Below are 55,752 nucleotides of genomic sequence, written 5' to 3'. Positions count from 1 at the left end.
CCGCGCCGTTCGCCTTCTTCAAGGAATTCCAGGTCAAGACCGGCGGCTACTCGGTCGAGTTCGGCCGCTCTACCGGTGGCGTGATCAATGCGGTGACCCGTTCGGGCAGCAATGATTTCGAGGGCGGTGTTGAAGTCACCGCCGAGCCCAGCGCGTGGCGCGCCAGCGGTGGCGATCATTTCCACCGCGACGGCACTCCGCATTCCTACGGCAGCCGCGACAACAACTCCTTCCTGAAGACCAATGTCTGGGGCTCTGGCCCGATCATCAAGGACAAGCTGTTCCTGTTCGCGATGTACGAAGACCGCAGCGACAAGGGACACAATACCTCGTCCGATGGCAGTACCTGGTTCAAGAATGATTCCGGCAACGGCTTCTGGGGCACCAAGCTGGACTGGAACATCAACGACAACCACAGCCTGGCGCTGCTAGCGTTCTCCGACGAAGGTGACGTCACCAACGCCTCGTATGGCTACAACTGGAACGCAGACCAGCTGGGTGCATGGGGCGGCGATTCGGTCACCGAGACGGGTGGTCGCAACTGGTCGGCCACCTATACCGGCCACTTCGGCCAGAACTTCACCGCCCGCGCCATGGTCGGCCAGAACAACCAGCGTGCGTTCACCAATTCGTCGCTGGACCAGGCCTGCAGCCCGGTGTTCACCGACAGCAGCTACGGCCCGCGCCTGGGCAAGCTGCAGGGCCTGCGCGCGGGCTGCCACCCGACCGGTGCGGCGGTGGCCGAGCGCGACGACACCCGTGACGTGGCGCGGCTGGACTTCGAATGGCAGCTGGGTGATCACCTGCTGCGCTTCGGTGTCGACCGCGAACTGATGACCACCGAGCAGTCTACCCGCTACCCTGGTCCGACCGAGTTGAGCTACACAGCCTACGTGGCGCGACCTGGCGATGAAGTCTGGGACGGTGCCAATGCCTACGTACCAGCAGGCGTTACCGAAATGCTGCGTGCGCGCAACCGCAAGTCGGGAGGCACGTTCGAGACTGAAGCCAATGCCTTCTACGTGGAAGACATCTGGAACATCACGCCGAACCTGATGCTCAACCTCGGCGTGCGCTGGGACCGCTTCGAGAACCGAACCGCCGCCGGCAAGGCGTTCATCAAGATGGACGACCTGATCGCGCCGCGTGTGGGCTTCTCGTGGGACATGCGCGGTGATGGAAGCACCAAGCTGTTCGGCAACGCCGGCCGCTACTACCTGCCGGTCACCAACAACATCAACGTGAACTTCGCCGGTGGTCTCACCGACGAATACAGCTATTACGTGCTCAATGGCTGGGAACAGAAAACCTCGCCGACCGGTTCGCCGTACATGGCACCGATCGTCGGCCAGCAGATCGGGCCGACCGATACCCGCATGAACACCGGCGGTGCCGACCTGCGCCAGAGCGTGGACCGCGATCTCAAGGCGGTCTACCAGGACGAGTACATCCTCGGCTTCCAGAACATGATCAACCAGGCGTGGTCCTGGGGCGTCAACGCCACCTATCGACGGATGACCCGTGCGCTGGATGACATCCGCATCAACTACACCCCGTGCGGCCCGACCCCGAGCACGCTGTGGCCGATCGCCAACCCGGGCGAGAGCCTGACAATCTGGGGCGACAGGAGCATCGGCTGCGCCAACGAGGGCTGGATCACCATCGATACCGCCAACAGCGGCTATCGCAAGGGCGGCAGCGGCGAGGTGATCGGTTACTCCAAGCCCAAGCGCACCTACAAGGCGCTGGAGTTCCAGATCGATCGCGCGTGGGACGAGAAGTGGATGTTCAATGCGTCCTATCTGTGGTCGAAGAGCGAAGGCAACTTCGAAGGCCCGGTGAACTCCGATACCAACTACGGTGACACCGGCATGGTGCAGTTCTGGGACCACCCGGCCACCAATGAACGCTATGGTGTTCTGTTCAACGACTTCCGCCATCAGTTCAAGCTGCGTGCCGCGTATGCGCTGAGCAAGCAGTGGTCGTTCGGTACCACGCTGCAGGTGCAGTCCGGTGGCCCGATCACCGCCTATGGCGTGATGTGGCCGAACGACTCCATTGCCGGTGGCAGCACCTCCAGCGAAGGCAGTGGCGGTGGCACCGGCTGGCTGTGCGTGGCCAACTGCTCCGGCCCCTACAATCAGCGGCAGTTCGAGTACAGTCCGCGCGGCGCGTTTGGCCGCCTGCCCTGGACCTGGACCATGGGCGCCAATGTGACCTGGCGCCTGCCGGTGGAGGGCATCGACCTCAGCGCACGGCTGTCGGTCTACAACCTGTTCAACAACCAGAAGACCATCAACGTGCACCAGCGCTATGAAGCGCAGCCCGGCCAGTACCGTGAGGCGACGTTCGCCACCGGGACGCGCTGGCAGGCTCCGCGCTATACACAGTTGGTGGTGACCTGGAATTTCTGAGGCCGCATCCCGTGCCGTCCGCGTGGGCGGCGCGGGCATTGGAAGGGAAGCGTGCATGCATCATCTGCTGATCCTCGCGGCCGCATTGACCGCACCCTCCGCATCGGCGATCGACACCGCTTCAATTGATGCCGATGTCGCCGCCGTGGTCCGGGTCGAACATCTCCCCGGGCTGGCGATGGCGGTGGTCGAGAACGGACAGGTGGTGTATCGCCATGCCGAGGGCGCGCGTGGAGATGGCGGCCGCATCGACGAGAACACGCTGTTCAAGATCGCCTCCAACAGCAAGGCGATGACCGGCGCGTTGCTGGCGCGGCTGGTGCAGCAGGGCAAGCTGCGCTGGGACGACCCGGTGCAGCGACATCTGCCGGGTTTCCGCATGCACGATGCGTGGGTGGGCGGGCAGATGCAGGTGCGCGACCTGCTGATCCACAACAGCGGTCTCGGCCTGGGCGCCGGTGATCTGATGCTGTGGCCGGAGCCGAACACATTCACCCGCGCCGACATCATTGCCGGGCTGGCGCACTTGAAGCCGGTCAGCAGCTTCCGCAGCCACTATGCCTACGACAACCTGATGTACGTGGTGGCCGGCGAAGTGGCCGCTGCGGCCGGCGGCAAGCCGTACGACCAGTTGATGCGCGAGCAGGTGTTTGAACCACTCGGCATGGCGCGCTGCCAGGTGGGGGCCTGGTCGGTGAAACGCGTGGGCAACGTCGCGCAGCCACATGCCTGGCGTGGTGATCGCAATGAGGTGGTGAACGCTGACGGTGCCATCAGCCCGGACCTGCCGTCCATGGCTGCCGGAGGCATCCGCTGTTCGCTGCGCGACATGACGCGCTGGATGCAGGTACTGCTGGATCCTGCGCTGGTACCGGACTGGCTGGGCAGCGAGCAGCGGCGCACGCTGTGGACCCTGCACATGCCAATGCCATTGGGTGAGCGCCAGCGGCGCTGGGACAATGCGCACTTCTACGGCTATGGCTATGGCTGGCGCGTGTCTGACATGGATGGGCAGTGGAAGGTGGCACACACCGGCACGCTGTCGGGGATGTACTCGTCGCTGGCGCTGCTGCCCGACCGCAAGGTGGGTGTGGTGATGCTGATCAACGGTGAGGGTGAGGATGCGCGTACCGCGTTGATGCAGACCGCGCTGAAGCGCTTCACCGCAGCGGACGATGCGCGGCCAGCGATGGAGTACCTGGCCGAATTGAAGGCAGACCAGGCAACCCGGGCGGCGACCGGCCATTCGCGGCCGTCCACTGTTGCGGCGCAGGAGACGAGCCGCGCGGATCTGCCACGCTGGCAGGGCCGTTACCGCGATCCGTGGCTGGGCCCGGCCTCACTGTGCCCGGGCGCGGACGGCCTGCGCTTCAGCGTGGACAAGTCGCCCCGATTGCAGGCTGCGGTGCTGCAGTTGCAGGGGCGCTGGCTGCTGCGCTGGGATACGCTGGGCGAAGACGCACAGGCTTGGCTGCAGCCCGGTGACGGTGCACCGCCTACGCTGGACCTGCGTGCCATCGACCCGGACATCGACTTCAGCTATGACTTCCAGGACCTGCATTTCACTCGTACTGGCGACTGCCCTGGCAGCGAGCGCCAGCGCCGCTGAGCCGCCGCGTGTTTCGCCGGCCACCGATGCCGCCAGCGCCGGATTAGTGGAGATCCGCACGTTGTCGCCAGACATCGACATGGACATCCGCTACGCCAGCGCCAACAACTTCACCGCCGCGCGCGTGCCGGGTTACGAGGCGCCGTCTTGTTACCTGCTGGCGCCGGTGGCCAAGGCACTGGCACAGGTGGAACAGGACCTGCGCGCGGATGGCTTTGGCCTGCGCCTCTACGACTGCTACCGGCCGGTGCGTTCGGTGCAGGCCTTCATGGCCTGGGTGAACGATCCGCGCGAGCGCTCGCGCAAGGCTTTGCAGTACCCGGATCTGGACAAGCCACGGCTGCTGGCCGACGGCTACATCGCCGAGCGCTCCGGCCACAGTCGCGGTGCCACCGTCGATCTCGGCCTGCTCGATTGCCGTAGCGGTACCTGCACGCCGCTGGACATGGGGACGGATTTCGATTTCTTCGGCCCTCGTGCGCACACGCAGACAAGCGGGTTGAGCGAGGTGCAGCAGGTGAATCGACAACAGCTGGTACGCGCGATGGCCCAGCGTGGCTTCGTGAATTATCCGCAGGAGTGGTGGCACTACACCCTGCAGCCCGAACCGGACCCGGGCACCGCATACGACGTCCCCGTGCGGTAGGGATATCGGCAGAGGGTCGCTGCTGCTGGTAGGTGTCGACCCTGGTCGACACGGTAGATCCACGCATGGCGTGGATCCACCAGAGACCGGATTGGCGCGATGGCGCGTAGCAGGGCGCCGCCCTGCCGATACCCTTACACTGGCCGCCATCCCACCGTTGCCCACCCGATGAACCTCCCCCTGCACTTCGGCCTGCTCGGTACCCTCGAAGCGGGCGCCATCGCCCTGCTGGTCGGGCTGCTGGTGTACTTCCTGTGGTCGCAGCTGTGCCGGCTCCTGCACTGGACGGTCGGCCACGCGATCGGTTGGTCCTGCGTCATCGCCGTGATCATCTCCGCCGGCATCGATGCCTGGAAGCTGTTCTACATGGGCATCGTGCGTCTGGAGTCGCCCCTGTATGCGCGCCTGTTCCTCGCAACCATCCACGATCCGAACGAACTTGGCAGCCGCGTAGTGCTGGAAATCGCCGGTGCGCTCGCCGGTGTTGCCCTCGGCTGGGTGTTGTTCAGTTCGCGGTCATCGGCTCAGAACGTCGACTGACGCAGGTTTTTCGTTGGTTGCCGGTTAAATCCGGCAGCGCTGAATGCGCATCTTATGAGCTGCTCACTCGCTGCTAACCACCGCGCTAGAGCATGCGCGTAGGCGAGTGGTTAATCGTGCGTGTTGATGCCGGTCGCGGAGCAAAATCGATTCAGAAAGACGGTGGCAGGGTAGGCGCCGTGCGGAGACAACACGCCGCGCAACACCACCCAATTGGTAGGAGACACCCCTGATGACTATTCGCAACCGCAAGCCCCTGATCGCCCTGATCGTCGCCGCCGGCAGCGTGCTGGCCATTCCGGCGATGGCCCAGTCGGCCAAGCAGCAGGCCGCGCAGGCACAGAACGAGGCCGCGCAGGCGCAGCAGTCGGCGGCACAGGCAGGGCAGGCGGCTGACCAGGCAACCAATGCGGCCGCAGCGGCTTCGGCCCAGGCCAATGGCGGTGGCCAGACCTGGGCCAGCATCGATACCGATGGCAACGGCACCATCAGCAAAACCGAGGCACAGGTGAACGCAGGCTTGGCCCAGGTGTTTGACCAGGCCGATACCAACAAGGACGGCGAGCTGAGCGCCGATGAGTACAAGGCCTACGTGGCCGCGCAGCAGGCCGGTGCGGGTGCCGGCGCGGCGCAGGGCCGTTGATCGACGCCTGATTCGGGAAGACCGGTGCATGGGGACCCGGGCGGCTGCAGCCGCCCGGGTTTTTATCGTCACCAGCACCCCTGTATCCTTGTGCGATGAACACCTCCACGCCTGCGCCGTCGCGCGCCATCGGCCTGGTCGGTTTTGACGGTGACGATACGCTGTGGAAGAGCGAGGACTACTACCGCAAGGCCGAGCAGGATTATCTTGACCTGCTGTCGCGCTACGTCGACGTGCATGACACGCAGACCGCACGCCACCTGCTGGAAGTGCAGCAGCGCCACCTGGGCACCTTCGGTTACGGCGTGAAGAGCATGACCCTGTCGATGATCGAAGCGGCCATCGACATCACCGGCCAGCGCATCGAGGCCAAGGACATCCAGCGCATCCTGGAGATCGGCCACGACACTCTGCGCCACCCGGTCGAGCTGATCGACGGCGTGCGTGAAGCAGTGGCGGCGATCGCCGAAGATTATCCGGTGGTACTGATCACCAAGGGCGATCTGTTCCACCAGGAAGCCAAGATCAAGGTCGCCAACCTGGCCGAGCTGTTCCCGCGCATCGAGATCGTCTCGGAGAAGGACCCGGAAACCTACGCCCGCGTGCTGGCCGAATTCGACCTGCCGATGCAGCGCTTCGTGATGGTCGGCAACTCGTTGCGCTCGGACATCGAGCCGGTGGTGACCCTGGGTGGCTGGGGCGTGCATACCCCGTACGCGGTGACCTGGGCCCACGAGACCCAGCATGGCGTGGCCGACGACGAACCGCGCATGGTCACTGCCGATACCGCCCATGATTGGCCGGCCGCACTGGCCGCGATCGAGGCCAAGGCGGCTGCGGCGGCCTGACAGGACCCGGCGGCTGCGGCAGAATCGGGGCATGAACGTCCGACTGCGCGCGCTGTTGTTGTCCCTGCTGCTGGTGCCGGCCACCGTGCTGGCCCAGCAGACCGCCGAGCGTTCGGCGGCCTACACGGTGGAAACCGGTGACCGCTGGGTCGATGCCCAGCTGCAGGACATCAACCACTACGCCGAACGCTACCCCGACGCTTTCCTCGACGAAGTGTCGCGCTATGCCGGCGTGCCGCGCGGTTACATCAGCGCGCTGTTCACCACCCATGGCTGGCAGGCCGGGGATATCTACTTCGCCTGCTTCTGGGCCAAGGCCAGCGGCCAGACCTGCCGCGACAGCGTGCGCGCCTTCAGCCAGGACCCGGAGGGCGGCTGGGAGGCGGTGGTGAAGCGCATGCCGACCAAGCCGGACAACCTGCACTACCGCGCGCTGCGCCACGCCATCGTGGCCAGCTACCAGCACTGGGACCGGCCGATCACCCTGGACGCCACCCTGAGGCGCCAGCTCAAGCGGTAGTGCCGGCCGCTGGCCGGCAACTGCATCATTCCAGGCATCCGGAGGTTGCCGGCCAGCGGCCGGCACTATCGATTTCCTTCATGTTGCTCTGCATATCGCCGCGGCCCCGCGCTCCGGCGACAATACGGGTTCGAGCTGTTCCCCGTTCCCGTAATCGAGTGACTGATGAGCGCCTCTTTCGTTTCGCCTGATGTGATCCGCCGCCTGTTCGCGCAGGCCATGTCCCGTATGTACCGCACCGAAGTGCCGCTGTACGGCACGCTGGTGGAACTGGTGGAGCGGATCAACGCGCAGGTGCTTGACCAGGACCCTGCGCTGGCCGCGCAGCTGCAGCGCAACGACGAGCGCGCGCGCCTGGATGAAGAGCGCCACGGCGCGATCCGGGTCGGCACCGTGCAGGAACTGGCCACGCTGCGCCGCCTGTTCGCGGTGATGGGCATGTATCCGGTCGGTTACTACGACCTGTCTGTGGCCGGCGTGCCGGTGCATTCCACCGCGTTCCGCCCGCTCACCGGCGCTGCGCTTGCACAGAACCCGTTCCGCGTGTTCACTTCGCTGCTGCGCCTGGAGCTGATCGAAGACGAAGCGCTGCGCGCCGAATCGGCGAAGATCCTTGCGCGCCGCCACATCTTCACCGAGGGCGCACTGGCGCTGATCGACCAGGCCGAGCGTGAAGGTGGCCTGTCGCAGGCCGATGCCGGGCGCTTCGTCGATGAAGCCTTGGAAACTTTCCGTTGGCATGGCGACGCCACCGTCGATCTGCCGACCTACCACGCGCTGCACAACGCGCATCGCCTGGTGGCCGACGTGGTCAGCTTCCGCGGCCCGCACATCAACCATCTGACGCCGCGTACGCTGGATATCGACGCTGCGCAGGCCGCGATGATCGAACACGGCATGGCCGCCAAGGCGGTGATCGAAGGCCCGCCGCGCCGCGCCTGCCCGATCCTGCTGCGCCAGACCAGCTTCAAGGCACTGGAAGAAGCGGTCCATTTCCCGGACAGCGACGGCGGCGATGCCGGCACCCATACTGCGCGCTTTGGCGAGATCGAACAGCGCGGCCTGGCCCTGACCCCGAAGGGCCGCGCGCTGTACGACCAGCTGCTGTCGCAGGCGCGCGATGCCGGTGGCGAAGGCAGCACCGGCGGCGACTACGGCCAGCGCCTGCAGGCGGTGTTCGCCAGCTTCCCAGATGACCATGACACGCTGCGCCAGGAAGGCCTGGGCTATTACCGCTACCAGCTGACCGATGCAGGCCGCGCCGCGCCGGAGCGCGTGGCTGATCTGCCGGCCGAAGTGCTGGTGGCCGGGGGCCTGGCCACCGCCGACCCGATCGTCTACGAGGATTTCCTGCCGGTCAGCGCCGCAGGCATCTTCCAGTCGAACCTGGGCGGTGAAGAACAGCGTGCGTATGCCGCACACGCCAACCGCGATGCCTTCGAGCAGGCGCTGGGCGTGGCGGTGAATGACGAGTTCGAGATCTACGAGCGGCTGCAGGCCGAATCGCTGGCGGCGCTGCGCACCGCGTGAAGGTAGAGCCGGGGGGGGGGGGGGGGGGGGGGGGGGGGGGGGGGGCGGGGGGGGGGGCCCCCCCCCCCCCCCCGGCTCTACCAGGGGCCCCGGATCTCAGCCCTTCATCGTGCCGGTATCCAGCCAGCGCTGGTGCCACGACAGCGCTTCCGGCAGCAGGTGCGGGGTGTGCTTGCCGTAGCTCTCGCGGCTGGCGCGGTCGAAGTAATCCTGCAGCTGCGGGCGGAAATCCGGGTGCGCGCAGTTGTCGATCAGCACCTGCGCACGCTTGCGCGGGGTCAGGCCACGCAGATCGGCCAGGCCCTGCTCGGTGACGATCACCGACACGTCGTGCTCGGTGTGGTCTACATGGCTGGCCATCGGCACGATCGCCGAGATGGTGCCGTTCTTCGCGGTGGACGGGCTGAGGAACGCCGACAGGAAACCGTTGCGGGCGAAGTCACCGGAACCGCCAATACCGTTCATGATCCGCGTGCCCATCACGTGCGTCGAATTGACGTTGCCGTAGATGTCCACTTCGATCATGCCGTTCATGCCGATGCAGCCGAGGCGGCGTACCAGTTCCGGATGGTTGGAGATTTCCTGCGTGCGCATGATGATGCGTTCGCGGTAGAAATCGATGTTCTCCTTGAACGTCTCGTTGGCCTGCGGGCTCAGCGCGAAGCCGGTGCACGAGGCATAACTCAGCACGCCATCGCGCAGCAGGTCGAGCATGCCGTCCTGGATCACTTCGGTGAATGCGGCCAGGTCGCGGAAACCGCTCTTGGCCAGGCCGGCCAGCACCGCATTCGGAATGTTGCCCACGCCCGACTGCAGCGGCAGCAGGTTTGGCGGCAGGCGGCCCTTCTTCACCTCGTGCTTGAGGAACTCGATCAGGTGCGAAGCGATCTGTTCGCTGGTTGCATCGATCGGGCTGAACGGGCTGTTGCGGTCCGGGCCGTTCGTGCGCACCACGGCCACGATCTTGTCCGGGTCGCAGCGCAGCGCGGTGTCGCCGATGCGGTCGTTGGCGTTCACCAGCGGAATCGGCTTGCGGTGCGGCGGCAGCGCCGTGCCGTAGTAGATGTCATGCATGCCGTCAACGCCGGCCGGCTGCCATTCGTTGACCTCGACAATCACCTTCTTGGCCAGGTCCAGCCAGGTCTTGTTGTTGCCCACCGAGGTGGAGGGCACCAGCGAACCGTCTTCGCGGATGGCCGAGACTTCGATCACGGCGGTATCGATTTCGCCATAGAAGCCGAACCAGACGTGCTGGGCCACGTGGCTGAGGTGGATGTCGATGTAATCCAGCTTGCCCTCGTTGATGCGGTTGCGCGCATCCGGGTCGCTCTGGAACGGCATGCGCATGGCGATGCCATCGGCCTTGGCCAGCGCGCCATCGAGTTCCGGCGCGGTGGAGGCGCCAGTCATCAGGCTGATCTGGAAGGGCTGGCCCTGGGCATGCACCGCTTCGATGCGGCGGGCCAGTTCAACGGGAACGGCCTTGGGATACCCGGAGCCGGTAAAGCCGCTCATGGCCACGGTTTCACCGGGCTGGATCAGCGCGGCTGCGGCCTCTGCGGAGACCACGCGGTCACGGAGACGCGCGTTGGCGATGCGATCAACAGACATGACGACACGTGTTGCTGGGGGGAATTCCGATTATCGGCCATCCTCATCCGTACGGGGGGTTCTACCTTCGTGGAATGGCTTTTCCCGCAGGGGTCACCCAAACCCGCCGGTTTTGTTTTGCAGTGCAGCGTGCAAAGTGCTTTCGCAGCCCGCACGATGGACCTGCATCCCGACGTGGGGGAGGGAGCAGAGCCCGCTGGCAGTTCGCTGCAAGCGGGCTTTTTTATTGCCTGTCGCCCAATATGAATGCGCGGCCTCCATTATCGGTAGTGGCGGCGGGGGGGGGGGGGCGGCGGGGGGGGGCGGGGGGGGGGGGGGGTGGGCCGGGCGCGGGGGGCCGCGGACCGGGGGTGCCGGCCGCTGGCCGGCAACTGCGGGAGGCCGCGGCGGAATCGTCGGATCTGCCGGCCAGCGGCCGGCACTACCGGGTCATCGGATTCGCTGGGCAGCGGCCGGCGTTAACGGGTCGATACAATCAGCCCATGACCCTCACCCCCGCTGACCTGCCCGCCTTCCTGCAGCCTCTTGTCGACCGCGCCCTGACGCGCCTGGCCCAGGTCCTGCCCGAGCCCGTCCCGGCCGACCTGCTGCCTTTGCTGAACCAGCTGGCGGTGGCCAGCGACTTCGCGCTGGACACCCTCGTGCGGCAACCGGCCTTGCTGGCACAGCTGGCCGCGCCCGGCTGCCCGCCGATCCCAACGCCGGTGCTCGATCCTCTGCAGCCCAGCGACTGGCCGGCGCAGATCCGTCGCTGGCGCACCGCGATGTCCACACGGCTGATCTGGCGCGACCTGGCCGGCCTCGACGACGTGCCGCAGACCCTCGCAGGTGCCACCACCCTGGCCGAGGACTGCCTGCGTCTGGCACTGGATGCCCTGCAGCGGGAATTCGCCCAGCGCCACGGCGTCATCGCCGATGAACACGGCAACCCGCAGCAGCTGGTGGTGTTCGGCCTCGGCAAGCTCGGCGGTGGCGAGCTCAACTTCAGTTCCGATGTGGATCTGGTCTACGCCTATCCGCAGGGCGGTGAATCCGATGGGCCGCGGCCGTTGGCGGCCGAAGAGTATTTCGCCCGCCTCGGCCAGCGTCTGGCCAAGTTGCTGGACGAAACCACCGTCGATGGTTTCAGCCACCGTGTCGACCTGCGCCTGCGCCCCTTCGGCAGCGCCGGCCGCGTCGCATTGTCATTCGCCGCGATGGACCAGTACTTCCAGCGCGAGGGCCGCGACTGGGAACGCTACGCCTGGCTGAAGGCGCGCGCGGTGGCCGGCGATATCGACGCCGGTGAAGCATGGCTGCAGACCCTGCGACCGTTCGTATACCGCCGCTACCTGGACTTCACCGCACTCGACGGCCTGCGCGAGATGAAGGCGGCAATCACCGCCGAAGTCGCGCGCCGTGAACTGCACGACGACATCAAGCGCGGCGCCGGCGGCATCCGCGAAATCGAATTCCTGTGCCAGGCGCTGCAGCTGATCCGCGGTGGTCGCGAACCGGCACTGCGCGAGCGTCGGCTGCTGGTGGCGCTGGACGCACTGGTGGCTGCGGGGCAGATCGCGCCGGAGGATGGCAGTGCACTGCGCGAGGCGTACCTGTTCCTGCGCCGGCTGGAAAACCGCCTGCAGATGCTGCGTGATGCGCAGACGCATGTGTTGCCCAGTGATGCGCTCGACCGCGAACGCATCGCCGTCGGCCTGGGCTATCCCGACTGGGACGTGCTGCGTGCGGCGCTTGCCGTGCAGCAGCAGCGGGTCAGTACCGAATTCGCCGCGTTGCTGGCACCGCGCAAGGGCCAGGCCGCGCCCGACGCGCTGGCCAACTATTGGCGCAGCCTGCCCGAAGGCAGCAACGCACCGCTGCTGGCCGAAGCCGGTTTCCTCGATGCCAACGGCGCCGACCAGTCGCTGCGCGATTTCGCCCAGGGCACCGGCGTGAAGTCGTTGTCCGATGCCGCGCGTGCGCGGCTGGATCGCGTACTGCCCGCGTTGCTGCATGCGGCCACGCGCTCGCCACAGCCCGATGCCGCGCTCAAGCGCGTGCTTGGCCTGCTGCAGGCGGTGTTGCGCCGAACGAGTTATCTCGCCTTGCTGGACGAACAGCCCAGCGCGTTGGCGCGGCTGGTAGACGTGCTGGCGCGCAGCGCGCTGCTGGCCGAGCGGTTGGCGGCGTATCCGCTGCTGCTGGACGAACTGCTGGACGTGCGCGTGTCCGGGCCGATGCCGGATGCCGCCGGCATGCTGGCCGAGTGCCAGCAGGTGCTGGCGGTGGACGATCCCGAATCCGCGCTGCGCTGGCTCAATGAAACGCGGCTGGCACTCAGCTTCCGCATGGCGATGGCCACGCTGGATGGCCGCCAGGGCGCGGTGGACAGCACCCGGCAACTGGCCGAGCTGGCGCAGGCAGTGGTGGTCACCGTGTTGGCGATGGCCGAAGCGGACATGCATGCCGCGCACGGCGAGATTGCCGGCGGGCGCTTCGCGATCATCGGCTATGGCAGCCTCGGTGGGCTTGAACTGGGCTTCGGTTCCGATCTGGACCTGGTGTTCCTGCACGACAACCCGGCCGGGGTGGATGCCAGCAATGGCGCGCGTCCGCTGGAGCCGGGGCGCTGGTATGCGCGGCTGGCGCAGAAGGTGATGGCGCTCCTTGGCGCGGTCACCGCTGCCGGTCGCCTGTACGACATCGACGTGCGCCTGCGCCCGGATGGCGGCAAGGGTTCGCTGGTGTCTTCGTTGGCCAGTTACACCGAATACCAGCGCGAACGCGCGTGGACCTGGGAGCACCAGGCGCTGGTGCGCGCGCGTGGCGTGGCCGGCGATGCCAGCCTGTTGGCCGACTTCGAGCAGGTGCGTGCGCAGACGCTCGGGCGTGAGCGCGATCCGGGTGTGCTGTATGCGGACGTGTTGAAGATGCGCGGGCGCATGCGCACCGAACTGGACCGCAGCGATGCCGCGCGGCTGGACCTGAAGCAGGGCGCGGGTGGCGTCGTGGACCTGGAGTTCCTGCTGCAGACCGGTGTGCTTGCGCGCAGTGCCCAGCATGTGGCGTTGCTGCAGCCTCGCGACACGCCGTCGTTGATCGATGCGTTGGCGGTTGCCGGATTCCTGCCGGAAGACACCGCACAGGCGCTGCACGGAGCACATGCCACGCTGCTGGATGTTGGGCTGGCCTGCACGCTGGATCGACGTCCGCGACTGGCACCGACCACGCCCGCGATTGAAGAGGCGTGTGCGGCGATTACGGCAGCGTGCATCGCCGCGGAGCTGCCGTTCGCCTGAAGGGTTGCACCCGCCAGGGCAATGGCCTGGCGATGCCCCGCCGGATCAATGATCTGAGCGTTGGCCTGCTGTTGGTAGGTGCCAACCTTGGTTGGCACAACCCATCAGCGTTCATGGCCCCGGCAACAGCGTGCCAACCAAGGTCGGCAGCTACCGGATCAATGGCTTGCGGATGGCCCGCCGGATCAATGATCTGAGCGTTGGCCTGCTGTTGGTAGGTGCCAACCTTGGTTGGCACAACCCGTCAGCGTTCATGACCCCGGCAACAGCGTGCCAACCAAGGTTGGCACCTACCAGAGCTATGGCCTGGCGATGACCCGCTGTTGGTAGATGCCAACCTTGGTTGGCACAACCCATCAGCGTTCATGATCCCGGCAACAGCGTGCCAACCAAGGTTGGCACCTACCAGAGCTATGGCCTGGCGATGACCCGCTGTTGGTAGATGCCAACCTTGGTTGGCACAACCCGTCAGCGTTCATGACCCCGGCAACAGCGTGCCAACCAAGGTTGGCACCTACCAGAGGGTGTGCGGTCAGCTGGTGGTGCGCAGCGGCGCCATCTTCCACAACAGCGCGCGGAACGGCGCCAGCAGGCAGACGCCAATCGCCAGCTTCACCGCCAGGTCGCCGGCAGCCCAGCTCACCCATGGCAGGGTCGAACCGGCAAACGCGATCGACCAGAAAATGGTGGTATCCACCGTCGCGCTGCAGGTGGTGGCCACCATCGGTGCGCGCCACCAGCTGCCACGGCGCAGGCGGTCGAACACGGTGATGTCCAGCAGCTGCGCCACGATGAAAGCCGAGCACGAGGCAATGGCGATGCGCGGGGTGGCCACCCAGATCGACAGCAGCACCGCCACCGCGAAACCGATCCACGCCACGCGGCGGGCAGGGCCCGGGCCGAAGCGGCGGTTGATCAGGTTGCTGACCAGGAACGCGACCGGGTAACTGAAGGCACCCCAGGTCAGCCAATCGTTGATCGGGTACTGCACCAGTACGTTGGACAGCAGCACCACCGCGCCCATGGCCAGCACCGCCAGCACCAGGGCGCGGGCGGTCAACGGGGCAAACACAGGGGCAGGACGCACGGACATGGCGAGCCAGGGGGACAAAGAGGATCGCCCATTATCCGCCCGGCTCGCGGCGATGCCAAAACCGGTCGTTCAGTTTTACAGCACTTCGCTCATCACATCGCCGGCGGCATAGGCGGTCGGCACATAGGCCAGCGCCTGGCCCTGCGCGCTCTTCACGGTCCAGCCGGCACCCGCGTCGGTCGGGTCGAAGCGCACCTGCTGGCCGACGACGAAACCGGCAATCGGGTCATCGCCTGCAGCCGCCGGCCATTGCAGCGTTGCGGTCTGGTCGGCCTTGCCGGGCACCTGCAGGTGCACCTGGCGATCACCGGCTGGCGTGGTGGCGACCTGCTTCACTTCCATCGGTGGCAGCGGCACCGCCGGCGTGCGTGCGGCGACCTTGCCGTTGCGCTCGCTGGCCTTGAACGGGGCCTTGGACAGTTCGGCCAGTCCCATCGACGTGGCCAACGGAATCGACAGCACGATCAGCGACGTGACCAGCACGCTGGTCTGGCCGCTGTTCAACTGCGGCGCGGCGCCGGCATGGACGGTGGGCACCACCAGCGCCGAAAGCAGCAGGGCAGTGGCGGGAACGCGCAGGCAACGGAACATGGAGACCTCCTGGTCAGGGGGGACGGCGGCTCAGCGCCGGGTATCGAAGATGTCGCGCGGGCCGGTGGCCTCGGGCAGGTATTCCAGTGGACGGCCCTGGTTGTCCTTCAGCTGCCAGCCCTGGTCGGTACCGGTCGGTTCGAAGTTCACGGTCTGGCCCACGGTGAACTGCACGGCGGGATCGCCGATGCCGCGCGGGTACTGCATCGATGCGGTGTTCTGCGGGTCGTTGGCATCGCGCAGCAGCACTTCGCGGCGGCCATCGACGGTGGTGGCGATGGCGCTCACCTGCATCTGCGGCAGCTTTATCTGCTGCGGGCGGGCCAGCGGCTGGCCAGCATCGGCGGCATCCTGGGCTTCCTTCGCCGCTGCCGCGCGGGCCGATGCCACCATCTGCGTGGACATCTCCAGGCTCGGTCCCTGCGGGCCCGGGTCGTGGATGATCACGATGCGGCGCTCTGCATGAGCGGCCGTGGACCAGGCCAGGCTTGCGACGATCAGCATGGGCATCAGGACGGCGGGCAGGGTACGCATGTCGTTCTCCTTGCTGGATTCAGGGTGTGGCGGCGGCAGCACCAGCTACCGGCACGTGAGGGATCACCAGTTCCTGCTGCAGCTGGCCGCGCTGGTGCAGGAAGTCGAACACCGATTCCACCGTCACCACCGAATAGTTGCCGGAGATGCGTTCGCCGGCCGGATGATCGGTGGTAGTGGCGTTGGCCACGAACAGGCGCGCACCCACGCGCTTGCCCAGGCCGATATGCAGCACGCTGGGCTGGTACTTCTGCTGGCGCAGCCACTGCTGCGCCTGTTCGCGCTTGACGATGGCCGGCGCGCCTTCGGCCTGCGCCATCGCCGCGGCCAGCACTTCCAGCACCCACTGATTGGAGTTCTGGTAGTCGGTGGCGAACGGGTAGGCAACCACGTTGTACTTCGTTTCGTGCAGCGCCTTGGGCTGGATCGATGGTGACACCAGCATCGCTTTCAACGCGGCACGCAACGGTGCCGAGGGCACGCCGATGCGCAGATCGGTATGGCCGCCGCTCTCGCCGACGAAGTTGCCCAGCCCTTCGAGGTACAGCTGCGAGCTGTCGGTTTTGCAGCGGTTGAGCAGGTGCATCGCGCGCCAGCGGCCATTGTCCTCACGCACCAGGAAGGCCAGGTGGCTGTGGCGCAGGCCATAGCGGCTCAGGTCCTGGCCACCGCGCGCGGCCACCACCACGTCCACATCGGGCAGCGCGTCCAGGCGCTCAGCGGTGGTCCAGGCCACGTCCAGCATCGCCGCCTGCGCGGCCACGCTCGGGTAGCGCTCGCGGCATTCGGTGCTGTTGGCCCAGGCCGGTGCGGTTGCCAGCAGGCTGGCAATCAGCAACGCGGCGTGGGGCAGGCGGGAAAAACGATCCATGTCGATACCTTCAACGGCGGGCAGGCCCGCGCGCCGATCATACGCTGCTCAGCGCAGGGGACGATCCACGCCCTTGCGCTGGAGTTCCTTGTCGCAGGCATCGCTGATCGGGGCCACCGGCAGCGGTGGGCGCTGGCCAGTCTTCGGATCTCGCAGCGCTGGCTGATCGCGGTATGCATCCAGCTGCTGCTGGCATTGATACGAGATCGGATCCAGCTCGGTGGGCGTGGTGGAACAGGCGGCGAGCAGGGCCAAGGGCAGCAGGAGCAGGGTACGCATGAAGACGTTCAGCGTGATGGAGGAAGCTGGACTCTAACCGCGGTACCGGATCGAAATGTTCAGAAAACGCTGCGCGGCCGGGTAACGGAGGGTCGGACCACGTCGGTGGGGCTTGGGCCACGGCGGGGTAGAGTCGACTGTTAGTCGACTGCCGTTGGCGATATGGCTGAAAAAGCCCCGCGCTGCGCGCGGTAGTCGACTAACAGTCGACTCTACCCGGTCGACTCCTTTCCCGGGTCATTGCGCAAGCGCCAGGCGCTGTTTCACCTCCGCCGCCACCCGCGCGGTCTCGCGCAGCGGCTCGATGCGGTCGTACTGCCAGTCCAGCCAGCGTTCCTGCAATCGGCCGCGCTCGCGCAGCTGCTGCTGGAAGCGCGCCAGCCGCCCCTGCACGGTATCGGCCAGCGCCACCATCACCGGCATGCGCGTGGCGCAGGCTTCAGACAGCAGGTTCACCGAATCGGGCGAGACCACCACGCGGTTGGCCCAGCCGAGCAGACCGCCATAAGGATTCGTACCGTCGCCGCCGTCGCCCCAGATCACGTGCGGCAGGTCGGCGAACGTCGCGCGCAGGATCTCGGCCAAGGCCGGCGGTGTGCGCCGCGAGGTGGTGGCCAGCAGGCTGCCACCCTCGCTGCGGATCTGCTCGGCCAGCGCCTGGAACACGCCCACCATCGCGGTCTCGTGCCAGGGCGCCAGCGGCGTCGGCCCGCCCACCAGCAGCGCGGTGCGCGGGCCGGGCAGGGTACTGAAGCCAGCGAACGCGGCGCGGCCCCAGGCCAGCCAGTCGTCGTCCACCGGGTTGAGGCTGCCGAGCAGGGTCAGCACGTTGCTGCCACGCAGGGCATCGTGTTCGGGCACCACCACCATGTCCCAGTGGCGGGCATTGATGCGCGGGTCGAGGATCTGCACCACCTGGCTGCCACGTGCGCGCAGCACGCGCAGTGCGCCGGCGGCCTGGCGGCCACAGCCGATCGCCAGTGGCGGTGCATCCGCGGCCAGCGTCGCGAATGCCTCGCCATAGCCGTTCGCATCACCGGGCAGCCGCCGCGGCGACAGCCAGCGCCAAGGCGCGCGGGGCTGCAGGACCAGCGGCCGATGGGTGCCCTGGCGCAGCGCAGAGGCCAGCGCGACCGCTTGGCGGACATTGCCCGCGCGGCCGTCCGTGACCGTCCAGGGCGCACTCGATCGTTTCACCTGTGGCATTAATTCGTTTCAGCTCTGCTGGGTGTTGCAACAGTCGCGACACTCTACACTGCGGCTCGTCGTTTCGCCCCGCGCCGCCCGCGGGCACTGACTTCCCTTAGCCGCCCTGGAGATCCACCGATGTCCCACGCGCTCGACGCTGCTGCCCTCGACCAGCTGTTCCGCACAGCCCGCACCCAGAACGCTTTCCTCGACAAGCCGGTCCCGGCCAGCCTGCTGCAGGAACTGTACGACCTGGTGAAGTGGGGCCCGACCGCCGCCAACACCACGCCGGCCCGCTTCGTCTTCGTCACCTCGAAGGAAGCCAAGGCCAAGCTGGCCCCGGCCCTGTCCGAAGGCAACCACGACAAGACCATGGCCGCCCCGGTCACCGTCATCATCGGCTTCGACCTGGACTTCCACGAGAAGCTGCCGTACCTGTTCCCGCACACCGATGCCAAGGCCTGGTTCGACGGCCCGCAGGAAGGCCGCCACGAAGCCGCCATCCGCAACGGCAGCCTGCAGGGCGCCTACCTGATCCTGGCCGCACGCGCGCTGGGCCTGGATGCCGGCCCGATGTCGGGCTTCGATGCAGCCAAGGTGGATGAAGCCTTCTTCGCCGGCACCTCCATCAAGTCGAATTTCCTGGTCAACCTGGGTTACGGTGACTCGGCGGGCCTGTTCCCGCGTCTGCCGCGCCTGTCGTTCGACGAAGCGGCGCGCATCGCGTAAGTCGCTGTATCGGTTTCGGGCCGTCCCCTTGGCGGTCCCTGCTGTACCCACCCTACGATCCGGAGAGTTCCTGAGATGAGCGCCACCCGTAAACTGCTGCTGCCGCTGGCCCTGACCCTGGCCATCGCCGCCTGCTCCAAGCCGGCCGACACCGCTGCCCCGGCTGCTGACGCCGCCGCCCCGGCCACCACCGAACAGGCTGCTACCCCGGCCGCCGATGCCGCCGCCGCTGCGCCGGCCGCCGAAGCGATCCAGATCGCCTCGGGCACCTACAAGCTGGACCCGACCCACACCGACGTGCTGGCCCAGTGGAGCCACTTCGGCTTCTCCAACCCGAGCGCGCACTTCGGCAACGTCGAAGGCACCCTGATGTACAACGCCGAAGACGTGACCAAGTCCACCGTGGAAGTGAAGCTGCCGCTGAGCGGCCTGAACAGCTTTACCGCCAAGTTCGACGAGCACCTGAAGAGCGCCGACTTCTTCGACGCCGCCAAGTTCGCCGATGCCACCTTCAAGAGCACCAAGGTGGAAGCGGCCGGCACCAACAAGCTGACCGTCACCGGTGACCTGACCATCAAGGGCATCACCAAGCCGGTCACCCTGGACGTCACCGTCAACGGCGGCGGCGAGCATCCGATGGCCAAGGTTCCGGCCGCTGGCTTCGATGCCACCACCACGCTGAAGCGCAGCGATTTCGGCGTCGGCGCCTACGCCCCGAACGTCAGCGATGAAGTGAAGATCCGCATCACCACCGAAGCCACCGGCGAAAAGCCGGCGGCTTGATGCACCCAGCTCACTCGTCGTGAGAAGGCAGAAGGCCCGCTGAAAAGCGGGCCTTCTTTTTGGGGCGTGGGGGACGCCTTGGTAGATGCCAACCTTGGTTGGCACACGAGCACTTCGCAGGCCAACCAAGGTTGGCCACTACCGGTTCATGCAGGGCCGGAGAGTGCTTTGGCAGGTGCCAACCTTGGTTGGCACACGAGCATTTCGCGGGCCAACCAAGGTTGGCCACTACCGGTTCATGCAGGGCCGGAGAGTGCTTTGGTAGGTGCCAACCTTGGTTGGCACACGAGTATTTCGCAGGCCAACCAAGGTTGGCCACTACCGGTTCATACAGGGCCGGAAAGTGCTTTGGTAGGTGCCAACCTTGGTTGGCACACGAGCATTTCGCAGGCCAACCAAGGTTGGCCACTACCGGTTCATGCAGGGCCGGAGAGTGCTTTGGTAGGTGCCAACCTTGGTTGGCACACGAGCATTTCGCGGGCCAGCCAAGGTTGGCACTACCGGGTACGCGCGTTCAGCGCAACGCGCCCAACCAAGCTCCACACGCTTCGCTCGGGCTCTGCTTGGCCTTCACTGTCATCCCGCTTACACGCACGAAAGTCTGCGCGGCCTGCGCCACCACCTGGCGTGTGATCAGCGCCGCCTGCTTGGTCGCGGCCTGCTGCTTACGCAGCTGCACGATGTTGATCGAAGGCCGGCCGACCGGTGCGTACTTCTGGTCGCGGCGCAGCACGTCGGCTACCTGCGCAACTTCGAATTCGGCCTGCAGGTAGCGGTGCTGTGCCTCCACCAGCTCACGCAGCGGTACGCGCAGGGCAGCGGTGTCGGCGAAGGCAGCCAGTGCCGCATCGCAGGCGGCGTCATCGGCGAAGCGGGTACGCAGCGCGTCCACGCTGGCCAGGGTCAGTTTGGCCATGTGGGCCTCGTTGCTGCAGGAAAGGAGCGCGATTGTCGCATTGCTTGCCGGCTGACGCGTTGAACCGGGCGGCGGAATACCTGTAGAGCCGAGCCCATGCTCGGCTCATCGCGCGTAGCGCGATGCGTGCGGGTTTTGGGCTGCCGCTGCTGATCTTCGCGCTGCAGGTGGCGTCCAGCACGGTAGTGGCGGGCGGGGGGGGGGGGGGGGGGGGGGCGGGCGGCGGGGGAAGAGGGTGGCGGGGCGCGCCCGGGCCGCAGGTGGCGTCCAGCACGGTAGTGCCGGCCGCTGGCCGGCAGCTGCAGGTTCCTGCCGAAGGATCATGAGGTTGCCGGCCAGCGGCCGGCACTACCTGTTGTAGGGCGTGCGGACCAACGGTCCGCACCTACCGTCTTTGGGTCAATCGCCGTCGGTTTCGTCCGGGTGGGCCTTCCAGTAGCCGGTCGAGCGGATCCAGTCGCGCGGCACGCCCAGGTGGCCTTCGATGAACTTGCGCATCATCCGGGCGCGGCGCGATTCGGTGGCGATCCAGTAGAAGACATCGCCGTCCGGTGCTTCGAAGTCGGTCAGCATGTCTTCCAGCAGCGTGCTGGTCGCTGCCGGGAAGCCATTGCGCTCCAGCCAGTGGATACGCACGTTCTCGTACTGCGGCAGGTCTTGGCGTTCGGCTTCATCGCTCACTTCGATGAAGGCCTGCACCTCGGCATCCTCCGGCAGCACGTCCAGCCAGCGGGCGATGGCCGGCAGCGCGGTTTCATCGCCGATCAGCACATAGGCGTCGTAGCTGTCGGCCACCACGAACGAGCCGCGCGGGCCGCCGATCACCAGCACGTCGCCAGCCTGCGCCTGCTCGGCCCACGGCCCGGCAATGCCCTGGTCGTGCAGCACGAAGTCGATGGCCAGCTCGCCGGTTTCGTGGTCCCACCAGCGCGGGGTGTAGTCGCGCGCCGGCGAGGGCTCCTTGCCGGCCGGGTAGCTGCGGCCTTCAGCGGTCAGCACCGGCAGCACCATCTCGCCGCTGGCATTGGGGAAGAACAGCTTGATGTGGTCGTCGGCGCCGGGCGAATCGAAGCCGGCCAGATCGTCGCCGCCCAGCACCACGCGGCGCATGTGCGGGGTGACGTCTTCGGTGCGCAGCACGGTCAGTTCACGGAAGCGCACATCCAGGCGCAGGCGCGTGTTGTTGTGTTCGGTCATGGGGTTACCTGTAGAGGTGTCGCGCGGGGGCGCGCGGCGTAGGGGCGACCTGGCTGGAGTCAGTCTGGCTGGGTCGTAGAAAAGGGTGGGCTCTCGCTACCAGCGGTACCGTTGAGCAGCGCGGATGCCCGCGTCAGCAGCGCCGCCACTTCTTCCGCCTCGCCCTCGGCCCAGCGGCCGTGGTGGTGCACCAGCGCCCGCTTGAACTCGCGCAGGGCACCGGCCAGCGGCGGCGGCAGCGAGGCCTTGGTGATCTCGCGGGCACGGTCGAAGGCACGCCGCTGCGCCAGGCGCACCTGGGTGCGCTGCACCTTCAGCTCGAACTCGCCGGCGGTGGTGATACGGAAAATCCGCTTGCCGTCCACTTCCTCGGCCTCGATCCAGCCGGCCTGCTCGAAGCTGGCCAGCAGCGGGTACATGGTGCCGGCGCTGGGCGTGTAGGCCTGCATGAACTGGTTGCTGATCAGCTGCATCAGCTCGTAGCCGTGGCGCGGCTGCTCGCCGATCAGGGCCAGCACCAGCAGGCGCAGGTCGCCGCGGCTGAGCACCCGCGGCTGGCCGTTGCGGCGCGGCACTTCCGGATTGGTGGAACGGGCTCTGGGAGAAGCGGTACGGCTCATTTCGATATATCGGTAAACGAGTGTGCAAACGATATATCGATATATCGAAGCCGACAATCATCGATCCGGCCACAAGCAGGTCAGTTTTGGGCCACGGCTGGCCGCGCGCGCAGCAAAAGGGGCGCCCCTTGCGAGGCGCCCCGGCGATGCTGTGGAAGGGAGCAGGGCCGCCAGGCCCATCACTCGCGGCCCACGCTGGACCGAAGGTGGGCACCGATCCAGAGGCAGGTGCGACATGTTGTCGCCGGTTCAGTACCGTTGCCCGAACCGCCCCTACGGCGGTGCCGGAGTTGCCCTACAACCGTCATCGGCAGCGGTAACACTGCGTCCTGCACATGGGTGCAGCGGCCCGCAAGCGACAGCCCGCGCAGCCAACAATGCCCGCCGCAGGGCCTTCAACGGGCCCGGCAAGCCCCTTGCGGACACTGGCCGGTTGCATCCATACGCCTGCGTAGCCAAGTGACGAAAGCCCTTGGTGCGCTACACTTTGCGGTCTAGAAATCTATACAACAGTCGCGCGCGTGCGTGCGGTTATGGGAGCGCTAATGAACTGGTTGAACGAGGTGCTGAACAACGACCCGAATCCTGTGGAAACCCAGGAGTGGATCGAGTCGTTGAAGGCCGTTATTGATGTCGAGGGCTCCGAGCGCGCGCATCAGCTGCTGGAAGGCATGGTGGAACTGACCCGTCGTTCGGGCGCCTACCTGCCGTTCTCTCCCACCACCGAGTACGTCAACACCATCGAGCCGCAGCTCGAGGCCAAGAGCCCGGGCAATGCCGAGCTGGAATGGCGCATCCGTTCGATCATCCGCTGGAACGCGATGGCCACCGTGGTCCGCGCCAACCGCAAGCCGGGTGACCTGGGCGGCCACATCGCCTCGTTCGCCTCCGGCGCCACCCTGTACGACGTGGGCTTCAACCACTTCTGGCGCGCCCCGAGCGAAAACCACCCGGGCGACCTGCTGTTCATCCAGGGCCACAGCGCCCCGGGCATCTACGCGCGTTCCTTCCTGGAAGGCCGCATCAGCGAAGAGCAGCTGGACAAGTTCCGCATGGAAGTGGACGGCGGTGGCCTGTCCTCGTACCCGCACCCGTGGCTGATGCCGGACTATTGGCAGACCCCGACCGTGTCGATGGGCCTGGGCCCGCTGGCCGCCATCTACCAGGCGCAGTTCATGCGCTACCTGGAAAACCGTGGCCTGATCGAGAAGTCCGACCGCAAGGTCTGGTGCTTCATCGGCGACGGCGAGAGCGACGAGCCGGAAACCCTGGGTGCCATCGCCCTGGCCGGCCGTGAAGGCCTGGACAACCTGATCTTCGTGGTGAACTGCAACCTGCAGCGCCTGGACGGCCCGGTGCGCGGCAATGGCAAGATCATCCAGGAACTGGAAGGCGTGTTCCGTGGCGGCGGCTGGAACGTGATCAAGCTGCTGTGGGGCGGTTACTGGGATGCCCTGCTGGCCAAGGACACCAATGGCGTCCTGAAGAAGCTGATGATGGAAACCGTCGACGGCGAATACCAGAACTGCAAGGCCTTCGGTGGCGCGTATACCCGCGAGCATTTCTTCGGCAAGTACCCGGAAACCGCTGCGATGGTCGCCGGCCTGAGCGACGACGACATCTGGCGCCTGAACCGTGGTGGCCACGACCCGCACAAGGTGTACGCCGCCTACCACCAGGCCGTGAACACCAAGGGCATGCCGACCGTCATCCTGGCCAAGACCGTGAAGGGTTACGGCATGGGCAGCGCCGGTGAAGCGCTGAACCCGACCCACCAGACCAAGAAGCTGGACGACGAAGCGGTGCGCCACTTCCGCGACCGCTTCAACATTCCGGTGACCGACGCGCAGCTGGCCGACGGCCAGGTGCCGTTCTACCACCCGGGCCCGGATTCGCCGGAAGTGCAGTACCTGCAGGAACGCCGTGCCGCGCTGGGCGGTTACCTGCCGCAGCGCCGCCGCAAGGCCGACAAGACCTTCGTGGCGCCGAAGCTGGAAGCCTACGACCGCCTGCTGAAGAGCAGCGGCGAGCGCAGCTACTCCACCACCATGGCGTTCGTGCAGAGCCTGAACATCACCCTGCGTGACAAGGAACTGGGCCCGCACATCGTGCCGATCGTGGCCGACGAGGCCCGTACCTTCGGCATGGAAGGCCTGTTCCGCCAGATCGGCATCTACGCGCCGTTCGGCCAGAAGTACAAGCCGGTCGACGCCGACCAGCTGATGTTCTACCGCGAAGACCAGAGCGGCCAGGTGCTGCAGCAGGGCATCAGCGAGCCGGGTGCGATCAGCTCGTGGATGGCCGCCGGTACCAGCTACTCGGTCAGCAACGTGCCGATGCTGCCGTTCTACATCTACTACTCGATGTTCGGCTTCCAGCGCGTGGGCGACATCGCCTGGCAGGCGGCCGACATGCGTACCCGCGGCTTCCTGCTGGGTGGCACCGCCGGCCGCACCACGCTGAACGGTGAAGGCCTGCAGCACGAAGATGGCTTCAGCCATCTGGTGGCCGGTGGCATCCCGAACGTGCGCAGCTACGACCCGACCTTCGGCTTCGAAGTGACGGTGATCCTGCAGCACGGCACCAAGCGCATGATGGAAGACCAGGTGGACGAGTATTACTACGTCACCCTGATGAACGAGAACTACACCCACCCGGAAATGCCGGAAGGCGCGGCCGAAGGCATCGTCAAGGGCATGTACCTGCTGACCGACGCCGGCAAGCCGAAGAAGGGCGAGCTGCGCGTGCAGCTGCTGGGTTCGGGCACCATCCTGCGCGAAGCCATTGCCGCGGCCGAGCTGCTGGACAAGGACTTCGGCGTGACCGCCGACATCTGGAGCTGCCCCAGCTTCAACGAACTGCGTCGCGATGGTTTCGACGTGGAACGTGCCAACCGCCTGCATCCGGAAGGTGAGCAGCGCAAGGCCTACGTGACCGAGCTGCTGGAAGGCCGCCAGGGCCCGGCGATTGCCGCCACCGACTACGTGCGTGCATATGCGGACCAGATCCGTGCGTTCGTGCCGATGTCGTACACCGTGCTGGGTACGGATGGTTTCGGCCGTTCGGATACGCGTGCGAACCTGCGCCGGTTCTTTGAGGTGGATCGCTACTACATCGCCCATGCCGCGATTGCGGCGCTGGCGAAGGAAGGGAAGATGACCGCGAAGGATGTGGCCCGGGCGATCAAGCAGTACAAGATTGATCCGGAGAAGGCTAATCCTGTTGGGGTTTGATTATCTCGGCGTTTCGTAATAAAAGGGCGATCATCTGATCGCCCTTTTTTAATGGACAAGATTGGAGTTAAGGAATGCTCACCACGGGAGAGGAATTCGCGGTAGCAGCAGCGATGCGAGAAGGACAACGTCGCGCGGCCAATGCGGTTCGAGAATATCTTGCAAGGGACTACGCAGGTAAGTCATTCCTGGTCGTAATGCCTACCGGCGCAGGAAAATCAGGACTGATTGCCTCCGTCTGCCAGTCTCACCCTCGCGGCCCAATCGTTGTACTCAGTCCTCGAGCGGCAGTCTGCCGGCAGCTTATGGACGAAATATCAGGGAAGTTCTTCTCGGACAGGGGCGTGCTCGTAGAGTCGCCTCGCTCAGTCAAAGAGTTGGGCGGAGAGATTAAGGAGGATTGCATCTATGTCGGTACTTTCCAAAAGCTGATCCGCATGAAGTCGACGGCGTTCCGCCGTCTAGCCGAGAGCTGCTCGCTGCTTATTGTCGATGAAGGCCATTCGGAGCCCGCTCCGCTCTGGGGTAAGGCTGTTCGGCAGTTCAGCTGTCACAAGATAATAGTGACGGCGACCCCGTACCGTAATGATCTGTTCCAATTCGACATCGGCCTTGAAACGACATTTTGCTACACCTTCAAGAAGGCGGTCGAGCATCAAGTCATTTTGGAGCCGGCATTCGAGCAGTGCACAATTGCGGACGCCGCCCAACGTACATCGATCTTCCTCTCAGAAAACCCAACCGCAAAGGCAATCGTAAAGGCCAAGAGTCTTGGGGATGTCAAGATGCTGAAGGAATTGATGGACGGCGCGGGACTAAGTACGCTGGCAATCCACGATAAGTTGCCGGACGATACCTCGGCAGGAACCGCCAAGACTGTCCCTTCTGGACTAAACTCGCGAGACGTTCGAGTAGTGATTCACCAAAGAAAGCTGGATGAGGGCGTGGACCTTCCATCTGCAAAGTTGTGTGTCCTCACCTATCCAGTAGCAAGCGGTCGAGAGCTCGTGCAGACCGTTGGAAGAATCGTGCGGAACTTCGAGAGCATACAGCCACTGGTGCTTGATTGTGGCTCGTCCAGCAACACAAAGATGTGGGCTAACTACCTCGAGTTTGACTCATCCATCTCCTCAGATGATGGATGGGCCAAGTTCGTCAATTCTCTTGACACGGCAAAGCTGATCGAGAGCTACCTCGACACCTTCCCCCAGTACCTGTACCTGGGAGCGGCATTCCGGGAAAAGTTCGAACTGTTGAGCCTCGATGTGGATAGAGATATTCGAGTGCCGACCGCGTCTGTATGCTTCCTGGGGGTGGAGGAGGGCTTCACAATCGAGTCCTTTGTTGACGCCATGCTTTGGAGAAATGATCACGCTGGGGAACTGGCGAAATGCTATGACTCGGCGCACGGATTCAAGGTGATCGTGTCTATCCGGTTTGAGAGTTCCAAGTATCTGAAGAGTAAGTTGTTCTTCGAGCCGTCTCTTCATGTGGTAGTTGCAAAAAAGATTGGCAACTACTTGGCAGTATTCGACAGTCGCTCAATCAATCATGCGGGGGACACGGCGCTGGGTACAAAGCAGCCCGTCGATCCACAGCGACTATTCAATCTCTCAGCAAGGGGTGCTTTCACTAGAGTAAAAGAGACGCACGCGCGATCGATAAGCTCGGCTAGAAGAAGGCCGGAGCGAGTTTCGCATGTAGGACCAGAGCTAAGTGCCTCGTACTCAGGGCAGTCGGCAGCTAGCTATGCTCTTTCAGTAACGAAGGTCGACAATCTCGATTTGGCCCAAGGTGTAGAGAGCAGCTACTACCTCAGTACCGGATCGGGAAGAGTCTCTGACCAAAAAAATGGCTCATTCAGCCTGGAGCGGCTGTCGAAGTGGGTAGACGAGGTGGCGTCCGTTTTGGATGAGGATGCGCCGTCGCTGAGTCCGGTGATCGGGGCTTTTGCTCTGCCAATCGATGCGATGGCAGTTAGCGGGCCCCTATCTATGACTATCGACTTCACGGATCTCCCGGCGGGTACCAAGATGGTCTCCGGCGCAAAATCCACACCGCTTGACGCAGGGTTTCTTTTTCTAGAGTGCCCGAATTGGCAAGTCAAGGTCGGATCGTCGACGTTGAGATTTGCCTACATCGAAGAGGTCGAGAGGATAGTCTTCACTGCTAGCCCAGACGTGATGTTGGTGTCTCCCGATGGAGAGGCCGTATCATTGGTTCAAGACATGAACTCGAGATCGCTTAAGATCTTGTTCGCCGATGGAGTTTCATACGTAGATGGAAAGTTCTACAAGTCGGCTTTGCCGACTACAGTGGGGATCGATCTAGAGAGCACTGTTATTGGCGCATCAATCTATCCTGTCCCTGAGCTTCAGTTGGCTGGTTTGTCTGAGAAAGGGTTGTTCCAGGATCGGGAGTATGTCGGGACTAGCGCGGAGAACTTTGATGCGAACTCAGTGTTCAATCTTATCGACAGCTTGGCTCGCGGCGACTATCAAAAATATCGATCAACCCAATACGATGTGCTCAGGAGGCTAGTTCCCGACATCGATCTTGTGGTGTGCACAGATATGGGTACGGAGGCTGCGGATTTCATATTGTCGTCACCAAAGTCGCTTTGCTTTGTACATGTTAAGTGTGGTGACTCAAAGCGTCCCAAGTCGCCAGCTGGTGCCCTTGCCGAAGTGGGGGCTCAGGCGATAAAGAACATTGAGTATCTGGTTTCGTCGAATGAATCGCTGCCCTTCGGAAATGAGGGGCGGCTTGCATTGCCTTGGCCGCATAGAGGTGCGATCCACAAGCTCAAGCATCGGGTGCGATTCATAGCGAAGGACGGCGTGGAGCGCACGGTTCCATCAACGCCAAAGGCTTACTCTAAATGCGTAGCATCAGCAATTGAAACAATAAAGAAGCGGAGGAGATCACCTGGATGCAAGAAAGAAGTGTGGATCGTCGCCGCAAACTCCTTCTCTTACGGATCGTTCAAGAAAGAAATTAAAATGGGGGCTGCTGCTAAGGCGGAATCACTACAGGCCTATCAACTAATAGATGCATGGCTGGCAGTGTGCAGCGCAAACGATGTTGATCTCAAGATCATGGTCTCCCCGTAGGATGGCGATGGCCGGCAGGTCAGATCTCTGTGACTTCATTGGAAGTCCCGCAGATCGATGACGCTCCCCACTGTGATCGAAGCTCTGAGTCGCCCTCGCTACCCCCCTCCGTGCAACCGCTCAGTAACCTGCGCAGTCAACGCCACACACGCCATCTTCAACCCCTCCATCACCCGATCCCCCAGGTACTCTTCGGGCGCGCCGTTCTGCCGAGTCCGCTCCGCAGCTAGCATCAACTCCGCCACCACGCGCAGCCCTGCCAGCGCACAATCGGCATCCGCCAGCTGAAGACACCGTCCAGGCAGTTGATGCCGCTCCGGCCAAGGCTGGCCGTCCGCAGCAGCACCGGTGCCGATGCGGCGCAGCGTGGCGACGAAGGCGTTGGGACCAACGGATGGTTCGCGCTCGGGTTCGGCGTTGTCCGGATCGTACTGCGCGTGCAGGGAACGGAAGTCCGATGTGTTCATGGCAATGCTCCGTACAGGACAGATAGCAACGCCACCGATAAAGGCGGCGGACGGTGCGTGTCTCGAAAACCGGTGAATACCCAATCCGGCGGGTCCGAGGACCCCCACGCACCGCCCGCCATGGATCGCGAACGGATTGCCAGCCGGCGCCATCCGAAGATGACGCCGACTGGCAAGCGCAAAGCACTGGGTATTCAGACGGGTTTTCGAGTCCCGCGCCACCTAGTGCGAGGTGGCACGCCAAGGTGTACTCGCATGATTGCGAGATGCCAAGAAACCGTAGGCCGCAGAGGCCGCAAATGCTGACGCTTACGGCATTGTTGCATGGCGCACGCGTGGCAGAACCCTTGCGGTGCAGTGGTTTCGGCCGGTGTTAAGTTACCGCCCGAATGCGCATTAAAAAGCACGGTTTGCAGAGGGTCGGGGTCTCAAATGCGACAATCCGCCCGCAGGTCTGAGATCCCAAGCGTGTCGATTGCGACACAACTTAACTTTCCGACGCCACGCCCGGCCGTGGCCACAGCGCATCGTCACGCTCCAGGTCGTAGTCGCTGCCGAACGCCAGCGCCGTCTCGCGTGGCGGCAGGTCTGCATAGCAGCCCAGCATTTACTCATCTATGCCTGCGTGGCCATGATCGATGGCGAACAAGTAGAGAAGCTCCTTGTCGAAAGCTTCCAGCCATGCAGGGTCGATTTTGGTCATGGTCATCCTCCCGAAGCAGGGGAGGATGACCTGGGGAGGTCTCAGGGGCCGCGACCTTTGGCCCCGAGAGAGGCCGCCTCAATCTGGAGGCTCAGCCCATGCGCATGGCGTGGCTCTGCTGCTCCTGAGTACGTGCATCCAGCGCCTGCTGCTCATTCTGACGGGCGAGCTCGCGCTGGTCGCCAACCACAGCCAGTTGCTGCAGCGACTCAGCCACCGGCGTTTGCGCAGCCAAGGCAGTGGGCATTCCTGCACGCAGGTGGGCGGGGTCAGATAGGTCGCCTTGTACAACAAAGATAGTGTGACCCGCCGGCTGATTGGCCGTGGCGTTGCTCAGCACCACATGGTCCACCTGCTCCAGACCCTGCTCGCGTGCCTTCACCGTCAGGCTGGCCGTGAGGTTCTCGCTGGTCGCGTCGAAGGAGCGGCCGTGCTTCTCGTCCAGTGCAGCAACGCCCTGGCGAATCTGCTGGTGAAGCGCGTAGTCCGGGCTGCCTGGCTCTATCGCCGCGATTCGGTGTCCTTCCGTAAGCAGAGGCTCGGGCGCCTGCGTAGACACCACGCGCGGGCTCTTGGCGATCTCTCTGTAGGGATCTTCAGGATGAAACTGCTTCGCCTTGGCCTCCCGCTCCAGTCGAACCTCGCGAGTCTCGTTCAACGCGGAAATCTCGGCGGGATCGGTCTCTTTGGTTGTCCTGTCCAGCGGAGGAACGCCCACTGTACGATTCCAGCTGCCGTCCTTTGGGTCGTAGCTGTGATAGTCGAACTTGGTCCCAATCACGTTCGGATCGACGGCGTCGCGCTGCAGGAGCGCCGCGCCCTCGAACTTGCTCAGCTCAACGAAGTAGAAATGCCCGGCGGGCTGCGGCATATCGAGGTGCACGCTGACCGCCGTCTTGCCGGCACGGAATGCGCCGGCAGCGCTGTTGTCCAGCATGTTCTGCCAGACCTTCTCGGCTGCCTGCTCACCGCGTTTGTGCTCCGTGGACACCAGCAGCAAGCGCGGGGTCCAGCAGTTCACATTGAGGTCGTTCTTTTCGAACGAAACATCGTGGGATTTGAGCGTGCTCGTGTAGGGCAGGTTGAGTGCCAGATCGGGCCTGCCGGCCTCCACCCAGCTTCTGCGCTCCGCCAGGTCATTCCTGATCAGATCCTGGCCGAAGGTTTCTTGCCTGCGCTCGGTGAACGCTACGTTCTTCTCGTTGCCGAACAGCGTGGCCTGTTGATCGGCAACGGCGGTTGCAAAGCTGTTGGCCACCCGGCCGGGGAGGCTGTCGTTGCGCACAACACCCAACGCCAGCAGTCCGTAGCCATCATTGTCGGGAAGCTGCGCGAGATAGTTCCAATACAGCTCGCGATTTCCCTCCTTCGCGTAGGAGGACAGGACACGAATGTCCTTATCGGTAAGTCCGCTCATGGTTCATCCTTGAGATGCGGTTTACGGCTGAACGCGATATCGGCTCAGAAGTTCACGCACGCTGGTTTCCAAGCGCTGCCAGTCGCTCAGCATGACGCGTGCATAGTTCATCTCGATGGCGATGCTGTCGCCCACGTCAACGATGGAATGGCGGCACATTGCGATCTGGCCTTCGCCGGCGCGTTCAAGTGTCTTGCCCTGAATCGTGAGCCCGTCAGGAATGCGGTCTGCCGGGTCGCAGCTGATGAAGGTTGCCAGTTGGCCATCCGTGGTGCGCGCGACATACCAGTCTGGTTCCATCGCCGGGTTGCGCGCGTAAGGCCTGCCCAGCGCAGCCTCCGAATCCTTCGCATAGGCTGCCATCAACGATGGGTCGATCGCATAGGGCGTCAGACCCCAGCGCTCGGGCTGTGCAACGCGCAGCGCAAGGTTCTCTACCGGGTCCCTTCGCTCCAGTGATCCCGGCGCGCTGGTGGCCTCACTGCTGGACCGACGTGCCAGATAGTTCTGGATGGGAACGCGATCGATGTATCTAAACTCGACCAGCACCTGCCGCCGGCTGTCCTGCGTGCTGCGCACCGGGCGATTGCCCGGAGGCGCTGCATCGAAATCAGGCCAGAGCACGGTGAGCATGACGCCGCCATCGGCGAGGGGGCCCGTCTGGTTGTAGTAAAGGTTGGCCGGGAACATGAAGCGGTGCGGGCCAAGCCGAGCTTCCACCGGCTGCGTCGTGTAGGTCTGTCCGCCCACCGTACGTGGGCTGGTTGCGCTTTCGGACATGGGGGTTCCGTTCGGGTCCTTTTCCGTGGATGGGGCCTTCGCGCAGGCGGTGGTGCTCAGCACGGCCACCAGGGCGAAGGGGGCAAGCCGGCAAGCCGGTGCTCTGCTCATGGGCGATTCCCTTGCATGATCGAAACGACTATAGAACGGTGGAATGGCAAGCTCCAGTCGCTGCCGGAATGCCGCTCACGCCTGGGCCCATTACTGCATGCTGGCTCACATATTCAGCAAGCCGCGATCGGCCTCCTCTATTCCTCCACCTGCCCCCCATCCCACCTATGCCATTATCCGCCCAGGATCGCAGCACCCATCAAGGCTGAACAGGCATGGAGCAGGCAACACGCTATACCGCAACGCTGTACCTGGCCGCGCCCGGCACCCCATTGAAAAGTGGGGGAATCTCGCCGCGCGGCCACATGTACTTACAGGTGGCGGCAGGCGACGAGGCCCACAGCTACGGCTTCGCACCACCGCGCCAGGCGCCGGGCGAGGCCCCCACCGGCGTGCAGTACGCGCAGGTGCGCCACGACGATGCCGACGAGCATCTGGACCCGTATTACAGCCGGACCCTGGAAATCACCGAGGAGCATTACGGCTGCCTGCGTGATTTCGCCGAGGAACCGGCCGAGTTCGAATTCGATGTGGATCGCCCGGCCACCATCAACCGTTGCAGCGATTTCGTCTGGGCGGCGCTGCACTACGCCGGCCTGCATCCGCTGCCAGCGCCGCTGGACGGCGGCAGCAACCTGGGCGAGTTCGCGGTGTTGTTCAATCTGCCGGAAATCCAGTGCATTGCCGCGCCGTTCCCGGGCAGCGACCTGAATGCCGAAACCCACCATGCAATGCCCGAGCGCGAGGCCGAACACCATCGCCAGGGCGACCGTGCCAGCGATGAGCCGCCGCCGACGCCGATTGAGGTGGCCGGCACGCTGCTGGACCCTTCGCATCCGGACCATCGCCTGTTCGCGCAGCTGATTCAGAAAGTAGCCGAGCTGGACGCCGCGCATGGCCGCCCGTTCGATGCGGCCAGCCAGCGCATCAGTGCCAGCCTGCTGGTGCTGGCCAAGCAGAACAATCTTTCGCGGGTGGACCACGTGCTGCTCAGCCAGCCGACCCAAAGCAGCCATGCCGCCGAGAGCATCTTCATCGTGCAGGGCGATCGCAACGACCCGGGGCACCGCCGCGCCAGCATCGCCACCGAGGTGGCGGCCAAGACCGATGTGGCCGATTCGCTCCGCTTGAAAGAGCAGTAATCCGCGCGCTTGCCATACGCGCGCCGGCGCACGCCACGCCCCCCACCTGCTACCATTCCCCCGCTACCCAGCCAGCCCACCCCGCGCAGACAGATGCAGGTCGGGCCGTCGTAGAACGGCCCAGCGAGCCAGGACACCCTCCCGTGCCCATTCAAGGACGCTCGCATGTTCCGTAATCCTCTCTTCCGCTCGGCCGCCCTGGCCGTTGCCGTTTCGCTCAGCCTCGGCGTGCCCTCCGCGTTCGCCGACAATGCACCTGCCGCCAGCGCCACCACCGCGGTGCAGCGCCAGGCCGTGGCCAAGGGCCTGTACGAGCTGGCCTACAGCCCGAAGCAGAACGCCGTGTTCGTGGCCTCGTCCGGTGGCTTCGGCGATGACGCCGGCCCGGCCCAGGTGCTGCGCCTGAATCCGACTACGCTGGCCGTGGAAACCCGCATTCCGCTGGAGCGCAAAGCGTTCGGCGTGGTGCTGGATGACGCCCACAACCGCTTGTACGTGGGCAACACCGTGGACCTGTCGGTGACCGTGGTCGATACCGCGCAGAACAAGGCCGTGGGCACCATCCAGCTGATGGAGAAGAAGACCGGCAAGGATGGCAAGGCCGCTTACACCCATGACCTGCGCGAGCTGGTGGTCGACAGCGCTGCAAACCGCCTGTACGTGACCGGCCACAGCAGCCAGCCCGACGTGAGCAGCGTGCTGTTCGTGATCGACACCAACACGTTGAAGGTTATCAACACCATCGCCGGCCTGGGCAATGCCAAGGCACCGGGCCTGGCACTGGATGCGGCCAACAAGCGCGTCTACACCAGCAACCTGCTGGCCGATCTGGTGGTGGTGGGCACCGATTCGAACAAGGTGGTGGCACAGCACAAGATCGCCGCCGAGCAGCCGATGAACATCGCGCTGGACCCGGCCGGCAAGCGCCTGTTCGTGACCGACCAGGGTTCGGAATTCCTGCGTGGCTACCAGGCCAAGAGCAGCGGCTTGGTCAGCCAGCACCCGGGCCAGCGCGTGCTGGTGCTCGACCGCAGCACCGGCAAGGAACTGGCCAGCATCCCGACTGATGCCGGCCCGCTGGGCATCCTGCTGGATGCACCGCGCAAGCGCCTGTACGTGACCAACCGCGAGGCCGGTACGGTGACGGCTTACAACAGTGACAGCTACCAGAAGGTGGCGACCTACACGGTGCCGACCCACCCGAACAGCCTGGCGCTGGATACGAAGAACAACGTGTTGTTCGTGAGCATCAAGAACGGCGAGAAGGATGACAAGGGCGCTGACGAGAGCGTGGCGCGGATTCAGCTGTAACGAGCAAGAGTCGGCCGTGCATGAGAGACGCGCGGCCGACTCGTTGGGTTCTACGCAATACGATATCGATAGGCGAGAGCTTGCAGATTCGCATTTGAGATTTGCCACGGCTGCTGAATGTGCGCGGTCCCACCGGCGCAAACGGGCACGCCGTCGTGCGATTGCAATTGGATACCATGGACGACGAACAGGCCGTTGTTCGGATGATGCTTTAGGTGGTGCTGCACTTCGTTCTTGGTGAGCACGATGTCACCCAAACCGCCGGTGGTTCCCTTCACCTCAATGTAGTGAACCTGGCCTTCCTTTCTGATCTCTAGATCGTAAGGGGCCGTGGCACTCGTACCTTGATTTCATATCCAGCGCTGCCGAAGTGCTCCTTGGCTAGTGCCATTGCCCGCAGCTCCACTGCACGGCGCTGAGGTTGCGTGAGCCCGAAGCCCTGTCCATTCTTCTTGAGACCCGAGGCGGTCTCTTCAATTGCTTCGACCACTGCAATGACGTCCGGCGAGGTTTGGCCACTGCGCTTCTGCGCTGGCTCGCCGTGATAGATGCTCCTCAGTAGGCGCGCCATCGTGAGCATATCGTCGCGCAGTTGCTCATCGGAAGGGACATCATCCTTTGCGTAGAAGTATGAGACTGCCGTCGTGCTTTCGTAGGCCTTGGCCAGGCGGTGCGCACCCAGCGCCATATTGGTGGTTAGGCGAGGATCCTGCGCGATCTCTTGCGCAAGGATCTCGACCGCCCATTTGGTTAAGCGTTGTGTCTCATCATGCGATCGGCCAACGAGCCGGCCGTCAACGTTCCTGGTAGAGGCGTGGGACAGCGCTAAATAGACCCCAGAACCATCCTCTGTGAACAACCAAACTACGTACCAGCCAACAGTGGCGGAAGGTGAGCGTTTTTGGGATGAGAAGCGAGCCCAGGGAACTCTGGCCTTTCGGGTAACCCCATCTTTCCCCTCTACCAGGAGGTCGCTTTGGCTAATGCCTACCGTGCTGCTGAGGCGCTCGCTGTCACTCCTGACAAGAGTGGGTAGCCGCTGCTTGATGATTTGTCCACGCGCCTGCATGGCATCTGTTGGTAGTGAACTGTACTGAGGCTGCAGTTCCATCACGTTCTGCAATTCGTCCCTGATACCCACGACGCCCCCTGCGCTCTTTTCGATAGGCGCAATTAATGCATGCAGGGGTATCGATCCGCAATGCGTATCAAGCTGGAGTCATTGGCGCCAAGGCATGTCGTTTGTGGACGGTTTGGCGTAGATGTGGCCAGAGCCACCGCAGTTCGCGGTAGACAGGGTTATGATCGGGATAGCTTCCGATTGGACTGAATCCCAAGTAGGGCGCTGCAATTCAGCGGGCGCCCTGGTCAGGTGTTGGCCAGCTCTGAGGAGAGCCGGTGCGATTACCCCATCCGCGGCGCAGGATTCTGCATTTCCTGCGCCTGCGCCTCGACCGGCTGCTCTACACCCACCCCCAGCTTCTGCATCGATTGCTCCACCGGCGTCTGCGCCGCCAAAGCCGTCGGCATCATCGTGCGCAGGTGCGCAGGGTTGGCCGGGTCGCCCTGCACCACGAAGATGTTGTGCCCGGCCGGCTGGGTGGACGTGGCATTGCTGACCAGCACATGGTCGACCTGCTGCAGGCCCTGCTCGCGGGCGAGCACGGTCAGGCTGGCGGTCAGGCGCTCGCTGGTCTGATCGAACGGGCGACCATGCTGGGCGTCCAGTGCGGCCACGCCGTGGCGGATCTGCTGGTTGAGGCCGTAGTCGGGGTGGTTGTTGGTGATCTCTGCCATGGCGATCGAACGGTAGCGGTGGGTCATGGTGGGCCCGGTCAGTATAGATCCGGCCCGTGAAGCGCGCCCGAGGCGTCAGTCCGCCGGCCGATGGTCATAGCTGATCACTCGCTCTGCCAGCCAGCGCCCATCCACGCGGCGCCAGACCTGGATGAAGCGGGCCTGGCCGGTCCAGTGCTCGACGCCCTTTGCATCACGCTCATGGAAGCGGTGGTCGCCAATCTCCAGGGCGCGGTCATCGTGCAGCGGAAACACCTGCAGCGAGCTTTCCGCCAGTTCGCGGCGCAGGTGGGTGTGGCTGACGCGCGTGCTCTCGCACAGGGCGGCCACGCTGCGGCGGAGGTCGTCGCGCTTGCTGGCGGACTTGCCCGCCTTGTCATGGAAGAACTCCATGTCTTCAGTGGTCATGGCTGCCGCTTTGTCAGCGTCGCAGTCGTCGAACGCGGCAGCGAAAAGCTGCGCGTCGGCCTGGCGGATCTGCTCGCGCAGGGTTTCGGTAGCGTTCGGCGTGGCGGCCAGTCCGGCAGCAAGCAGGGGCAAGGTAAACAGCAACATGGCGAGGCTCCAAGGGTGGTTCACGCAGGCTCGCATGGCATCTGGGCTGTTGCAGCCGACTTCCGATGAAACGGGTTTTCCACGGAGTCAATGCCCGCATTGGCGGCCCGGCCGAGGTGGCGCCGCCTGTGCAGGCGATGTCATGGCGATCGGCGATTCCGTCACGGTCGCGATAGGGGCCGGCCACTAGCCTGAAATCCTCCCCTTCCACAGGAGCTCCCATGCCTGCTTCCCGCATCCGCCTGCACGTTGAAGACACCGGTGGCGATGGCCGCCCGGTTATCCTGATCCACGGCTGGCCGCTGTCCGCCGATGCCTGGAAACAACAGGTGTCGATCCTGCGCGATGCGCAGCACCGGGTGATCAGCTACGACCGGCGCGGCTTCGGCCGTTCCGACAAGCCGGTCGAGGGCTACGACTACGACACGCTGGCGGCGGACCTGGCCGGGGTGATCGAGGAGCGTGACCTGCGTGACGTCACCCTGGTCGGCTTCTCGATGGGCGGTGGTGAGGTGGCGCGCTATGTGGCCAATCATGGTCAGGAGCGTCTGCACAGCGTGGTGTTTGCTGCTGCCGTGCCGCCGTTCCTTCTGCGCAGTGACGACAACCCGGAAGGCCCTCTGACCCAGGAAAAGGCCGATGAAATGCGCAGTGGTCTGGAGAAGGATCGTGAGGCTTTCTTCGATGGCTTCACCCGCGATTTCTTCAGCGCCAATGGCCAGTTGATGGTGACCGAAGAGACGCGTCAGGCGGCGATCGCGCTGTGCCATCAATCGGACAAGAACGCAGCGCTGGGGTGCATGAAGGCGTTTGCCACAACCGACTTCCGCGAAGACCTGAAGAAGATCACGGTGCCGACCTTGATCCTGCATGGTGACAGCGATGCCATCGTGCCGTTTGAGGGTTCGGGCCAGCGCACGCACCGAGCCATTCCGGGTAGCGAAGTGGTGATCCTGGAAGGTGCGCCGCACGGCTGCAACACCAGCCATGCTGATCACTTCAATCTGGCACTGCTGAACTTCCTGAAACGGTAAGCTGCCGCGATGCGCGAACCAAAGACACCGCCGTGGAAGAAGCCCAATCCCAAGGGCCAGACCTCACAGCCGCTGTCACCCGCGCAGAAGGAGGCGGCGCGGCAGCGTGCGGAAGAGAACGGGCGCCGCTACCCGAATCTGGTGGACAACATGTGGGCGGCGAAGCTGCCACGCGGATCCTGATCTGTAGAGTCGCGCCATGCTCGAATCCGCTCTGCATCCATCCACGCATGGCGTGGATCTACTGTAAAAGCAGCCGAGCATGGGCTCGGCTCTACAGGTCGGCCAGCGGCATCCAGCCGGGTTCCCACCAGGGTGAGATCTTGCCCTGACGGACGGTGATTGCCTCAACCGGCACCCCAGCCAGGCGCGCAAGCTCCGCACGCAGAACATCGGCGTCCACCGGTATGGCCGTGGCCACCTGCAGGCGATCACCCTGATGCCTCACCTGTACCGGTAGCGTGGCGCGCGCATCATGCTCGCCGCCGCTGCGCCCGATCGGGTAACGCATTGTTACCGGTCGCGACAGCTGCGTCAGTGCTGGCTGCCATGCCTGCAGTACGAGGGGCTGCCGGGCAGCGGGAACACGTACTTCAGCAATCGTGGCCGGGTAGCCGGTGAGGCTCTCGACCATGACCTGGAAGCGCGCGCCATCCGGCACGACCAGCACGGCGGCGATCAATGCGGAGAGCGAAACGAACACCGCCGCGAGGTGCCAGCTGCGCGGTGCGGTGGCCGGGCGAGTTGCGGTGCGCAGGCCCGGTTTGCGCCGCAGCTTGCGCGCGTAGATGCGCCGGTCCTTCCTGCGCGGGCTGCTGCTGTGCTCGGGCAGGTTCAAGGGAACCCGTGGAAGGCGCGCTGCGCGGGCCTTGATCAGGCGCGACAGCAGCATCCACGCGATCACGAACGCCAGCAGCGGAAGCAACGTTCGCACCCACAGATACAGCGTGACCATCCACAACACCTCTACATGCGACCATCCATGCTCATCCACATCCTACCGGGACCAGGCCGCGGTTGTCGTATCCGCCAGCCGACAAGCACAAGGCGCTTGGTTAGGATGGTCCTTTGTTGTCATGGATGAACCGATGGTCTCTGCTGCTACCCGCTTCTGTCGTATCTGTGGTCCTGGCCCGATCCTGCTGGCACTGCAGGTGGTGGCACTGCTGGCGGTCGCCCTTGCAGCCGGTTTCTTCCACTACCGTGTGGGACTGCTGCTGGAGCCGGTGGATGATGCATGCGGTGGGCCCGACCCTGTCGCGCGCATGCAGGTGGCCGAACAACTGCTGGCGCGGTCCACTGCGCTTGCACCGTGGCAACCGTTGCAGTGGATTCCGATGGCGGGCGTGGTACTGGCGCTGCTGGGCGCGATGTCGATCAGCGTCTACCGGCTGGGCCGCCTGTCGGAACGCCTGCGACGTGCCAACTTGGGGTTGATGGCGCTGCACGCCGCGATCCTGGCGCTGGCCATCAGAGCATTGCACCTGTACGACCTGGCATGGACTGGCGTGGCCAAGCTGTCCCCAGCGGCGTGCCTGGTGGAGCTGGGCGAGCAGGGCCGGTTGCCGCTGGCACAGGCACAGCAGGTGGTGTTCGAGATTCTCACCCATGAGCATGCACCGCTGCTGCGCAATCCCGATGATCTTGCCCTGGTGCTGGTCGCGTTGATGCTGATGGCGATGGCTGCGGGATTCATGCTGTGGCGTGCGATCGTGCGCGAACGTCAGGTGCAGTCGCCCGGCCCATAGCGCGTGTGGGACCGGCCGCGCGGCCGCAATCGCGCTAAAGTCAGCACTTCGCTCCTGCAAGGAAGTGCTGATGCGTTGGTTGCTGCGGACTGTGCCGTTGCTGCTGTGCTCGTTGGCGGTACACGCCGCCGAGGTGGATCGCCGGATTGCGATGACCATCGACGACCTGCCATGGGCGCGGGTGGACGAGATCGTTCCGCCGGACCTGCAATCGCGGCACGAAGCGCTGATGGCCCAGCTTCGCCAGGCGGGTGTGCCGGTGGTCGGCTTCGTCAACGAGAACAAGCTTGAGATCAACGGGCACGTGCAGCCCGCGCGGGTGCAGATGTTGCGCGACTGGCTGGATGCGGGCTACGCGCTGGGCAACCACACGTATTCGCACATGGATCTGAACGCCAAGGGCGTGCCTGCGTTCCAGCAGGATTTCCTGCGTGGTGAAACGGTGCTGCGGCCGCTGCTGGCCGAACGTGGACTGAAGCCGCAGTGGATGCGCCATCCGTATCTGCGTGCCGGACGCACGCCGGAAGAACGCGCGGAGATGGACGCGTTCTTCAAGACACATGGCTACCGCGTGGCACCGGTGACGGTCGACAACGGCGAGTGGGTGTGGGCCTTCGCCTATGCCAACGTGATGAACGAGCAGCCCGATTCCCCGGCGCGTGAGGCGACGCTGGCGCAGCTGCGTAAAGGCTATGTGCCCTACATGCTGAACAAGCTGGACTACTACGAGAAGCAGTCGCAGGCGCTGCTGGGCTACGCGCTGCCGCAGGTCTGGCTGATGCACGCCAATGAGCTCAATGCAGCCACCTTCGCCGAACTGGTGGCGGCGACGAAGCGGCGCGGCTATCGCTTCATTTCACTGGATGAGGCGATGCGCGATCCTGCCTACGCGCGTGGCGCCGAGGGCTACAGCGGTCGCTACGGCCCGAGCTGGCTGCACCGTTGGGCGATGGCCGAGAAGAAGCCGAAAGACTTCTACGCCGGTGAACCGGAAGTGCCGAAGTGGGTGATGAAGCTGGCCAAGGTTGACTCGGAATGAAGCTCAGCGCTTGACGGCCAGCACGCCGTCAAGCGCGAGTTCGGCCTTGAAGCCCGCCTTTTCCAGACGTTTGGCCACTTCACGTGGCACGTCGCGGCCGCTGGTCAGCTTGTTCGGCGCGCCGGTGTAGTGGAACAAGCGGCCGCCCCTGCGGATGACGCGGGCGAGGTGGTCGTAGAACACCTGCGAGTACAGTTCGCCGGCGATGCCGAAGCGCGGCGGGTCGTGCAGGATCGCGTCGACACTGTTGCTGGCCACCTGTTCAATCTGCTGCGAGACGTCACCGTGGCTGAACTGCAGGCGGCCGCCGGCCGCGGCCGATTCCGGATCCGGTGACCACGGGTTGAGCGTGCGCAGCCACATCACATCGGCGTTCTTTTCGAACGAGCGGATCTGGCCGACACCGGCCTCCAGCGCGCAGGCGGCGAAGTAGCCCAGGCCGCCGCAGGTATCGAGGATGACCTTGCCGGCCGGGGCAACCAGCTCGACCTTGCGGCGCGCGTCCTCGAATGGTGACAGCTTGGAGGTCGGCAGCATCTTGATACCGTCGATCTCGAAGGTCGGTGCGCCCCATTCGGTCGGCACCAGCTTGATCAGCGAGCCGCTGTAGCGCGAGATAGGTGCGAAGTCCTCGCCATCCCAGTAGTACAGCGTGCGGTCCTTCAGCTTGCCCGGCCACGGGTAGTGCTGGCCACGGAAGTGGAAGCCGTCGGCATCCAGTACCACTCTGTCCTGGCCGCGGCCAAGGTCGAGCGAGCCCTGCCAGTCGGCGGCGCCCTTGTCATGGGCACGGCGCAGGGTGTCAGCGCTGTCGCGGGTCAGCAGGGGGCCGGTGTAATGGGGCACGGCGGGTACCGGGGCGGTTCGGGGGAGGGCATGGTACCGCAGCTGTTGCCGGGGCCACGCGTGGCTGCTGTTGCGGTAGATCCACGCCACGCATGGGTGCCGGCATGGCGGAGCCGAGCGTGGGTTCGGCGCTACAGCTGGCTGGTGCAGCTGAAGCCGTGCGTGGCTCCTTCCCCTGAGATCATGCCGACGCCACGCGAGGGCTGCATGCCCTGCAGCGCGCACGACCGACGGTGGACGTCCTGGGTTTCCGGTGGCTGCCGATCAAAGTCGTAGCGCAGGCTGCCGTCTTCCTGCATCAGCCAATGCACGGTAACGCGCTCATGGCGACCATCACCGAGATCCCAGTCCAGGGTGCGCATGATCAGAGTCTGGCCATCGGGCAGCTGCCGGACTTCGTCATAGGCACCTTGGGTCTTCGGCGCGCTTAACGCAAGCAGCAGAAACAGCAGCATTGGCATCGCTCCTCAAAGAAAACAGGATGTGTCCATATTGTCCTGAGCCGCCATCAGAATCATTGCGTCTTACGGGCACTTGACCGCGTACACCGGCCCAGCCCCGATCAGCATCAGTGCCATGTAGTCACTATCACTGGCCTTGCCCTTCAGCGTCGCGCCCTTGTTGAAGTGGAAGATGCCGAAGCCACCAGCCATGCGGATCAATGCGCTGTCGATCTGTTCGGCGTCATCGCGGAAATAGCGGCTGATCTCGCTGCGGGTGGCCTTGTGCAGGGCATTCGGCTCGCGCTGCCACTGCTCGCCTCGGCTGAAGGAGACGAAGTACTGGCCGCCTTCCTTGTCGATGCGGAAGTCGGCCGGTTTGCGCGCGCCGGTGGCGAAGCAGCCCTGCAACGGGTCGGCGCTGAAAGGAAGCCCGGCATCACCACTGCAGGCGGTGAGCAGCAGGAGGGCACCGGGCAGCAGCAGGCGGAGCGTGCGCATGGGATGTCCCGACGGGGCAGGTGCGGCTAGTGTAGGCAGCACACGGGCGTGGTCCGTACAGAAATTCGGCAAGGACACAGGGGTTTTCGGATGGCGAAGGGCAAGGCACCGTGGTGCGGCATGGCCAGTTGGCTGGGGATCGTGGTGGGCTGGGGCGCGGGCAGCCTCGCTGCGCAGGCGGCGGTGGCCGCAGGCGGCAATGCCATGGCTGCGGGATTGGGCGTGGGGGTGTTGGGCGCGGCGCTGGTGGGCTGCGGTCTGGCGGTGGCCTCGCGCGTGCGCGGTGAGCGCTGGCCGTGGATCGGCATTGCTGGGGCAGTGCTGAGCGCGCTGCCGCTGCTGATGTACCTGCTGCGGATGATGTTGAAGCTCTAGCGGTAGTGGGGGGGGGGGGGGGGGGGGGGGCGGGGGGGGGGGGCGCGCGGCGGGGGGGGGGGGGGGCGCCGGGCCCGCCGCGGCGCCCCCCTCCTCGCGCCCCCCCCCCCCCCCGCGCCCGCCCCCCCCCCCCCCCCCCACTACCCGGCGTGGATCATGCGCTGCGGTGAATCTCCACCGTCACGTGCACCAGCTCCTCATGAATCGCCAGCGCGCTGCGCACGGTATCGGCATCCAGACTGACGTCGCTGGTGACCACACTAGCGCTGACCGCGTACTTGCCGCGACCCACCTGCCAGACGTGCAGGTCGGCCAGGCGTGCCGGCCACGGGCCCTGTTCGATTACCTCGCGTACTTCGGCTACCACCGGCGCATCCATCTGCGCATCGAGCAGGATACGGCCGCTGTCGCGCAGCAGGCCGATCGCCCAGACCGTCACCAGCACGGCGCCGACCAGGCCCATCACCGGGTCCAGCCAGGTCAGGCCCAGCAGCTTGCCGCCAAGCAGGGCGACGATGGCCAGCACCGAGGTGGCGGCGTCGGCCAGCACGTGCACGTAGGTTGAGCGCAGATTGAGGTCATGACCGTGCGCATGGCTGTGGTGGTGGTCATGCACGTGCTGATGGCCATGGTCATGCCCGTGGTGGTGATGCGCGTGGCCCGGACTGTCGTGCAGCCACCATGCGCAGAGCAGGTTCACGCCCAGTCCCACCGCAGCGATGGCGATGGCTTCGTCGTAATGGATCGGTGCTGGCACCCACAGCCGTTCCAGCGATTGCACGGCCATCAATACAGCGACGCCGAGCAGGGCGATGGCGCTGGTGTAGCCGGCCAGGATCTCGATCTTCCACGTACCGAAGGCGAAGCGCGGGTCGTGCGCGTAGCGGCGCGCGCAGCGGTAGGCGAACACCGAGAGGCCCAGCGCCAGCGCGTGCGAACTCATGTGCCAGCCGTCGGCGAGCACGGCCATGGAGTTGAACCACCAGCCGCCGACGATCTCCACCAGCATCATGCTGACAGTCAACCACAGGGCGCGGCGGGTATTACGTTCGGCCAGCGGGTTGCCGTCGTCGAAGCGGTGTTCGTGGCGACGGGCGGCGGCTAGGGCGTCCAGTTGCATGGGGGAACCAAGGAGGTGGAGTAGATACCCCCATAGGGTATATGATCCGGTCATGGCCCATGTACACAAGAATCGAAAGCAGCTGCTGGCCCGGGTGCGCCGTATCGCGGGTCAGGTGGCGGCGTTGGAGCAGGCGCTGGACAAGCCCGAGGGGGCAGCGGGGGACTGCGCAGGCGTGCTGGTGCAGGTCGCCGCCGTGCGCGGTGCCGCCCACAGCCTGCTGATGGAGTTGCTGCACGAGCACCTGCAGGAACACGTAGTGGGTGCCGACGACCCGCAGCAGCGGGCGGACGAGGCTGCGGTGCTGGTGGAGCTGCTGCGCCGCTACGGCAAATAGGCCGTTGGGGGGGTAGAGTCGACTGTTAGTCGACTATCGCGCGAAACGCGGGATTCTATGCAGCCCGAGCGAAGAGCAGTCGACTAACAGTCGACTCTACCCCGCGTGCCGGTGCCGCGCGTTCCAGATGTGCGTGGCGGCCAGCAGCAGGCTGCCGGTGACGGTCATCGGCGTTTCCCAGTCATGTGAGGGCAAGGCCAGCGCGCCGGCCAGCAGCAGGCCGAGCCCGGCGCCGGCGGTGGCCCAGGCCAGCACGGGCAGTGGGTGACGGCGCTCGGCCCGCCACAGCGCGTAGCCGGTCAGTGGCAGGGCAATGGCCACGAACAGCAGATGCACCCATTCCGCTTCGGCCCATGTGCCGAACAGGGGCAGTGCGGCGGCCAGCAGGGGCAGCGCCAGGCAGTGCAGCAGGCACAGGCTGGACAGGGCGACCGCGCCGGCATCAAGCAGGGCGGCAGAAGGCGACTTCATCGGGGGAGGTTCCTTGCGCGACAATTGTTATACAGTAACATTTCCGTTCCGCAGCCAACCCGCTCCGACATGAACACTGTTTCCCGCGCCGACCGTCGCCTTCCGGTCACCGTGCTGTCCGGCTTCCTGGGGGCCGGCAAGACCACCCTGCTCAACCAGATCCTGCGCAACCGCGAGGGCCTGCGCGTGGCGGTCATCGTCAACGACATGAGTGAGGTCAACATCGATGCGCAGCTGGTGCGCGAAGGTGGCGCCGAGCTGCGCCGCACCGAAGAGACGCTGGTGGAGTTCAGCAACGGCTGCATCTGCTGCACGCTGCGCGATGACCTGCTGCAGGAAGTGCGGCGGCTGGCCGATGCCGGTCGCTATGACTATCTGCTGATCGAGTCGACCGGAATTGGCGAGCCGATGCCGGTGGCGGCCACCTTTGCGGTACGCGACGAGCAGGGCTTCAGCCTGAGTGACATCGCGCGGCTGGATACGATGGTGACGGTGGTCGACGGCAGCGCGTTCCTTGCCGACTTCGGCTCGACCCTGCGTCTGGCCGAGCGCGGCCAGCAGGCCGGGCCGGACGATGATCGCGGTGTGGTCGATCTGCTGTGCGAGCAGGTGGAGTTCGCCGACGTGATCGTGGTCAGCAAGGTGGACCAGGTGGATGACGAAGTGCTGCAGGACACGCTGGCGGTACTGCGTGGCTTGAACCGGGATGCGAAGCTGCTGCTGTCCAGCTTCGGTGATGTGCCTTTGGCCGAGCTGATGGATACCGGCCGCTTCGACATGGAGCGTGCGCAACGCGCGCCGGGTTGGGTGAAGGAGCTGCGTGGCGAGCACACACCGGAAACCGAAGAGTACGGCATTGGCAGCTTTGTCTACCGCTCGCGTCGTCCGTTCCATCCGGCGCGTTTCGCGCGCGCGCTGCAGTCGGGCATGCCCGGCGTGATCCGCAGCAAGGGCTGGTTCTGGCTGGCCAACCGCATGGATTGGGTAGGCGAGCTGAACACCGTGGGCGCGGCGACGCGCACGCAGGCGGCGGGCTTCTGGTATGCCGCGCGCGACCGTGTGCGCGCCGGGCTGGAGGACACCGCGCCGTTGCTGCCACCGACGCCGCTGCCTTACAGCGACTTGGGGTGGGCACGGCAGCAGGCCGACTGCTGGAGCGCGCCGCTGCCGGGGCTTGAGGAATTCCCGGATTCGGCCGCGCACATGGCGATGCAGCGGCTGTGGCACCCGCTGTGGGGTGATCGCCGCCAGGAGCTGGTGGTGATTGGTGTGCACATGGATGAGCGTGCGGTGCGCGCGGAGCTGGATGCGTGCCTGCTTAACGACCAGGAGCTGCGTGCGGGGCCACTGCTGTGGCAGCAGATGCCACAGGCGTTCCCGGTGTGGAAGCGCTGACGGTGCATTGAGGATTCATGGGTAGCTGGCCAGCGGCCGGCACTACCCCGGGTCGATACGCCATGCGTGGATGGCCGACATGGTGGAGTCGAGCTTGGCTCGACTCTACAGAAGCGAATCCACGCATGGCGTGGATCTACAACGCGTCACGCCACTGCCAGCCCTCGGTGCTCACCTGCAGCACCTGGGTCGGTCGCAACGCCTGCAGCAGGTGCCGGTCGTGGCTGGCCATCACCAGTGCGCCCGGCCACGCCGCAAGTAGCTCCTCCAACGCCTGCAATGCGCTCAGATCCAGCGCATTACCCGGCTCGTCCAGCAGCAACAGCTGCGGCGCGGGATCGGCATAGAGCACGCTGGCCAGTGCGCCCTTCACCCGTTCGCCATCGCTGAGGCTGTGGGCTGCCCGCTGGATGCGCTGTGCATCCAGTCCGAGCAGGGCCAACCGCGTGCGCAGCTCGCTTGGATCCGCGCGCGGGTTGGCGGCCTGCACGGTGTCGAGGATGCTGCGCCCACCGGACAACCCCAGCAGCTGCTGGTCGAGCAGGGCCAGTGGCGCATGCCGTTGCACGGTGCCACTGCATGCAGGCAGCTGGTCGGCCAACACACGCAGCAGGGTCGATTTGCCGCTGCCGTTGTCCCCGACCACGGCGATGCGCTGGCCGCGACGGATTTCCAACTGCAACGGTGCGCTGCAGCCATGTGGCAGCACCAGCGCCTCGGCCCGCAGCAGACGCGTACTGCCACGCTCACCCGCACCGGCAAACAGCGCCAGTTCCGGCGCCGCATGCACCGCGGATGCTGCTGCGCGCAGCTGCTCTGCGCTGGCCAGCAGGCGTTCGGCCTGCACCTGCTGTGCGCGGCCGTGGCTGGCCTCGGCGCGCTGCTTCTGCCTGCCGAGCAGGATCGGGGCCTGGTTGGCCTGCTTCGCATCGCGATTGCCACGTGCCTGGCGTTGTTGCTGGCGTTCGTGTTGTTCGCGCGCGCTGCGTTGCTGTTGCCGGTGCTGCGCACGCGCATGGTCAAGCTGGGCGGCGACGGCTTCACGTTCGGCGGCGCGGGTGTCGGCGTAGTGCTGCCACGGCCCACCATAGCGATGCAGCCCGCGCGCATCGAGCTCGACAATCTGCTGCATGCGGCCCAGCAGCTCGCGATCATGGCTGATCGCCAGCAGGCCGCCGCGCCATTGCTGCAACTGCTCGTACAGCTGTTGACGATGACGTGCGTCGAGGTGGTTGCTGGGTTCGTCCAGGATCAGCCAGTCGGCGCCGCTGGCCCACGCGCCGGACAGCGCCACCTGCATCGCCTGGCCGCCACTGAGGCGTGCGGCGGGCTGGGTGGGATCGAGATCGTCAGGCAGCCGAAGCGCCTGCCACTGCTGCTGCAGGCGCTCGCGCAGATCCCAGCGGTCGCCTACGCAGGCGAAGTCGGCCTCGTCCACGCTGCCGGCTTCGATGCGTTGCAGTGCGGCCAGCTCCGCGCCGACACCGGCCAGTTCACCGACCGTGCCGGTGGGTGGATAGCCGGGTGTCGGCAACAGGAACACGCGGCCGCTGCCAAGCACCTGGCCGTTGTCGGGCGACAGCCGGCCGGCCAGCAGGCGTGCGAGCACGCTCTTGCCGGCGCCATTGGCACCGACCAGGCCGGTGGCGACCGGTTCGAAGGAAAACGTCAGATCGGAAAACAGCGGGCGGCCGTCGGCCAATCGATACGACACGCGATCGAGCGTGAGGGAATGCGGGGTCATGCGACCTCCATGGATGCCGGGTTCTCCCCTGCGCGCAGGGGCGGGAAGAGTCAGGCCGTCTGCTGGGAAGACGGCGGCATCAATGGCGCATTGGTCGCGAGCCTCTTGGAGGGATGAGGGGAGATTATACCGCCCGCAGGGCATACTAATTGTAGAGTCGAGCTTGCTCGACTGCTTTTGAGGAGCAGTCGAGCAAGCTCGCCCCGCCTCTCGTCGTTCCGCGCGCCGCCCCCCCCCCCCCCGCGCCGCCCCCCCCCCCCCCCCCCCCCCCGACTCTACGTGGCACGGCCAGCGAGCGCGGATCTACCGGGCCTACGGCACGGTTTCCAAGCGCGCGCTGACGAAATCGATGAATACCCGCAGCTTCGGAAGCACGTGGCGGCCGGAGGGCCACAGCAGGTGGAAGATGCCGCAGGAGTGCACATGCTCGTCGAGCACGGTCAGCAGCCGGCCGTCGGCCAGTGCATCGCGCACCGAGTGCACCGGCACGAATGCCAGGCCGATATCGCGCAATGCGAGCGCTACCCGTGCTTCGATGGTGTTGGCCACCATGTGTACCGGCAGTTCCTGCGGTGTTTCATGGTCGGGCCAGTGGATCGGCCACAGTTCCAGCTTGCCGGTGCTGGGGAAGCGATAGTGCAGCAGCGTGTGCTGCATCAGATCGGCCGGCGTGCGCGGCGTGCCGCGCCGCTGCAGGTACGCCGGCGAGGCGACGATGCGGCGTGGGAACACGCCCAGGCGTCGTGCGTTCATGCGTGAGTCGCTGGGCTCGCCGACGCGCAGCACGGCATCGAATCCCTCCTCGATGACATCGACCAGGCGATCGCTGAAATCCAGATCGAGGCGGATATCGGGATAGGCCGCCATGAACTCGGCCATCAGCGGCAGGGTCAGGTCACCCACCAACGGCAGGCCGATGCGCAGTGTGCCGCGTGGCGTGGCGTGCGGCTGTGCCAGCTCGGTGCGGGCGGCATCGCGCTCGTCGAGGATGCGTCTGCAGCGTGCCAGGAACAGCTGGCCCTCGGCGGTGAGGGTGATGCTGCGGGTGCTGCGATGAAACAGGCGCACGCCCAGCGCGTGCTCCAGCCGGGCAACGCATTTGCCGGCGGCCGAGGCCGAGATGCCCTGCAGGCGACCGGTCTCGACGAAGCTGCGGGTATCCGCGGCGTGCACGAAGGTCTGCAGATTGGCGAGGTTGTCCAGGACTGACATGGGCGTGCGGGTAATGAAATCGGCAGGGTAGGTCGGCGCGGCTGTAGCGGGTGGCTCCGCCATCGCAACACTGTGGTGCGGGGTGGCGTAGGGACCGTTGCGGCCTTGCAGTTCCGGCCATCATGCCGATTGCGGACTACACGGTCCATGATGCCCGGAGCGGCAACCGGCTTTTTGCGCGACGGCGGGCTGCCTAACGTGGCGGGCCTCTCCCCACGGACCATCGCGATGAATGCTGTTCCTTCCCTTGCACCTGCGCCGACGCTGCCGTCGGTGCAGCGGCTGCTGCAGCAGGTACACCCGCAGCGCCTGGTCGGCGCGGTGGTGCTGGTGCGCGAGCACGGCGTGCTGCGTCATGCCAGCGCCACCGGCCTGGCCGATCGCGAGTCGGCCATGCCGATGCAGCGTGACCAGTTGTTCCGGCTGGCATCGGTCAGCAAGCCGCTGTTGACCACGGTGATCCTGCGCCTGGTGGCCGATAGCGTGCTGGACCTGGACGCGCCAGTACAGCGTTGGCTGCCGGACTTCCGTCCGGCGCTGGCCGATGGCAGCACGCCGCCGATCAGCCTGCGCCAATTGCTCAGCCATAGCAGCGGGCTGGGCTACCGCTTCCTTGAAGCCGATGCGGATGGCCCGTACGCACAGGCCGGCGTCAGCGATGGCATGGATGCGAATCCGCTGACATTGGCCGACAACGTACATCGCATCGCGCAGGCGCCGCTGTTGTTCGCACCAGGCAGCCAATGGTTGTACTCATTGGGCGTGGACGTCGCGGGCGCCGTGGCCGAAGCAGCGACCGGTGAAACCCTGCAGGCACTGTTCGAGCGCGTGCTGGCCGCACCTCTGGGCCTGCGCGACGCTGCCTTCGCTGCGCGCAACGCGGCACGGCTGGCCACGCCCTATGTCACCGACACGCCACAGCCGCATCGCCTGCAGGAAGGCGAGGTGGTCGCTCCATTCGAGGGTACCGTCGGCATCGAGTACAGCCTCGCGCGCGCCACCGATGCCAGCCGTTTCCCTTCGGCCGGTGCTGGATTGATTGGCGGCGCCGATGAGGTGATGGCGGTGCTGGAAGCACTGCGCGACGTACAGGCCTCGGATCTGTTGCCGGTCGCACTGGCAGCGGAGATGGCCACTCCGCAGGTGGGCGAGCAGGGGCCGCCGGAACCGGCCGGCTGGGGCTTCGGGCTGGGCTTTGCGGTGCTGCGCGATGCCGCCCCCAGTGGCACGCCACAGAGCGAAGGCACCTGGCGCTGGGGCGGTGCCTACGGCCATAGCTGGTTTGTCGATCCTGCGCGTGGGCTGAGCGTGGTGGCGCTGACCAACACCCTGTATGAAGGCATGGATGGCGCCTTCGTCGATGAACTGCGTGACGCCGTCTATGCCGATCTGGAGGCTGCACGATGAGCGGCCATGCCATTGATGCGGCGAGTCCTGCCGGCGAAGCTACACGCCTGCCGTGGGCCGGCCTGCTGGCGCTTGCAGGTGGCGGCTTCATCACCCTGCTGACCGAGACCCTGCCGGCCGGTGTACTGCGGCCGATGGGCGAGAGCCTGGGCGTGAGTGATGCGGCGGTGGGCCAGCTGGTCAGCGTGTACGCGCTGGGATCGGTGATGGCCGCACTGCCGATGACCGCGTTGACCCAGCGCCTGCCGCGGCGGCCGTTGCTGCTCGCGGCGATTGCTGGCTTCGTGGTGGTCAACACGCTGACCGCCGTGAGCAGCAGCTATCCGCTGGTCCTTGCCGCGCGCTTCCTTGCTGGCGTCTGTGGTGGCCTGCTGTGGTCGCTGGTGGCTGGCTACGCGGCGCGCATGGTGGTGCCGTCACTGCAGGGCCGCGCGATTGCGGTGGCGATGGTTGGATCGCCGCTGGCGCTGTCGCTGGGCGTACCGGCGGGCACGTTGCTGGGCCAGCAGATCGGCTGGCGCTGGGCGTTCGCGTTGATGAGCGTGCTGGGTGTCGGCCTGCTGGCGTACGCGCGCTGGGCACTGCCGGCGCTACCGGCGGCAGCCGCCGGTCAGCGCACGTCGTTGGGTACGGTGTGGCGCATGCCAGGCGTGCGCAGCGCGTTGGCGGTGATGGTGCTGTACGTGCTGGCGCACAACGTCCTCTACACCTACATCGAACCGCTGGCGGTGGAGGCTGGCGCCGGCCCGTGGCTGGACCGCCTGCTGCTGGCCTTCGGCGTTGCTGCCATCGTTGGAATCGGCATTGCCGGCTGGGGCGTGGACCGTCATCTGCGCACGCTGGTGTGGGCGGCCGTGATCGGTTTCATCCTGCCGGTGTTGATCCTGCTGTCGTGGCCAGGACAGGCCACACCGCTGCTGCTGGCAACGATTTTGTGGGGCGTGGCGTTCGGCGCCGTGCCAACCCTGTTCCAGACCGCACTTGCACGTCGCGCGGGTGCTGCCGCCGACCTGGCGCAATCGATGCTGGTGACCGGCTGGAACCTGGCGATCGCCGGCGGTGGCGTTGCCGGCGGCGTGCTGCTGCAGGCCAGCGGCCCGAGCCAGCTGGGATGGTTGCCGTTGCTGCTGCTGGCGGTGACGGTGGTGTGGCTGCTGGCACGGCCGAAGGCCTGGGCGTAGGCGCAGACCAGACGTTACCGAGGTGCCGGCCAGCGGCCGGCACTACCGTGGGCCACGCCATCCACGCATGGCGTGGATCCACCGAGCGCAGCGACCCGCGTTTGCTTTTGATTTTCCTGTTGATTCCGTGGTGGGGCGCCGCCGGAACCTGTCAGAGGCCGGGGCGGTCGGGTTCGCGGGGGTGTCCGCGGCATGGATGCCGCGGCCCAGCCCCCATGGACGGGTCTACGGCGTCCCCCGCGAACCCGACCGTCCCGGCCAACCCTGGGATAGTAGTACGCGACCCACCACGAGGGGCTCCGCCGTTGGCCGTCCTACTCGATTCCCTCACGCTCGATCGGCACGCTGCGCGGATTCTGCATGTGCTCCCGCGCCGCGCCATAGCGCTGCTGCCGCTTGTGATGGAACACCACGAACTCATCCCGCGGCAGCGGCCGCGAGAACAGCCAACCCTGCGCGAACTCGACCTTCCGGGTATGCAGATACGCCAGCTGTGCCTCGGTCTCCACGCCCTCGGCCACCACCCACAGGCCCAGCTCCTTGGCCATGTCGATGATGTGCGGGGTTACCGGGCTGGTGGCGCTCTCGGTGTCGATCGCATCGATGAATGATTTGTCGATCTTCAACGCGTCCAGTGGCAGCTGCTCCAGGTATTGCAGGCTGGAGAAGCCGACGCCGAAATCGTCAATGGCCACGCTGTGCCCGGCCCGACGCGCCTGCGCCAGCATCGTGCGGGCGCGGTCCAGATCCAGGAAGCCGCGCTCGGTGGCCTCCATCCAGATCTGCTGCGGCAGGATGCCGCTGCCGGCCATGTGCTTGGAGATCATCTTCAGCGCACGGCCGCTGCTGATATCTTCGGCGGCCAGGTTGATCGCGATGTGCGCGCTGCGGTCGGCCACCAGCAGTTCACGCATGTCGCGCACTACGTTCTCGATCACCAGATCGGTGACCGCGCCGATCATGCCGGCCTCTTCGGCCAGCGGAATGAACAGGTCCGGCCGCACCTGGGTGCCATCCGGGCGCTGCCAGCGCACCAGCGCTTCGGCGCCGACGCAGATGCCGGTATCCAGCTCGATGATCGGCTGGTAGTGCAGGTACAGCTCGCGGCGGCGGATCGCTGTGGCCAGCTCCCCGCGCAGGGACAGGCGGCGACGCGACAGCCAGATCACCAGGCCGGCACCGGCAGCGGCCAGCAGAAGGCCGATCGGCACGAACAGCCAGGCCTGCTGGCGGAAGGTCGCGGCAAGCGCGGTACGCGGCATGGTCGCGATCGCCAACCACTCTTCGTTGCGGGCGGTGGCATACAGGGTGTGGTGGTCCAGGCCTTCATCGGGGGCGCGCAGCAGGGCCTCCAGCAATGCCGGATCCATGCCGTCCTGCCTGGCCATGAGACGCCCATCGGGGCTGGCCAGGGCAAGGCGCACGTTCGGGTCGGCGATGACATCGACGAAGCGGCGCGGATCGACCAGCACGTCGTAGTTGCCGTAAAGGATCGACAGGACCTGGCGCCGTCCGCTGGCCTCGGGGCGCACATCCACGGCGATGCCGGCGCCATCACTGGTGATGTGGTCGGCCTTGGGCTGGTTGACGTCGGACAGGAACGGCCCCCACGACGTACAGCGCAGCTTGCCACCCTCGAAGTAGCCCATCTGGTCGACCGACGGCGAGGTCATCACCAGCGTCTGCATGCGCCGGATATGGTCGGGCCCGCAGGCGACGTGGGCGCCGACCTCGGCCGACTGCAGTGCCGCCAGCGCTTCCTGGTAGGACTGGTCGGCGCGGCGCAGGGCGCGATCCGCGATGTCGCGCAGCCGCTGCTGCTCGACGCTGACTGCACGGTCCCAGGTGGCATAGGCCATCACCGCGATCGGCACGGCCGCGGCCAGCAGCGCCAGCGCGGTGCCACCAATGATCACGCGCAGCCGACTCATGGCCGGAGCTCCAGCGGGGCGGGCAGGGCAGGGTGCATGGGCGGGGCCGGTCCTTGGGCAGGTGCGGCTATCTGAGCATGGCGCCGGGCCGGGTGGAATGGGACGAATCCGGTATTGGGTCACATTGTGATGAAAGCGGCCAGATTTGACGTGATCGGGTCGTCCGGTGCTGGCGCTCCGCGCCGCGGAGGACTACCGTCGAACGCTTAGCCCGCCCCTTTCCACGCCCATGACCGAGCCCGCAACGCCCCCGGAGCACCTGCGCCGTAGCCTGTCCAACCGCCACCTGCAACTGATCGCCATCGGCGGTGCCATCGGCACCGGCCTGTTCATGGGGTCGGGCAAGACCATCAGCCTGGCCGGCCCGTCCATCGTCTTCGTCTACCTGATCATCGGCGCGATGCTGTTCTTCGTGATGCGCGCGATGGGCGAGCTGCTGCTGTCCAACCTGCAGTACAAATCCTTCATCGATTTCTCCACCGACCTGCTCGGCCCCTGGGCCGGCTTCTTCTGTGGATGGACCTACTGGTTCTGTTGGATCGTGACCGCCATTGCCGACGTGATCGCGATCGCCGCCTACGCACAGTTCTGGTTCCCCGGGCTTGAAGCCTGGAAGCCGGCGCTGGCCTGCGTGATGCTGCTGCTGTCGTTGAACCTGGTGACGGTGAAGCTGTTCGGTGAAATGGAATTCTGGTTCGCGCTGATCAAGATCGTGGCGATCTGCGCACTGATCATCACCGGCGCCGGGCTGGTGGCGTGGGGCTTCACCTCGCCCAGTGGCCACACCGCGTCACTGTCGAACCTGTGGAATGACGGCGGCATGTTCCCGATGGGCCTGGTCGGCTTCTTCGCCGGGTTCCAGATTGCGGTGTTCGCTTTCGTCGGCATCGAGCTGGTCGGCACCACCGCCGCCGAAACCGCCGACCCCGAGCGCAACCTGCCCAAGGCGATCAACTCGATCCCGGTGCGCATCATCATCTTCTACGTGCTGGCGCTGATCGCGATCATGGCCGTCACCCCGTGGCGCCAGGTGGTGCCGGACAAGAGCCCGTTCGTGCAGCTGTTCGTACTGGCCGGCATTCCCGCCGCCGCCAGCCTGATCAACTTCGTGGTGCTGACCTCGGCCACGTCCTCGGCCAACAGCGGCATCTTCTCCACCAGCCGCATGCTGTACGGCCTGGCAGAGGAAGGCCACGCACCGCGCGGGCTGTCGAAACTGTCACGCGCCGCCGTGCCGGCCCGTGGCTTGCTGTTCTCCTGCCTGTGCCTGCTGGGCGGCACCCTGCTGATCTACCTGATTCCCAATCTGGTGACCGCCTTCACCCTGGTGACGACGCTGGCGACGGTGCTGTTCATCTTCGTCTGGTCGCTGATCCTGGTGGCCTACATGGCCTATCGCCGTCGCTACCCGGAGCGCCACGCTGCCTCGATCTTCAAGATGCCCGGCGGCGTTGCCATGTGCTGGGCCTGCCTGGTGTTCTTCGCCGCCGTGCTGGTGCTGCTGAGCCTGCAGGCCGACACCCGCCAGGCGTTGATCGCCAGCCCGGTGTGGTTCGTGCTGCTGGGCGTGGGGTATTGGGTGCGGCGGAGGACCGCGAAGTAACCCAGCGTTTTCGTTCCATTGATTGATCCAGAGATCTTTCTGGAATGGGGTCAGAGCCCGTTGCTCAGCAACGGGATCCGACCCCGGCAGGTCGCGGGACATTGTCGAAGGCGGGGTGGGTCCGGTGGCGGGAGTGTCCGCGGCACGGATGCCGCGGCCAAGCCCCCATGGATGAAGTGACCCCCGGGAGTTGGACACCAGATCCAACCCCGAGGGATACATGAACAGATACGACGCGCGTTTCAAACTGCTGGTCGCCAAGGAGGCCTGCAAGACCTCCACATCGGTCAAAGCCATTG

At 65.5% G+C, this 55,752-nt stretch carries 51 protein-coding genes and 1 pseudogene (1 of these 52 only partly in view); 25 read left to right on the top strand and 27 right to left on the bottom strand.

What is annotated here, in order from left to right; all coding sequences use genetic code 11:
- The 8 genes from V3B46_RS21220 to hglS all read left to right on the top strand — a co-directional run.
- Positions 1–2,414, top strand: the 3' portion of a protein-coding gene (locus V3B46_RS21220; protein WP_329892834.1) for a TonB-dependent receptor. 610 nt of this gene lie to the left of the window's left edge; only the last 2,414 of its 3,024 coding nucleotides appear in the window; the start codon falls outside the window, past its left edge; its stop codon occupies positions 2,412–2,414.
- Between the two features lie 55 nt (positions 2,415–2,469).
- Positions 2,470–4,023 carry a serine hydrolase domain-containing protein gene (locus V3B46_RS21215; protein WP_329892833.1) on the top strand — a complete coding sequence of 518 codons (1,554 nt, stop codon included), beginning with the start codon at positions 2,470–2,472 and terminating at the stop codon, positions 4,021–4,023.
- Complete coding sequence (locus V3B46_RS21210) at positions 3,956–4,669, top strand: M15 family metallopeptidase (RefSeq protein WP_329892832.1); 714 nt, start codon at positions 3,956–3,958, stop codon at positions 4,667–4,669. The genes V3B46_RS21215 and V3B46_RS21210 overlap by 68 nt, the downstream gene beginning before the upstream one ends.
- A gap of 168 nt (positions 4,670–4,837) precedes the next feature.
- Entirely contained in the window at positions 4,838–5,209 is a 372-nt protein-coding gene (locus tag V3B46_RS21205; RefSeq protein ID WP_010484205.1) for a hypothetical protein, read from the top strand.
- A gap of 232 nt (positions 5,210–5,441) precedes the next feature.
- A complete protein-coding gene (locus V3B46_RS21200; protein WP_004139214.1) occupies positions 5,442–5,852 on the top strand; it encodes an EF-hand domain-containing protein in 411 nt (136 codons plus the stop codon).
- Positions 5,853–5,947: 95 nt separating this feature from the next.
- The gene (locus V3B46_RS21195) at positions 5,948–6,700 is read left to right on the top strand and encodes an HAD family hydrolase (protein ID WP_097048503.1); all 753 of its coding nucleotides are present in this window, start codon (positions 5,948–5,950) and stop codon (positions 6,698–6,700) included.
- A gap of 31 nt (positions 6,701–6,731) precedes the next feature.
- A complete protein-coding gene (locus V3B46_RS21190; RefSeq protein WP_197617276.1) occupies positions 6,732–7,220 on the top strand; it encodes a hypothetical protein in 489 nt (162 codons plus the stop codon).
- Positions 7,221–7,385: 165 nt separating this feature from the next.
- Entirely contained in the window at positions 7,386–8,750 is a 1,365-nt protein-coding gene (hglS, locus tag V3B46_RS21185; RefSeq protein ID WP_329892831.1) for a 2-oxoadipate dioxygenase/decarboxylase HglS, read from the top strand.
- A 96-nt stretch (positions 8,751–8,846) separates the two neighbouring features.
- Here hglS and scpC read toward each other — a convergent pair whose 3' ends face one another.
- Positions 8,847–10,361, bottom strand: coding sequence for a succinyl-CoA:acetate CoA-transferase ScpC (gene scpC / locus V3B46_RS21180; protein ID WP_012509864.1), 1,515 nt, complete (start codon positions 10,359–10,361; stop codon positions 8,847–8,849).
- A gap of 482 nt (positions 10,362–10,843) precedes the next feature.
- Between scpC and glnE the strand changes: the two genes are divergently transcribed.
- Positions 10,844–13,639: a bifunctional [glutamate--ammonia ligase]-adenylyl-L-tyrosine phosphorylase/[glutamate--ammonia-ligase] adenylyltransferase gene (gene glnE, locus V3B46_RS21175; RefSeq protein ID WP_329892830.1), complete on the top strand. Its 2,796-nt coding sequence runs from the start codon at positions 10,844–10,846 to the stop codon at positions 13,637–13,639.
- A 532-nt stretch (positions 13,640–14,171) separates the two neighbouring features.
- On the opposite strand, the gene V3B46_RS21170 is transcribed toward glnE, so the two are convergent.
- From V3B46_RS21170 to V3B46_RS21145, 6 genes are all read right to left on the bottom strand, one after another.
- Positions 14,172–14,732, bottom strand: a complete 561-nt coding sequence (locus V3B46_RS21170; protein WP_004139497.1) for a queuosine precursor transporter — start codon at positions 14,730–14,732, stop codon at positions 14,172–14,174.
- Between the two features lie 75 nt (positions 14,733–14,807).
- Positions 14,808–15,323 carry a hypothetical protein gene (locus V3B46_RS21165; RefSeq protein ID WP_329892829.1) on the bottom strand — a complete coding sequence of 172 codons (516 nt, stop codon included), beginning with the start codon at positions 15,321–15,323 and terminating at the stop codon, positions 14,808–14,810.
- A 30-nt stretch (positions 15,324–15,353) separates the two neighbouring features.
- Positions 15,354–15,857, bottom strand: coding sequence for a hypothetical protein (locus V3B46_RS21160; protein ID WP_329892828.1), 504 nt, complete (start codon positions 15,855–15,857; stop codon positions 15,354–15,356).
- Positions 15,858–15,876: 19 nt separating this feature from the next.
- On the bottom strand, positions 15,877–16,728 hold the full coding sequence (locus V3B46_RS21155; protein WP_329892827.1) for a DUF2145 domain-containing protein: 852 nt from the start codon (positions 16,726–16,728) through the stop codon (positions 15,877–15,879).
- Positions 16,729–16,776: 48 nt separating this feature from the next.
- A complete protein-coding gene (locus V3B46_RS21150; RefSeq protein WP_329892826.1) occupies positions 16,777–17,007 on the bottom strand; it encodes a hypothetical protein in 231 nt (76 codons plus the stop codon).
- A 237-nt stretch (positions 17,008–17,244) separates the two neighbouring features.
- Complete coding sequence (locus V3B46_RS21145) at positions 17,245–18,213, bottom strand: mitochondrial fission ELM1 family protein (protein WP_329892825.1); 969 nt, start codon at positions 18,211–18,213, stop codon at positions 17,245–17,247.
- A 120-nt stretch (positions 18,214–18,333) separates the two neighbouring features.
- Between V3B46_RS21145 and V3B46_RS21140 the strand changes: the two genes are divergently transcribed.
- Both V3B46_RS21140 and V3B46_RS21135 read left to right on the top strand, forming a co-directional pair.
- The gene (locus V3B46_RS21140; RefSeq protein WP_004139510.1) at positions 18,334–18,924 is read left to right on the top strand and encodes a malonic semialdehyde reductase; all 591 of its coding nucleotides are present in this window, start codon (positions 18,334–18,336) and stop codon (positions 18,922–18,924) included.
- Positions 18,925–18,999: 75 nt separating this feature from the next.
- Complete coding sequence (locus V3B46_RS21135; RefSeq protein ID WP_329892824.1) at positions 19,000–19,707, top strand: YceI family protein; 708 nt, start codon at positions 19,000–19,002, stop codon at positions 19,705–19,707.
- A 514-nt stretch (positions 19,708–20,221) separates the two neighbouring features.
- Here the strand turns inward: V3B46_RS21135 and V3B46_RS21130 are convergent.
- The 3 genes from V3B46_RS21130 to V3B46_RS21120 form a co-directional block, all read right to left on the bottom strand.
- Positions 20,222–20,623: a hypothetical protein gene (locus tag V3B46_RS21130; RefSeq protein WP_329892823.1), complete on the bottom strand. Its 402-nt coding sequence runs from the start codon at positions 20,621–20,623 to the stop codon at positions 20,222–20,224.
- A 399-nt stretch (positions 20,624–21,022) separates the two neighbouring features.
- Positions 21,023–21,820 carry a siderophore-interacting protein gene (locus V3B46_RS21125; protein WP_329892822.1) on the bottom strand — a complete coding sequence of 266 codons (798 nt, stop codon included), beginning with the start codon at positions 21,818–21,820 and terminating at the stop codon, positions 21,023–21,025.
- Positions 21,821–21,879: 59 nt separating this feature from the next.
- Positions 21,880–22,440, bottom strand: coding sequence for a PadR family transcriptional regulator (locus V3B46_RS21120; RefSeq protein WP_049421165.1), 561 nt, complete (start codon positions 22,438–22,440; stop codon positions 21,880–21,882).
- A gap of 545 nt (positions 22,441–22,985) precedes the next feature.
- Between V3B46_RS21120 and aceE the strand changes: the two genes are divergently transcribed.
- Both aceE and V3B46_RS21110 read left to right on the top strand, forming a co-directional pair.
- Positions 22,986–25,673, top strand: a complete 2,688-nt coding sequence (gene aceE, locus V3B46_RS21115) for a pyruvate dehydrogenase (acetyl-transferring), homodimeric type (RefSeq protein ID WP_159359708.1) — start codon at positions 22,986–22,988, stop codon at positions 25,671–25,673.
- Positions 25,674–25,747: 74 nt separating this feature from the next.
- Positions 25,748–28,786: a DEAD/DEAH box helicase gene (locus V3B46_RS21110; RefSeq protein ID WP_329892821.1), complete on the top strand. Its 3,039-nt coding sequence runs from the start codon at positions 25,748–25,750 to the stop codon at positions 28,784–28,786.
- A 98-nt stretch (positions 28,787–28,884) separates the two neighbouring features.
- Here V3B46_RS21110 and V3B46_RS21105 read toward each other — a convergent pair whose 3' ends face one another.
- The 4 genes and pseudogenes from V3B46_RS21105 to V3B46_RS21090 form a co-directional block, all read right to left on the bottom strand.
- Positions 28,885–29,253 carry a hypothetical protein gene (locus V3B46_RS21105; RefSeq protein WP_329892820.1) on the bottom strand — a complete coding sequence of 123 codons (369 nt, stop codon included), beginning with the start codon at positions 29,251–29,253 and terminating at the stop codon, positions 28,885–28,887.
- A gap of 487 nt (positions 29,254–29,740) precedes the next feature.
- A pseudogene (locus V3B46_RS21100) lies at positions 29,741–29,956 on the bottom strand (hypothetical protein).
- 91 nt (positions 29,957–30,047) lie between these two features.
- Complete coding sequence (locus tag V3B46_RS21095; RefSeq protein ID WP_329892819.1) at positions 30,048–31,373, bottom strand: XVIPCD domain-containing protein; 1,326 nt, start codon at positions 31,371–31,373, stop codon at positions 30,048–30,050.
- Between the two features lie 21 nt (positions 31,374–31,394).
- Positions 31,395–32,264 (bottom strand): hypothetical protein, encoded by an 870-nt coding sequence (locus V3B46_RS21090; RefSeq protein WP_329892818.1) that lies wholly within the window; start codon positions 32,262–32,264, stop codon positions 31,395–31,397.
- 215 nt (positions 32,265–32,479) lie between these two features.
- Here V3B46_RS21090 and V3B46_RS21085 point away from each other — a divergent pair, with 215 nt between their 5' ends.
- Together V3B46_RS21085 and V3B46_RS21080 are read left to right on the top strand one after the other, a co-directional pair.
- Positions 32,480–33,406: an XVIPCD domain-containing protein gene (locus V3B46_RS21085; RefSeq protein WP_329892817.1), complete on the top strand. Its 927-nt coding sequence runs from the start codon at positions 32,480–32,482 to the stop codon at positions 33,404–33,406.
- A 165-nt stretch (positions 33,407–33,571) separates the two neighbouring features.
- On the top strand, positions 33,572–34,717 hold the full coding sequence (locus tag V3B46_RS21080) for a YncE family protein (protein ID WP_329892816.1): 1,146 nt from the start codon (positions 33,572–33,574) through the stop codon (positions 34,715–34,717).
- Between the two features lie 50 nt (positions 34,718–34,767).
- Here the strand turns inward: V3B46_RS21080 and V3B46_RS21075 are convergent, their stop codons facing one another.
- The 4 genes from V3B46_RS21075 to V3B46_RS21060 form a co-directional block, all read right to left on the bottom strand.
- Complete coding sequence (locus tag V3B46_RS21075) at positions 34,768–35,001, bottom strand: hypothetical protein (protein ID WP_489686304.1); 234 nt, start codon at positions 34,999–35,001, stop codon at positions 34,768–34,770.
- 29 nt (positions 35,002–35,030) lie between these two features.
- A complete protein-coding gene (locus V3B46_RS21070; protein WP_329892814.1) occupies positions 35,031–35,828 on the bottom strand; it encodes an MrcB family domain-containing protein in 798 nt (265 codons plus the stop codon).
- Between the two features lie 293 nt (positions 35,829–36,121).
- Positions 36,122–36,514 (bottom strand): XVIPCD domain-containing protein, encoded by a 393-nt coding sequence (locus V3B46_RS21065; protein WP_329892838.1) that lies wholly within the window; start codon positions 36,512–36,514, stop codon positions 36,122–36,124.
- Between the two features lie 75 nt (positions 36,515–36,589).
- A complete protein-coding gene (locus V3B46_RS21060) occupies positions 36,590–37,069 on the bottom strand; it encodes a DUF4440 domain-containing protein (RefSeq protein ID WP_329892813.1) in 480 nt (159 codons plus the stop codon).
- 221 nt (positions 37,070–37,290) lie between these two features.
- On the opposite strand from V3B46_RS21060, the gene V3B46_RS21055 reads away from it, so the two are divergent.
- Both V3B46_RS21055 and V3B46_RS21050 read left to right on the top strand, forming a co-directional pair.
- Entirely contained in the window at positions 37,291–38,103 is an 813-nt protein-coding gene (locus V3B46_RS21055; RefSeq protein WP_329892812.1) for an alpha/beta fold hydrolase, read from the top strand.
- A gap of 9 nt (positions 38,104–38,112) precedes the next feature.
- Positions 38,113–38,286, top strand: coding sequence for a hypothetical protein (locus tag V3B46_RS21050; protein ID WP_097048477.1), 174 nt, complete (start codon positions 38,113–38,115; stop codon positions 38,284–38,286).
- 91 nt (positions 38,287–38,377) lie between these two features.
- Here V3B46_RS21050 and V3B46_RS21045 read toward each other — a convergent pair whose 3' ends face one another.
- Positions 38,378–39,058: a hypothetical protein gene (locus V3B46_RS21045; RefSeq protein ID WP_329892811.1), complete on the bottom strand. Its 681-nt coding sequence runs from the start codon at positions 39,056–39,058 to the stop codon at positions 38,378–38,380.
- A 133-nt stretch (positions 39,059–39,191) separates the two neighbouring features.
- Between V3B46_RS21045 and V3B46_RS21040 the strand changes: the two genes are divergently transcribed.
- A complete protein-coding gene (locus tag V3B46_RS21040; RefSeq protein ID WP_195763236.1) occupies positions 39,192–39,851 on the top strand; it encodes a hypothetical protein in 660 nt (219 codons plus the stop codon).
- A gap of 70 nt (positions 39,852–39,921) precedes the next feature.
- Positions 39,922–40,890, top strand: coding sequence for a polysaccharide deacetylase family protein (locus V3B46_RS21035; RefSeq protein ID WP_154262124.1), 969 nt, complete (start codon positions 39,922–39,924; stop codon positions 40,888–40,890).
- A gap of 3 nt (positions 40,891–40,893) precedes the next feature.
- On the opposite strand, the gene V3B46_RS21030 is transcribed toward V3B46_RS21035, so the two are convergent.
- The 3 genes from V3B46_RS21030 to V3B46_RS21020 all read right to left on the bottom strand — a co-directional run bounded on the left by V3B46_RS21030 (position 40,894) and on the right by V3B46_RS21020 (position 42,677).
- A complete protein-coding gene (locus V3B46_RS21030; protein ID WP_489686303.1) occupies positions 40,894–41,817 on the bottom strand; it encodes a class I SAM-dependent methyltransferase in 924 nt (307 codons plus the stop codon).
- A 50-nt stretch (positions 41,818–41,867) separates the two neighbouring features.
- The gene (locus V3B46_RS21025; protein WP_154262126.1) at positions 41,868–42,191 is read right to left on the bottom strand and encodes a hypothetical protein; all 324 of its coding nucleotides are present in this window, start codon (positions 42,189–42,191) and stop codon (positions 41,868–41,870) included.
- A 69-nt stretch (positions 42,192–42,260) separates the two neighbouring features.
- Positions 42,261–42,677 (bottom strand): hypothetical protein, encoded by a 417-nt coding sequence (locus V3B46_RS21020; protein ID WP_134951356.1) that lies wholly within the window; start codon positions 42,675–42,677, stop codon positions 42,261–42,263.
- Between the two features lie 90 nt (positions 42,678–42,767).
- Here V3B46_RS21020 and V3B46_RS21015 point away from each other — a divergent pair, with 90 nt between their 5' ends.
- Positions 42,768–43,052 carry a hypothetical protein gene (locus V3B46_RS21015; RefSeq protein ID WP_329892810.1) on the top strand — a complete coding sequence of 95 codons (285 nt, stop codon included), beginning with the start codon at positions 42,768–42,770 and terminating at the stop codon, positions 43,050–43,052.
- 154 nt (positions 43,053–43,206) lie between these two features.
- Here V3B46_RS21015 and dmeF read toward each other — a convergent pair whose 3' ends face one another.
- Complete coding sequence (dmeF, locus tag V3B46_RS21010; RefSeq protein ID WP_329892809.1) at positions 43,207–44,172, bottom strand: CDF family Co(II)/Ni(II) efflux transporter DmeF; 966 nt, start codon at positions 44,170–44,172, stop codon at positions 43,207–43,209.
- 52 nt (positions 44,173–44,224) lie between these two features.
- Between dmeF and V3B46_RS21005 the strand changes: the two genes are divergently transcribed.
- A complete protein-coding gene (locus tag V3B46_RS21005) occupies positions 44,225–44,509 on the top strand; it encodes a metal-sensing transcriptional repressor (RefSeq protein WP_329892808.1) in 285 nt (94 codons plus the stop codon).
- A gap of 96 nt (positions 44,510–44,605) precedes the next feature.
- Here V3B46_RS21005 and V3B46_RS21000 read toward each other — a convergent pair whose 3' ends face one another.
- Positions 44,606–44,980 (bottom strand): MerC domain-containing protein, encoded by a 375-nt coding sequence (locus V3B46_RS21000; protein WP_010484159.1) that lies wholly within the window; start codon positions 44,978–44,980, stop codon positions 44,606–44,608.
- Between the two features lie 69 nt (positions 44,981–45,049).
- Between V3B46_RS21000 and V3B46_RS20995 the strand changes: the two genes are divergently transcribed.
- Entirely contained in the window at positions 45,050–46,375 is a 1,326-nt protein-coding gene (locus V3B46_RS20995) for a GTP-binding protein (RefSeq protein ID WP_154262134.1), read from the top strand.
- Positions 46,376–46,511: 136 nt separating this feature from the next.
- Here V3B46_RS20995 and V3B46_RS20990 read toward each other — a convergent pair whose 3' ends face one another.
- Together V3B46_RS20990 and V3B46_RS20985 are read right to left on the bottom strand one after the other, a co-directional pair.
- Complete coding sequence (locus V3B46_RS20990) at positions 46,512–48,119, bottom strand: ATP-binding cassette domain-containing protein (RefSeq protein ID WP_329892807.1); 1,608 nt, start codon at positions 48,117–48,119, stop codon at positions 46,512–46,514.
- A gap of 312 nt (positions 48,120–48,431) precedes the next feature.
- Positions 48,432–49,331 (bottom strand): LysR family transcriptional regulator, encoded by a 900-nt coding sequence (locus V3B46_RS20985; protein ID WP_154262136.1) that lies wholly within the window; start codon positions 49,329–49,331, stop codon positions 48,432–48,434.
- A 228-nt stretch (positions 49,332–49,559) separates the two neighbouring features.
- Between V3B46_RS20985 and V3B46_RS20980 the strand changes: the two genes are divergently transcribed.
- Both V3B46_RS20980 and V3B46_RS20975 read left to right on the top strand, forming a co-directional pair.
- Positions 49,560–50,738 carry a serine hydrolase domain-containing protein gene (locus V3B46_RS20980; protein WP_329892806.1) on the top strand — a complete coding sequence of 393 codons (1,179 nt, stop codon included), beginning with the start codon at positions 49,560–49,562 and terminating at the stop codon, positions 50,736–50,738.
- Complete coding sequence (locus V3B46_RS20975; protein ID WP_329892805.1) at positions 50,735–51,919, top strand: MFS transporter; 1,185 nt, start codon at positions 50,735–50,737, stop codon at positions 51,917–51,919. Before V3B46_RS20980 ends, V3B46_RS20975 begins: the two co-directional genes overlap by 4 nt.
- Before the next feature lie 314 nt (positions 51,920–52,233).
- On the opposite strand, the gene V3B46_RS20970 is transcribed toward V3B46_RS20975, so the two are convergent.
- Positions 52,234–53,850 carry an EAL domain-containing protein gene (locus tag V3B46_RS20970; RefSeq protein ID WP_329892804.1) on the bottom strand — a complete coding sequence of 539 codons (1,617 nt, stop codon included), beginning with the start codon at positions 53,848–53,850 and terminating at the stop codon, positions 52,234–52,236.
- A 229-nt stretch (positions 53,851–54,079) separates the two neighbouring features.
- Here V3B46_RS20970 and cycA point away from each other — a divergent pair, with 229 nt between their 5' ends.
- Positions 54,080–55,453: a D-serine/D-alanine/glycine transporter gene (gene cycA / locus V3B46_RS20965; RefSeq protein WP_088023836.1), complete on the top strand. Its 1,374-nt coding sequence runs from the start codon at positions 54,080–54,082 to the stop codon at positions 55,451–55,453.
- The last annotated feature ends 299 nt before the right edge of the window (positions 55,454–55,752 follow it).

The sequence above is a fragment of the Stenotrophomonas sp. SMYL11 genome (assembly GCF_036320005.1).
GTDB lineage: Bacteria > Pseudomonadota > Gammaproteobacteria > Xanthomonadales > Xanthomonadaceae > Stenotrophomonas > Stenotrophomonas maltophilia_A.
Note: the sequence above shows the minus strand (reverse complement) of the source record. Positions and strands in the feature narration are given on the sequence as shown.

What these genes read in the sequence shown, in the direction of transcription:
- V3B46_RS21215 (WP_329892833.1), top strand. Translation starts at nt 2,470, where the DNA reads ATGCATCATCTGCTGATCCTCGCGGCCGCATTGACCGCACCCTCCGCA.
- V3B46_RS21210 (WP_329892832.1), top strand. Translation starts at nt 3,956, where the DNA reads ATGACTTCCAGGACCTGCATTTCACTCGTACTGGCGACTGCCCTGGCA.
- V3B46_RS21205 (WP_010484205.1), top strand. Translation starts at nt 4,838, where the DNA reads ATGAACCTCCCCCTGCACTTCGGCCTGCTCGGTACCCTCGAAGCGGGC.
- V3B46_RS21200 (WP_004139214.1), top strand. Translation starts at nt 5,442, where the DNA reads ATGACTATTCGCAACCGCAAGCCCCTGATCGCCCTGATCGTCGCCGCC.
- V3B46_RS21195 (WP_097048503.1), top strand. Translation starts at nt 5,948, where the DNA reads ATGAACACCTCCACGCCTGCGCCGTCGCGCGCCATCGGCCTGGTCGGT.
- V3B46_RS21190 (WP_197617276.1), top strand. Translation starts at nt 6,732, where the DNA reads ATGAACGTCCGACTGCGCGCGCTGTTGTTGTCCCTGCTGCTGGTGCCG.
- hglS (WP_329892831.1), top strand. Translation starts at nt 7,386, where the DNA reads ATGAGCGCCTCTTTCGTTTCGCCTGATGTGATCCGCCGCCTGTTCGCG.
- scpC (WP_012509864.1), bottom strand. Translation starts at nt 10,361, where the DNA reads ATGTCTGTTGATCGCATCGCCAACGCGCGTCTCCGTGACCGCGTGGTC.
- glnE (WP_329892830.1), top strand. Translation starts at nt 10,844, where the DNA reads ATGACCCTCACCCCCGCTGACCTGCCCGCCTTCCTGCAGCCTCTTGTC.
- V3B46_RS21170 (WP_004139497.1), bottom strand. Translation starts at nt 14,732, where the DNA reads ATGTCCGTGCGTCCTGCCCCTGTGTTTGCCCCGTTGACCGCCCGCGCC.
- V3B46_RS21165 (WP_329892829.1), bottom strand. Translation starts at nt 15,323, where the DNA reads ATGTTCCGTTGCCTGCGCGTTCCCGCCACTGCCCTGCTGCTTTCGGCG.
- V3B46_RS21160 (WP_329892828.1), bottom strand. Translation starts at nt 15,857, where the DNA reads ATGCGTACCCTGCCCGCCGTCCTGATGCCCATGCTGATCGTCGCAAGC.
- V3B46_RS21155 (WP_329892827.1), bottom strand. Translation starts at nt 16,728, where the DNA reads ATGGATCGTTTTTCCCGCCTGCCCCACGCCGCGTTGCTGATTGCCAGC.
- V3B46_RS21150 (WP_329892826.1), bottom strand. Translation starts at nt 17,007, where the DNA reads ATGCGTACCCTGCTCCTGCTGCCCTTGGCCCTGCTCGCCGCCTGTTCC.
- V3B46_RS21145 (WP_329892825.1), bottom strand. Translation starts at nt 18,213, where the DNA reads ATGCCACAGGTGAAACGATCGAGTGCGCCCTGGACGGTCACGGACGGC.
- V3B46_RS21140 (WP_004139510.1), top strand. Translation starts at nt 18,334, where the DNA reads ATGTCCCACGCGCTCGACGCTGCTGCCCTCGACCAGCTGTTCCGCACA.
- V3B46_RS21135 (WP_329892824.1), top strand. Translation starts at nt 19,000, where the DNA reads ATGAGCGCCACCCGTAAACTGCTGCTGCCGCTGGCCCTGACCCTGGCC.
- V3B46_RS21130 (WP_329892823.1), bottom strand. Translation starts at nt 20,623, where the DNA reads ATGGCCAAACTGACCCTGGCCAGCGTGGACGCGCTGCGTACCCGCTTC.
- V3B46_RS21125 (WP_329892822.1), bottom strand. Translation starts at nt 21,820, where the DNA reads ATGACCGAACACAACAACACGCGCCTGCGCCTGGATGTGCGCTTCCGT.
- V3B46_RS21120 (WP_049421165.1), bottom strand. Translation starts at nt 22,440, where the DNA reads ATGAGCCGTACCGCTTCTCCCAGAGCCCGTTCCACCAATCCGGAAGTG.
- aceE (WP_159359708.1), top strand. Translation starts at nt 22,986, where the DNA reads ATGAACTGGTTGAACGAGGTGCTGAACAACGACCCGAATCCTGTGGAA.
- V3B46_RS21110 (WP_329892821.1), top strand. Translation starts at nt 25,748, where the DNA reads ATGCTCACCACGGGAGAGGAATTCGCGGTAGCAGCAGCGATGCGAGAA.
- V3B46_RS21105 (WP_329892820.1), bottom strand. Translation starts at nt 29,253, where the DNA reads ATGAACACATCGGACTTCCGTTCCCTGCACGCGCAGTACGATCCGGAC.
- V3B46_RS21095 (WP_329892819.1), bottom strand. Translation starts at nt 31,373, where the DNA reads ATGAGCGGACTTACCGATAAGGACATTCGTGTCCTGTCCTCCTACGCG.
- V3B46_RS21090 (WP_329892818.1), bottom strand. Translation starts at nt 32,264, where the DNA reads ATGAGCAGAGCACCGGCTTGCCGGCTTGCCCCCTTCGCCCTGGTGGCC.
- V3B46_RS21085 (WP_329892817.1), top strand. Translation starts at nt 32,480, where the DNA reads ATGGAGCAGGCAACACGCTATACCGCAACGCTGTACCTGGCCGCGCCC.
- V3B46_RS21080 (WP_329892816.1), top strand. Translation starts at nt 33,572, where the DNA reads ATGTTCCGTAATCCTCTCTTCCGCTCGGCCGCCCTGGCCGTTGCCGTT.
- V3B46_RS21070 (WP_329892814.1), bottom strand. Translation starts at nt 35,828, where the DNA reads ATGGAACTGCAGCCTCAGTACAGTTCACTACCAACAGATGCCATGCAG.
- V3B46_RS21065 (WP_329892838.1), bottom strand. Translation starts at nt 36,514, where the DNA reads ATGGCAGAGATCACCAACAACCACCCCGACTACGGCCTCAACCAGCAG.
- V3B46_RS21060 (WP_329892813.1), bottom strand. Translation starts at nt 37,069, where the DNA reads ATGTTGCTGTTTACCTTGCCCCTGCTTGCTGCCGGACTGGCCGCCACG.
- V3B46_RS21055 (WP_329892812.1), top strand. Translation starts at nt 37,291, where the DNA reads ATGCCTGCTTCCCGCATCCGCCTGCACGTTGAAGACACCGGTGGCGAT.
- V3B46_RS21050 (WP_097048477.1), top strand. Translation starts at nt 38,113, where the DNA reads ATGCGCGAACCAAAGACACCGCCGTGGAAGAAGCCCAATCCCAAGGGC.
- V3B46_RS21045 (WP_329892811.1), bottom strand. Translation starts at nt 39,058, where the DNA reads ATGGTCACGCTGTATCTGTGGGTGCGAACGTTGCTTCCGCTGCTGGCG.
- V3B46_RS21040 (WP_195763236.1), top strand. Translation starts at nt 39,192, where the DNA reads ATGGTCTCTGCTGCTACCCGCTTCTGTCGTATCTGTGGTCCTGGCCCG.
- V3B46_RS21035 (WP_154262124.1), top strand. Translation starts at nt 39,922, where the DNA reads ATGCGTTGGTTGCTGCGGACTGTGCCGTTGCTGCTGTGCTCGTTGGCG.
- V3B46_RS21025 (WP_154262126.1), bottom strand. Translation starts at nt 42,191, where the DNA reads ATGCTGCTGTTTCTGCTGCTTGCGTTAAGCGCGCCGAAGACCCAAGGT.
- V3B46_RS21020 (WP_134951356.1), bottom strand. Translation starts at nt 42,677, where the DNA reads ATGCGCACGCTCCGCCTGCTGCTGCCCGGTGCCCTCCTGCTGCTCACC.
- V3B46_RS21015 (WP_329892810.1), top strand. Translation starts at nt 42,768, where the DNA reads ATGGCGAAGGGCAAGGCACCGTGGTGCGGCATGGCCAGTTGGCTGGGG.
- dmeF (WP_329892809.1), bottom strand. Translation starts at nt 44,172, where the DNA reads ATGCAACTGGACGCCCTAGCCGCCGCCCGTCGCCACGAACACCGCTTC.
- V3B46_RS21005 (WP_329892808.1), top strand. Translation starts at nt 44,225, where the DNA reads ATGGCCCATGTACACAAGAATCGAAAGCAGCTGCTGGCCCGGGTGCGC.
- V3B46_RS21000 (WP_010484159.1), bottom strand. Translation starts at nt 44,980, where the DNA reads ATGAAGTCGCCTTCTGCCGCCCTGCTTGATGCCGGCGCGGTCGCCCTG.
- V3B46_RS20995 (WP_154262134.1), top strand. Translation starts at nt 45,050, where the DNA reads ATGAACACTGTTTCCCGCGCCGACCGTCGCCTTCCGGTCACCGTGCTG.
- V3B46_RS20990 (WP_329892807.1), bottom strand. Translation starts at nt 48,119, where the DNA reads ATGACCCCGCATTCCCTCACGCTCGATCGCGTGTCGTATCGATTGGCC.
- V3B46_RS20985 (WP_154262136.1), bottom strand. Translation starts at nt 49,331, where the DNA reads ATGTCAGTCCTGGACAACCTCGCCAATCTGCAGACCTTCGTGCACGCC.
- V3B46_RS20980 (WP_329892806.1), top strand. Translation starts at nt 49,560, where the DNA reads ATGAATGCTGTTCCTTCCCTTGCACCTGCGCCGACGCTGCCGTCGGTG.
- V3B46_RS20975 (WP_329892805.1), top strand. Translation starts at nt 50,735, where the DNA reads ATGAGCGGCCATGCCATTGATGCGGCGAGTCCTGCCGGCGAAGCTACA.
- V3B46_RS20970 (WP_329892804.1), bottom strand. Translation starts at nt 53,850, where the DNA reads ATGAGTCGGCTGCGCGTGATCATTGGTGGCACCGCGCTGGCGCTGCTG.
- cycA (WP_088023836.1), top strand. Translation starts at nt 54,080, where the DNA reads ATGACCGAGCCCGCAACGCCCCCGGAGCACCTGCGCCGTAGCCTGTCC.